Source organism: Roseobacter sp. HKCCD5988 (assembly GCF_037830355.1).
Lineage (GTDB): Bacteria > Pseudomonadota > Alphaproteobacteria > Rhodobacterales > Rhodobacteraceae > M30B80.
The window spans coordinates 560,172-615,424 of the sequence record NZ_JBBLYJ010000001.1 but is presented as its reverse complement, the minus strand read 5'-3'; the positions used below and the strand labels follow the sequence as shown (position 1 = coordinate 615,424).

Sequence of the window (55,253 nt, the reverse complement as noted above, 5' to 3'; positions counted from 1 at the left end):
GAAATCCATCTGTCTGGGGTCATAAGCGGCGGCGGGACTGGGGATCAGTCCTCTTTCTCCATGGTGCATTGCAACGGATGCTGATTGCGGCGCGCGAATTCCATCACCTGCGCCACTTTCGTTTCGGCAATCTCATAAGAGAAGACACCCACAACGGCCACCCCTTTTTTATGCACAGTCAGCATAATCTCGACCGCATGCGCATGAGAGATACCGAAGAAGCGCTCAAGAACGTGAACGACAAACTCCATTGGGGTATAGTCGTCATTCAAAAGCAGCACCTTATACATCGGGGGCCGCTGCGTTTTTGGTTTTGTTTTGGATATAACGGTGGTGTCGTTTTCCTCCACAGGAGGTTTCGCCATCATCGTCAAGCCATCGCGCCGCATATCTACTCCAAAACTGGCCATCTGGTCTAAAACTGGCGTGCTCATGGTGCCATTGTCCATGTGCCTTTATATAAGCCGCAAGGTGATTCAGAAAAGGGGCCACAAGGCAACTGCCTGAGGTCGTGCATAACCCAATGACAAAAAAGCTGCAAATAATCGGTTTGGACGCGGATGATACGCTTTGGCAGAACGAGGAATTTTACCGCGTAACCCAAGCGCGCTTTGCAGAACTTTTGGCGGATTGCTGCGCCGAAGACGATTTGCACAACCGCCTCTTGGCGGCAGAACGGCGCAATATCGGCCATTACGGATTTGGCATTAAAGGGTTCATGCTCTCCATGATTGAAACCGCGATTGAAGTCACCGAAGGAAAAGTCAGCGGTGCAGTAATCGGGGAGATTTTGGTCGCAGGTCAGGACATGCTCCAACATCCCATCACCCTGCTGCCCCATGCCGACAGGGTGGTGCGCGATCTGTCGCAAAGCCACAAATTGGTGCTAATCACCAAGGGTGATCTTCTCGACCAAGAACGCAAGTTGGCGCAATCGGGTTTGGGCGAATATTTTCACGGCGTTGAAATTGTCAGCGACAAGAAACCTGAAATTTACACCCGCGCTTTCGCGCGGCATGGCGCAAGTGCCGATGTGGCATTGATGGCGGGTAATTCCATGAAATCAGACGTCATCCCCGCCCTTGAGGCAGGGGCCTTTGGGGTCTATGTGCCGTCAACCTATATCTGGGCGTTGGAGGAGGCAGACGCGCCTCAATCACATGCACGCTATCACAGCCTACCCGATTTGGGTGGTCTGCCTGCGTTGGTCAAAATCTTGGAACAGGCTTAAGGCGCAACTTCGAGAACGATTTTTCCGATATGGGCAGACGCCTCCATATGGGTATGGGCAGCGAAGGCCTCGGTCAGATCAAAGCTGCTATCCATCACGGGCGCAATTTGGCCAGTTTCGAGCAGGGGCCAAACATGGGTGCGCAACTCAGACGCAATCGCGGCTTTGGCGGCATCTGATTGGGGCCGTAAGGTCGACCCTGTCAACGTCAAGCGCCGCGTCATCATCTGTGTAAAGTTCAGCTCAACCTTCGCGCCCTGCAAAAAGGCGATTTGCACAAGTCGCCCATCATCCGCCAAAGCCCGAATATTGCGCGGCAGATATGGCCCGCCCACCATATCGAGGATGATATTCGCGCCACCTTCGGCGCGCATGATCTCAACGAAATCTTCCGTGCGGTAATTGATCGCCCGCTCCGCCCCCAAGGCTTCGCAGGCTCTGCATTTTTCATCTTGGCCTGCGGTCACAAAAACCCGCACCCCAAAAGCACGCGCCAATTGAATGGCCGTTGTGCCAATTCCAGATGCGCCGCCATGCACCAACAACCGCTCACCCGCGCGCAAGGCGGCGCGTTGAAACAGATTTGACCACACGGTGAAAAACGTCTCACAAAGCGCAGCAGCAGCGCGCAGATCCATACCCGTTGGCACGGGCAAAGCGTGGGATTGATGGGTCAGCGCATAATCTGCATACCCCCCGCCCGGCAGAAGCGCGCAAACCTGATCCCCGATTTTCCACTCGGACACAGCCTCGCCCACCGCCACAACTGTGCCAGAGGCCTCAAGACCGGGGAGGTCAGAGGCCCCTTTGGGCGGATCATAGAGCCCCGCCCGTTGCAGCGCATCAGGTCTGTTTACCCCTGCATAGGCAATTTTGATCAAAATCTGTTCAGCCTCAGGACGGGGGCAAGGGCGACTGCACAGCGTCAATACGTCTGGCCCGCCCGCCTCGCTGATTTCAACCGCGCGCATGGTTTCAGGCAGGGTCATGTAGCTCTCCAGAACAGATTTCACTGTTGGTCTTTTGGACGAATATATCCTGGAAGGTCAATTCGTGCGACCCGCGCAGGGGGGCGAATCTTTCCAAGTAGCCAATTTGGCCCCGCCATAAGGGGCTTAAGCGCAGGGTTCTCATTGACAGATTTCTTTAGCTTTTCGATTTGCATCACATCATCGATGCGGCGATCCAAAAACGCCCATGTCGCAGCGTGATCTGGCGATTGATCCCCCAACCAGTAAAGCACAGTAGCCGAATACACCCCCGCCAATGTCGCACGCTTGGAATACCAATTGAAATCATTGGCGCGGTCCCCAAGCCCCTCCCAAATGCTGTCAGCGGTTTCCCAGATGGCTTTTGCGCCATCTGCGGCATGGATGGGCAGGGCAAACAAGGTGGTGCCGCGGCGCACGGCCTCTTTGTGGGCGGCGACCGCCTCAAGGCGCAGGCGCACCCCATAAGCCACGCGATCACGATAGCGCATTTCAGACAAGTCAGCATTGCGCAAGGCGCGCAGCAAATCTGCATCCCCCTGCCGATGAAAGGCCAAGGCCAAATCAACCGCTCCCCGAGGGAAAAGCGCGCGACCCGTTTCGGTGTCTACATCGCAATCGCTCAACGCAGCGCAAAGGGCCGCATCAGACCACCCATCAAACGGCACATGATCCAATGCTGCGGTGACAATGTGCGCTTTCAGCTCGGTCGTGGCTTGGCTTTCCATCGCATCACTCCATTTTTCTGCGTTGCTTTACAACTTAGCAGATTCTTGCTAGATGGCCACTTCCTGCAACTTTGAAACTCTAACTTAGAAAGGTGGTGACACCACATGCAGGTGAGTGTTCGCGACAACAATGTTGATCAAGCATTGCGCGCTCTGAAGAAGAAACTTCAGCGCGAGGGCGTTTTCCGTGAAATGAAGCTTAAGCAACATTTCGAAAAGCCTTCCGTCAAGAAAGCACGCGAGAAAGCGGAAGCAATCCGCCGCGCGCGCAAACTGGCGCGGAAAAAAGCGCAGCGTGAGGGTCTGCTCTAAGCAGAACCTTCGCAAACGCGAAGTTTTCTTCAAAAAAGATATCCCCCGTCCTTTTGGCACGGGGGTTTTCTTTTGCGCTATGCTCAGAGGGTGAAGGGGTCACCCTTCGTCATCATCATCCCAGATTTCATAGGTTCGGATGCCGTCATAGCGGGCCAAATTTTCCATGGTCTTTTCGGGAAACCACGTAACTGGCAAATCGGAAAATTGCGGCAATTCGCCAAGCAATTCCGAGATTGAGCGCGAACAATTTGCCTTGGGGACAAGGCCAATTTCCTGAATGCGCTGCGCCACGAATCGCGCCTGTTCTGGCGGCAAAAGAACCTCTTGCGCCACGACATGATGAGTCTCGCGCGCATGCCATTGCAAATAAAACCCATAGAGCGTGGGATTCATTCCAAAGAGCACATCATTACGTTCGGGTGCGGCAGGGTGGAACCAACCGCCGGCAGGATCAAACAACAATCGCTGCGTTCCGTCATCGACAACAAGGGCACTATGCGCACCCGTGCCTGTTTCACTGCGCAGCATTGTCAAAAGCGTGATGCGCGTTGGCCCTGGCTCGCGATAGCTTGCTGTCGCAACGTCTTGATCACTGGCCCAAATCGATGGATTCGCGCAGCCCGTAAAGGCCAGCGCGAGACACAAAACTGTAAGAGACGAACGCCACCCCGTCGGTGTTCGACTTCAAACTTAGCGGGCGAAAAGGGCCAAGAAGATCACAACAGCGATCGAAACAGCACCAACGCGCATGCTCCACGTCATGAAACCATCAAAGGTTTTCTCCTGCTCGCTGATATCCATCGAGCCGTGCTTATGTTCGTTCTTTGCCATGGTCGTCTCCATTGATCTGGTCGCTTTAGCGATGCGCATACCGAATTTCATGCGCCCTGTCACGCGACACTGTGACACGATCTTTGTAAAAATCTCACAAGGTGACAAGGGAGATGGGCGGCACCCTCAACTGCGCAACTGCCAAACCCATGCACCGCGCTTGTCCATTTCACGGACAACTTCGCCCAGATGATAGAGATGGTTGAGATGGGCCACGGCCTCGACCATCGCTAGCCCATAAGTCGCCTCATCAATCTGGTGTTTGAACAAGGGGGCAAAGCAGTCAACCGCTGTGCGGGGTTCCGCGCGCAAATGTTCACGCAGCCGGGCAAGCGCACCGTGATGATTGTCCGATAATTGCGCCAATCGTGCAGGCAATCCGTGATAGGGCAGCTTGTGACCTGGCAAAACAAGATGATCTTCGCGCGCCATGGTTTCAAACCTTGCGCAGCTTTCTAGCCATTCGGCCACAGGATCTGCCATCGGTTCTGTAGGATAAACCCCAAGATTGGGCGATATCGATGGCAAAAGCTGATCCCCCGCCAAAACAAGCGGCGCATCTTGGCACCATAAGGTGGCATGATCTGGCGCGTGACCTTGGCCCAAATGCACGACCCAGTCACGCCCGCCAAGACGATGCACCGCCCCTTCCTCCAAACGCGTAAAGCCCAAGGGTAAAGGATAAACTGTGTCACAGAAATTAAAGGGGCGGTTATCAAGGCGCTTGCTCAAAAGCGCCTCATCCATGTCCGCCCCACGCCAAAAAGACACCGCTTCTGGGCTCGGTGTTGGCTCCTCGCCCAAGGTCAGCATCCTTGCCGTCAGCCATGCGGTGCGGGTCATCAATAATTCCGCGCCTTGTGCTATAAACCAACCAGCAAGCCCGACGTGATCGGGGTGGTGATGGGTGACAACCACCCGCAAGATAGGATCACCGCGCAGATCATCTTTTATAATCGCGGCCCATTCACGGCGATTGAGTTTTGTATCAAGCCCTGTGTCGATCACCGTCCAGCCATTTGGTTCGCGCAAGGCATAGACATTCACATGATCCAAGCCCAGGGGCATGGATAACCGAATCCACAGGATGCCATCCGCTATTTCCCGCGCAGTGCCTTTTGCAGGTGGGGTCTCGTGTGGATAGTGGATCATGTTATACCTTTTTGCAGCGCGGCTTGGCTTCACAGCACGCCCAAGCTATATCGGGCCGCGCAAACACCACAGCCGTCCTAGGCGATGAACCCCAATGTCACAAGTGCCACCCACCCAAGACCGCCCCGCATGTTTGTCCACTGATGAGCAGGGGATCGCGCGTGCTTGTGGCTTGCTAGAACAAGGGGAATTGGCCGCGCTGCCCACGGAAACTGTCTACGGGCTTGGCGCAGATGCACGCAATGACCAAGCCTGTGCCAAAATCTTTGAGGCAAAAGGGCGGCCTACATTCAACCCGCTGATCGTGCATGTGGCTGACCTCGCACAGGTCGCGCAAATTGCAGACGTGACCGATACCGCACGGATCTTGGCAGATCGGTTTTGGCCCGGCCCTTTGACCTTGGTCTTGCGCCTGCGCCCTGATCACGGGCTATCCCCCTTGGTCAGTGCAGGTCTGCCGACTGTGGCAATTCGCATTCCAAACCACCCTGTGGCCCAAAATATCTTGCGCCGCTTTGGTGGCCCAATTGCTGCACCCTCTGCCAATAGATCAGGGCGTTTGTCCCCCACATCGGCCGAACATGTGGCGCGATCGTTGGGCAATCGCATCGCGGCGATCGTAGATGGTGGGCCCTGCCCCGTAGGCCTTGAGTCAAGCATCGTGGACGCAAGTCAGAAGCCCGCAAAACTCCTGCGCGAGGGTGGCATTGCGCGCGAAGAGATCAGCGCGCTGACTGGGGCGCTTGTGTCTGACCTCACACCTGGACGCGTAGCTGCACCTGGTCAGATGAGTAGCCATTACGCCCCCAATGCACCGCTGCGCATCAATCAGGATCTCAGCGACCCAACACGATTACGCATTGCCTTTGGCCCGATGGGGGATGCAGATTTCACCCTCTCGGAAAAGGGCGACTTGCGGGAGGCGGCTGCGGCACTGTTTTCAATCCTGCACCACGCCGATGCGGAACTGGCTTTGCGCGGCAAAACTGGGATTGATGTCGCGCCTGTCCCACAAAAGGGATTGGGCCTTGCAATCAATGATCGGCTGATGCGGGCTGCCGCCCCGCGCGATTAAGCGCGCCCTGCCTGCGCAGACAACAAAATCGGATTAATGCCCAATTTTGCAAGGGCAGCTTCCCATTTGCGCGGCATATCCACGTTGAAAACCAGATCAGGCGCGGCCTCGCAAATCAGCCACGCATTCTGCGCAATCTCACTTTCCAACTGGCCCCGACCCCAGCCCGCATAGCCCAAGGCGACAATGGCCTGATCTGGGCCTTCGCCTTGCGCAATATCGTCTAGGATATCAAGGGTGGCGGTCATGGCAAATGTGTCATCCACCTCTAGGCGTCCCGCATGACCTGCGTTACCTTGCGCATAAGAGGTTTCATGCAGAACAAATCCACGCCCCTGTTCAACGGGGCCACCAAAGCAGATTGGTAAATCAGGCAAAGATCCTGAGCCATTGGCAATGCCCAATTGCTCAAACATCTCAGACAAGGTTAATTCGGCCAAAGGTTTGTTAATGATCAACCCCATGGCCTGCTCGTCATCATGCGCGCAGAGGAACACCACCGCATGCGCAAAACGCGGATCCCCCATTCCAGGCATAGCGACCAAGAGTTTGCCTGTTAAAGTCTCGATCGCGCTGTCGATATTTTCAATTTCATTCATATGTCCAAAATGCGCGGAGCCTGTCGCAAGGGCAAGGGGCGACCGCGCGGAATTTGCCGCATCTTCGCCGAAACGTGACTTTTCATTCATGGCGTCTGCCGCTAACCACTTAGGCTATGATGAATGAAACCATCCCATCCAATGCCGCCGCGCGCGCCCTCACTTTGGGCGCTTTTGCGTTTTGCATGGCCTGCGGGATCACGGGCGCCGCGTCAGGCCAAACTGTTGCCTTGAACGGTGATGATGTCGTCACGGCACGGTTTCTGTCTGGATGGCGTATGGAAAATGGCCATCACATGGCCGCCGTAGAAATCAGCCTAGCCCAAGGGTGGAAAACCTATTGGCGCAGCCCTGGGGATGGGGGCCTCGCACCTGAATTGCGGATCGAAAGAAACGCTCAGATTGCAGCGGCTTGGATGCATTTCCCCCGCCCCGAAGTTATCTTCACGGCGGGCACGCCCAATATTGGGTATCATGATCACGTGGTCTTTCCGATTGAGCTTGCAATGCCCCGCGGCCTTGGCCCCATGCCCCTATCGGCTGAGTTGAGCATTGGCGTTTGTGACGAAATTTGCATGCCAATCAGCCTTGAGCTTGAGGGTATTTTACCAGATAGCGGGGCCCGTGATCCGATGATCCTGCAGGCGTTGGCAGATCAACCCACCCCCGCCGCAGAAGCTGGCGTTGGCCCTGCCCGATGTGCAATCAGGCCAATTTCAGATGGGTTGCAAGTGTCGGTAGAGGTCACCGCCCCCGATTTAGGGTCGCCTGAAACGATGATGTTAGAACTGCCCCTCCCAGATGTCTGGATGTCGCCGCCCACCTTTCAGCGCAATGGGGGGCAGATCACCGCAACGGCGGATTTGGTGCCCCCGCAAGGCCTGCCCTTTTCAATGGAGCGCTCAGACCTGCGCATCACACTTGTCGGCTCTCATCGCGCGATCGAGATTGAGGGCTGCGTGGCGCGTTAGGTCTTGCGATTTTGATAGGCGACCCCTGCGGCAAGCCCCAAAACCAAGATCAGCACGCCAAGGCTAAAGACAAGGAACGCAGTCAGGGCACTCGCGGGTAGGAGTGCGGCCCCCCATCCCCAAGCCCCGCCCGTCAAGATTGGGCCGCCCATGACCAAACCCCACCAGAGAACCACCCCCAAAGAGGCGAGCCAAAGCGTGGCGCCTGCTTGACCAATCCGCTCGCGATGGCCCAAGCCGCGGCGCAAGCTGCGCACATGCTTTCCAATATCAGCTTGTATTGCCAAAACCGCTGGCACCAAGAGCAAGACGACAAACATCCCAAAGCCCAAACCATAAACCAACGTAATCACAGTGGGTTTGAGGAACTGCGCCTGTGACGATGTTTCAAACAACAAGGGCGCAAGACCCAGAACCGTGGTCAGGGTGGTCAAAAGAATGGGTCGCAAACGATCACAGGCAGCATCAACCACGGCAGGGATCAGCCCACGATCTTTTGCATATTCATCCACAGTTGAAACCAAAACAATCGAGTCATTGATGATGATACCCGTCATCCCGATCAGACCCACAACCGTAAACATCGACAAAGGCACATCCCAATGCCAATGGCCAAATATCGCCCCCGTCACGCCAAACGGGATCACGCACAGCACGACAAGCGGGCGCAGCCAGCTTGCAAAAATCCAGGCCAAAACGATGTAAATGCCAACCATACAGGCCAAGAACCCCGCAAGGGCATCGTCCAAGAAAGCGCGTTCCTGCTCGGCCAAGCCCGAAAGGGTCGTGGTCACCCCAAATTGCGCCTCAATATTTGGCAAGATTTGATCACGCAATTGCGCCATGATTTCCTCAGCGCGGGCAGGGTCATCTTCGGATAAGTCCCCCGTCACTGACACCACGCGCTGTCCGTTTTCGCGGCGGATTGTGGAAAAGCCCGTTCGCGTCTCAACCGAAACAATATCGGCCAAGGGCACATAGCTGCCGCCATCCGCCCGCAACAACATGCGATCCAGAAAATCGGCGGTTAACTCGCCTTGCGGCAATTCCACCCGCACCGTGGCCGTGCGCAACCCATCGGGAAAGCTTGCCGCTTCAACCCCACCCAAGCGATTGCGCAATATCCGCCCCAAAGCCTCAATTTCAAATCCCAAGGCCTCTCCGCGCGGGGTTAGAGATAGACTTAACTCTTGCCGATCATAGGGCAGATCATCGGCCAAACCTGACACCTCGCCAAAGGGCAAAAGCGCGGTTTTGACGGCCTCTGCTGCAGCCTTGAGAATCTCGGTTTCCGCGCCTGTGATTTGAACATCAATCGCATCGCCACCTGGCCCGCCGCGCCATCCGCGAAAGCTGATCTCTTCCACCATCGGATTTTGCTGCACTTCATTTTGTAAATCCGCGACAAAAGCAAAGGAGGAATAAGGGCGCAGGTCAGGGTCAATCAACTCGATAGAAATTGACCCTAAAAGATCGCTGTCTTTCCCATCGGCAGATGCAAGACTGCCGCCCGTATTCCCGCCAATTTCAGCTAAGACATACGAGGTTGGGTTGCGGCCATGCTCAGCCTCATACCGGCTTGCAACGGCCTCAACCGCGCGTTGCATTTCAGCCAACATGGCAAGGCTATCGTCACGCCCTGCCCCGTCAAGCATGGCAAAATTCCCCGAAACGGAGCTCAGCTCAGGCGCATTGAAAAAGCGCCACGTGACATCACCGCGCAAGAAACTGGCGGCTTGGGTGGCCAAAAGCAGCAACATCACGGCCACAACAGGATAGCGCGCTTTAACGGCAAAATCGATGAAGGGGCGGAAATAGCGCCCGCGCAGCCTCTCGAACCAGCGGTTCACAAAACGTGAGGGGCGATCATACCAAGCATCCTTCGCATTCGCCGCCAAAGCATGCGCCATATGGTTGGGAAGGATTAGGAAACATTCCACCAAACTGGCCGTCAGCACCACGATGACAGTAAAGGGAATATCAGCGATCAAATCCCCAAACCTGCCGCCAATGGCCGCAAGTCCCGCAAATGCCAGAACAGTGGTGAGGGTCGCGGCAAAAACAGGCGCTGCCATGCGCCGCGCGGCAGTTTCGGCGGCAGTGATAGGGTCTTCCCCAAGGGCGCGATGGCGGTAGTCGGCATGTTCGCCCACCACAATCGCATCATCCACAACAATCCCCAAAGTGATGATCAAAGCAAAAAGCGAAATCATATTCAGGGTGATCCCAACGGCATACATCAGCGCAATTGCGGCCAACATCGCCACGGGGATGCCCGCTGCCACCCAAAAAGCGGTGCGGGCATTGAGAAACAAAAACAACAAGCCAAGAACCAACGCCAAACCTGTCGCGCCATTGGACAACAGAATTTCTAAACGGCCCGAAATAAACTCTGCGCGCGTGCGGATCAGATCAATCTGCACATCTTGCGGCAGGGTCGCCTCCATTTGCGTGGCGATGTCTTCGACTGTTGCCTGTATGGAAATCGCATCACCCTTATCCGAGCGATCCACCCGCACCGTCATTGCTGGGTTGCCACCCACGAAGTACGCACTTTCGCGGTCAACCGCCAATTCCATCACCCGCGCCACATCTCCAATCGAGACTGTGCGCCCGTTCGGGTCACGAATAAGGGCAATTGCCGCAATCTCCTCCGCGCTACGCTTGGCTGATCCTGCCCGCACCCGTGCATTGGCCCCATCAACCGCCCCTGCGGGCGCGGTATCGACTTCGGCCGCAATGGCAGCTGCAATATCAGCCATCGTGAGATCATATTGAATCAACCGCACCGTTGGCACTTCGATCAAAATCTGCGGGGCAGCGACCCCGCGAATGGTTGTGCGTGTCACCCCCTGATCAAAGAGGCGCGCCACGAATTCATCTGCGAACCGACCCAGTTGGGCGGGTGCCACGGGCCCCGTAATCACCACATCGGTCACGCGATCACGCCATGTGCCGCGCCGCACCTCTGGCGTATCGGCATCTTGGGGCAGGTCGGTGACACTATCGACTGCCTGCTGCACATCATCTGCTGCGCGGGCCATGTCCCAGCTGGGCTCAAATTCCAAACGAATATTGGCCACCCCTTCACGCGCGGTGGCCTCGGATGCGACAACACCATCAACCGCCAAAAGAACAGGTTCCAAGACGCCCACAATGGCGGCATCTACATCCTCAGCCCCTGCCCCATCCCATCGGGTCGAGATGTCGATATCATCCACCACAACATCGGGAAAAAACTGCGCACGCATATTGGGCAGGGCAAACAAGCCTGCCACGATCAATGCAACCAAAACCAAATTGGCCGCCGTGCGGTGACGCGTGAAATAAGACAATATGCCCGAGGCCTGTGGCGGAAGGCTACGCATGGTTAGCCCCCCATTCGTTCTTCAAGCCGCGCCACCACCCCGCTTGGCACACGGGGTTGGTTTAATTGATCCAAGAGCCGCGATTTCACATCATCAGGGATAAAACTGTTGCCTTCAACATAGGCGATCAGCCGCGCACGGCGTTCAGGGTCAAGCTCTAGCTCCTCGTCTTGCACCACCTCAGGTAGGCTGCCATCGGCTGTAGGGCGCAGAGGGTCAACCTTGATCCCCGCCCCCAAGACGGGGGTTCGGGCGGCCACAATCTCACGGCCTGCCAAGTGATCCGCGCGGAAAATCACATCATCCCCTTGCCGGCGCAGGAGCGTAACTTCGGCGTCCTCAAGGCGATCTTCATCCCCTAAAACAAGCACATGCGCGCCATCGGCCAAGGCCGTGGCAGGCGCAATCATGACGCCCTCAAGCGCGGGCTCGGTCACATGGACACTGACAAAATCCCCCGCTTGCAAGCCCGCAGGGCGCAGCACATCGGCAAAGAGCAACCGCCCCGTTTGCCCCTCACCCACCGCCCCGCTCTCCCGCGTCAGGCGTGCAGGTAGGGTCAAAACTTGCTCACCCAGATCAATGCGCAACTCCACATCAACTTGCGGCAGGCGGCCATCTTCGCCCACCAGGCGCGCATATTGCGCGGTCGATAGACGAAAGGCGACTTCAAGCTGATCAGGATCAAGCAGGCGGCCAAATTGCTCATTCGCGCTCAACAGCCGCCCTTCGGCCAAATCAACCTCGGACAAAACCCCCGAAAATCCAGCGCGAATTTCAGTATCAGCCAAACGCCGCTCTGCATCCGCAAGCGCCTGCCTGCGGGCCAATGTGGCTTGGCTGGCGGAAGCCACGGCCAATTCCGCCGCCTCAACCGCGGCCAAACTGCCGACACCGCGATCCGCAAGATCACGCGCCCGCTCTAGCGCGCGGCGGCGCAAATCTTCCTGCGCTTCAGCATCCTGTAGATCTGCCGCGGCGGTGTCGCGCGCCCATTCTGCCTCGGCAGGATCAATCCGCACCAAAAGCGCGCCTTCCTCAACACGCCCCCCCTCGCGGAAATTGGGCGCAAGCTCAACCACACGTCCCCCGATGGCCGCCCGCAATTCTAGACTGCGCCGCGGCAAAATCTCGCCAAACGCGGTCAGTTCAGGACGCAAGCTTTGCGGGGTCAGCGTCAGAACTTCGGCGGCAAAAACCCGCTCTCGGGCAGGCGGGCGACTGCCCTGATCGCCCATGCGTTCCTGCAAAGATGACCAGATCAGCCCGACCGCCAAGGACAACAGTCCGAAGGTCACAGCGCTTAGGAATAACCCCGTCAATGCACGTTTGAAAAATCTCATAAATGTATCGCCTCAGCAGGGAAGGATTACCCTAAGAATAGACCAAGAAAGCACGATGGAAATAGCGCGGCATAGTGACCCCACATGGGGGATATGTTCGGCATGGCTATTTCCGCCGCCGATGTTCCTCAAGGCGGGGCAAGATTTCAACAAAATTGCAGGGGCGATGGCGATAATCGAGCTGCCATCTTAGAATTTCATCCCACGCATCGGCACAGGCCCCCAAACTGCCCGGTAAGGCAAAAAGGTATGTGCCTTGGCAGACCCCGCCCGTTGCCCGAGATTGAACTGCTGATGTGCCAATTTTGTGCATCGATACCATGGTGAAAACGGTGCCAAAGGCCTCGATTTCTTTTTCGTAAACATCGCGATGCGCCTCCACCGTGACATCGCGCCCTGTAAGACCCGTGCCACCCGTGGTCAGGATCACGTCCACCGCAGGATCCGCGCACCACGCGCGCAGTTTTTCTGCGATCTCAGTGCGCTCATCGCGTAAAATCTCGCGGTGGATCAAATAATGGCCCGCCGCTTTGATCCGCCCTTCCAAAAGGTCGCCAGATTTATCTTGCGTCAAATCCCGCGTGTCAGAAACGGCCAGAACCGCAATGCCGATTGGGATAAAGTCGCGCGTCTCATCAATGCGGCTCATCTCGCGCCCCCAAGGCTCGCTTTCAGTTTCAACAAATCCGCCCAAGCCTCGCGCTTGAGCAAAGGCACGTTCATCAATCGAGCGGGCGAATAAATTGGGAAAGCAGGGCAGCGATGCGCGCCTGCGACAAGCATATGATCCGATTCACGCAGACGCTGGACACCCGTTTGTGACAGGGCTGAAACGCAAGATGCATTTCCAAGCAGCACCACCGCCTTCGGCGCACATAATGCGATATGGCGCAGCAAGAAAGGACGCAGCACCTGATGCTCGGCCTCTGTGATTGGGCGATCTTGCGGCATCCGCCACGGGGAAACGTACGTGAAATAGAGCGCCTCACTCTGACCCTCTGCCGACCGCGAAAGACCGATCGCGCCAAACATCGCATCAAAGAGTTTGCCCGCCTCATCGCTAAAACCCTGCCCCGCCTCATCATCGGCACGGCTTGGGGCTTCGGCAATGACCACCACATCGGCCTGAGGGTTGCCCTGCGAGAAAACCATATTCCGCGCGCCTTTGCGCAGATCAAGCCCATGGAAATCCGCCATTGCAGCCCGCAATGCATCTAAGGAAGGTGCCGCCCGTGCTAGGGCATCGGCGGCTTTGGCCAAATCTGAAACAGTGGCCGCTTTCGGTGCGGGTGTTGGTGCAGGCTTAGACTGCGCGACCTTTGGTGAAACGGGCGCAGGCTTCACCTCGGGCTCAAGGTCAAATCGGTTGATCGGCGCTTCTTCAATCGCATCGCTCACACCCAAATCCACCTGCCAACTGAGCGCGGCAAGCGCATCGGTATAGGTCTTCTGATCAAGGTCATGGCGCATGGTCACAATGCTACTGCCAGTGCGCCGCGAGGTAAATGGGCCATAACAGCCTCTATCGGATGGGTTGTGTCCGCCCCCAAAGACGGCCTATAAGCGGCGCAGTCAAATAGGAAGACAGATCAGGGGGAGCCCGATGTCGTTTCGCCAAAACCACCTCTTAGGTATCGAAACACTTGCCCCCGATGAAATCGTTACAATTCTTGATCTTGCCGATCGCTACGCCGAACTTGAGCGCGGTGATAATAAACACGGTGACGCCTTAAAGGGGCTGACCCAGATCAATATGTTTTTCGAGGCCTCCACCCGCACCCAAGCCAGTTTTGAATTGGCAGGCAAACGTCTTGGCGCGGATGTGATGAACATGGCGATGGCGGCGTCTAGCCTGAAAAAGGGTGAAACGCTCATTGATACGGCGCTGACGCTCAACGCGATGCATCCTGATCTTTTGGTTGTGCGGCACCCCCATTCGGGCGCCGTGAACCTCTTGGCGGAAAAGGTAAATTGCGCGGTTCTGAATGCGGGCGATGGCAAGCATGAACACCCAACCCAAGCCCTGTTGGATGCGCTGACCATTCGCCGCGCAAAAGGGCGCTTGCACCGCCTGAACATTGCGATATGCGGCGACATTGCACATAGCCGCGTGGCGCGCTCAAACATTCTGCTGCTTGGCAAAATGGAGAACCGAATTCGTCTAATTGGCCCCCCCACCTTGATGCCCGCAGGGGTCAGCGAATGGGGCGTGGAAATGTATGACGATATGCAAGCAGGGCTTGCAGGCTGTGATGTGGTGATGATGCTGCGCCTTCAAAAAGAACGCATGGACGGCGCCTTCATCCCATCGGAACGGGAATATTATCACCGCTTCGGGCTGGACGCAGAAAAGCTGAGCGCCGCCAAGGATGATGCGATTGTCATGCACCCCGGCCCAATGAATCGCGGGGTCGAGATTGACGGAACCATTGCCGATGACATCAACCGATCAGTAATCCAAGAGCAGGTTGAAATGGGCGTTGCTGTGCGTATGGCAGCAATGGATTTGCTGGCGCAGAATTTGCGTGCCAGACGAGCCGAAAAGGGGGCGCAGGCATGAATATACTATTCAAAAATGCGCGCCTCATAGACCCAGAGGCAGGCACCGAGGATTTGGGCTGGCTTCTCGTCAAAGATGGGATGATTGCGGCGCGCGGAACGGGTGACACGACCCGAAACGCAGAGCGCGTCATTGACTGCGCCGAATCCTGCCTTGCCCCCGGTCTGGTCGATATTGGCGTCAAAATCGGCGAGCCTGGTGAACGTCATAAGGAAAGTTTCCGCAGCGCAGGCGCGGCTGCCGCCGCAGGTGGCGTGACCACCATCGTCACGCGTGCTGACACCACCCCCTCGATTGATACGCCTGAAACATTGGAATTCGTGCGCCGCCGCGCGCAGGATGCAAGCCCCGTGCGTATCCTCCCAATGGCTGCCCTGACCAAGGGCCGTGAGGGGCGCGAGATGACGGAATTGGGCTTTCTCTTGGATGCAGGGGCTGTGGCCTTCAGCGATGGCGACCTCGTTCTGCGCGACAGCAAGGTTCTCAGCCGCTGCATGGTGTACGCCCGCAGTCTTGGCGCGCTCATTGTGGGCCATCCACAAGACCCTATTTTGTCAGAAGGGGCGGCTGTAACCTCTGGCAAATTCGCCTCTCTTAAAGGCTTGCCCGCAGTGTCGCCTATGGCAGAACGTATGGGGTTGGAGCGCGATCTTGCATTGGTTGAAATGACCGGCGTGGCCTATCACGCAGATCAGATCTCCACCGCGAAATCGTTACCCGCGCTGCGCCGCGCGAAAGAGGCAGGGCTGAATGTTACGGCCGGTATTTCAATCCACCATTTGACGCTGAACGAATTTGACGTAGGCGATTACCGCACCTTCTTTAAGGTCAAGCCACCCTTGCGCGCCGAGGAAGATCGCGTTGCGATGGTTGAGGCGCTGCGGGAAGGGCTTATTGATATTATTTGCTCCATGCACACACCCCAGGATGAAGAAAGCAAACGGCTGCCTTATGAAGCGGCGGCCAGTGGCGCAGTAGGGCTTGAAACCCTGTTGCCCGCCGCGTTGCGGCTGCATCACGGGGCGGGTCTGAGCCTGCCTGATCTCTTCAAAGCGTTGTCTTTGAACCCCGCCCGCCGCTTTAATGTCCCAGGTGGCAGCTTAGCCGAAGGTGCTGCGGCTGATCTCATTCTGTTTGATCCAAATCGACCCTTTGTTCTGGATCGCTTCGCTTTGCACTCAAAATCCAAGAACACGCCCTTTGATGGCGCACGGCTGCAAGGGATGGTTTTGGCAAGTTTCATCAACGGCCAATGCATTTATGAACGGAACGCATCGTGATCGAATTTAACTTGATCCAATTGGGCCTCGTTGGGATCGGGGCCTATCTCTTGGGCTCGGTTCCCTTTGGACTGGTCATGGCGCGCCTGTTCAATTTGGGCGATTTGCGCAGCATTGGGTCGGGCAATATTGGCGCAACCAATGTCCTGCGCACAGGCCATAAACTGGCGGCTTTCCTGACCTTGGCTCTTGATGCAGGAAAAGGTGCGATTGCCGTTTTGGTGGCACGCGCTTTGTTTGGCGATTTAGCTGCACAAGTTGCGGGGGGCGCGGCATTTCTCGGGCATTGCTACCCTGTGTTTATCGGTTTCAAGGGCGGCAAGGGGGTGGCAACCTTTCTCGGCACGCTCCTCGCACTTGCTTGGCCTGCAGGTATTGCGGCTTGCGCCACATGGGCGATTGTGGCCGCGCGGTTTCGCATTTCGTCCCTATCCGCGCTGATCGCGGCAGTATTGTCACCCGTATTCGTGGCAATCTTGGGTTATCCGCAGACCGCAGTCGTCACGGTCATCTTGGCTGCGCTGATTTTCAACAGACACCACGCGAATATCAAAAGACTGCTCTCTGGCACCGAGCCGAAAATTGGCCAGAAATCCTAATCAGTATTTATACTCTTCGTAGATCCGCGTTAAATCACCGCCCCATTCGCCGTGATAGCGTTCCAACAATTCATCGGCGGGGGTTTTGCCGCTGTCTAGGCTTTCTTTCAACGCATTCAGAAAATGTGTCTCATCAGGCACAAGCCCACCCGCGCCCGCGCGCGCGCGGGTTTTCAACCCCGCCTCAGAGAGCGCCACAACTTCACGCGCCAGCTCATGCATCTTTATCCCGTGAGTGTCGGCCTGAAGCCCTTCAACAGATGCCGCAACGCGCAGCGCATCGCGGGTCTCAGCGTCCCATCCCTTCACCAAATCCCATGCGGCGTCCAATGCGGTCTGATCATACATCAAACCCACCCAAAACGCGGGCAAAGCACATAGCCTGCGCCATGGGCCGCCATCGGCACCGCGCATTTCGATGAATTTCTTGACCCGTGCCTCTGGGAAAATTGTGGTCAAATGATCCGCCCAATCAGACAGGGTCGGCACCTCACCTGGAAGGGCGGGCAATTGACCTTTGAGAAAATCGCGGAAGGATTGACCGAGCGCATCAATGTAAACCCCATCGCGATATACAAAATACATCGGCACATCGAGCGCATATTGCACCCATGCCTCAAAGCCAAAACCCTGCTCAAAGACGAAGGGCAGCATCCCCGTTCGCGCGGCATCGAGGTCACGCCAAACACGGGCGCGCCATGATTTATGCCCATTGGGTTTGCCATCAATAAAGGGCGAATTTGCAAACAGCGCAGTCGCGACAGGTTGCAACGCCACAGCCACGCGCAGCTTTTGCACCATATCCGCCTCAGAGGAGAAATCGAGGTTCACCTGAACCGTGCTGGTGCGATACATCATGGTTTTGCCCATGCTGCCCACGCGATCCATATAGCCTGTCATCAGGCGATAGCGCCCTTTTGGCATCATCGGCATATCCTCATGCCGCCAAATCGGGGCCGCACCTAGGCCGATGAATTCAACCCCGATCTTATCGGCGACATCACGCACCTCGCGGAGGTGTTGGTTCACCTCGTCACAGGTCTGGTGGATTGTCTCGAGAGGCGCGCCTGAAAGTTCAAGCTGCCCGCCCGGCTCAAGGCTGACATTCGCGCCATCCTTGGTCAGGCCGATGATGTGCGCGCCCTCCATCACGGGCGCCCATCCGAATTTATCGCGCAACCCCTCAAGCACCGCTTTGATTGAGCGAGGGCCATCATAGGGCAGCGGGTTTAGCGTGTCGCGGCAATAGCCGAATTTTTCATGCTCTGTGCCAATGCGCCATTGATCCCGCGGCTTGCACCCTACGGCCAAATACTCTGCCAACTGGCTTTCGCGTTCAATAGGGCCACCGCCTTGCTGAGGTATCGACATGGGCGCTGCTCCCGCCTGAATTATGATTGCACACCAATGCGGAACTGGCCCGCCTGACCATCCGTGTCAAGGCCACGCGTCCACAGAATTTGCGTACCAAGGCGTTTCCTATCGCGCGCGGCAATCAGCGCTGCCATTGAAATTTTGGGCAGAGCAGAAAACCCATCAAACAAAACCTCTGCGCCGCTTGCCTCAAGGGGGATGGTCAAAACACTGTCGCGGGTTTTCAAAACCCATGCAGGATCATTGTCCTTATCCACCCGTAAGCCAAGGCTTTCTAGATCATCCAAATCCACGGCACCGCCCCAAATTGGGCCCATATAGGCGATGCGCCCTTCAACAAGGCTGACCACCCCCACGCCTTGCCCAGACGATGCAAACCGCGCGCGGCGCCATGCGACAAAGCCCGTTGTTGCTGCCACGGCAACCACCATCCACCCAACCATGCCTAAAATTGGACTCGGGCGCGTGATCAACCACAGGCCAAAGCCAACCGCGCAGAAGGCTGCGATCACCTCTGCGTATCGCACAAAGGCGTGGCGCAATTCAGGTCGGATCATGCCAATCCCCCAAATGAGATTGAAACAGCGTCAGCAGGGCCACGGCGGCGGTATCCGCACGCAAAATGCGTGGGCCAAGGCTGACTGGGGTCACAAAAGGCAGGCGCGACAGGCTTGCGCGCTCTTGCGGGGAAAACCCGCCCTCAGGGCCAATCAAAAGCGCCCATTTCTGACTAGGCTGCGGCCCCGCAAAAGCCGCCGCGACACCAACCCGCGCCTCATCCGCCCAAATAATCTGACGATCCTCAGGCCATTGCGCCAAAAGGCGATCAAGGCGCATCAGATCACTGACCTCAGGCACGAATGTGCCGCCACATTGCTCTGCCGCCTCTATGGCGTGGGCTTGCAAGCGATCCTGCCTGATCCGCTCGGAATTGGTGAACTCGGTCTGAACGGGGATGATCCGCGCGGCCCCCATCTCGGTCGCTTTTTCCACGATAAAATCTGTGCGCGCTTTTTTGATTGGCGCGAAAATCAGCCATAGATCAGGCGGCAGCTGAACCACGCGGGTTTGCTCGCGGCACAAAAGCCGTCCTGCGCGCTTATTTGCTTCGACAACTTCGGCAAGAAACTCACCGTCACGGCCATTAAACACCAAAATCTCGGCCCCAACGGAAAGCCGCATCACAGCAAAAAGATAATTGGCCTGATCACGCTCGAGAGAGAGTGTTTGCGCTTTGGCAAGCGGCTGGTCTAGGTAAAGGCGTATCTTGGCGGCTTGAGACATAAGGGGATCATATGAGCGCAGATAACCAAATGCCAGAGGGTCGCGTGCGCGATGCCTATCAGGGCAATTGGGTCGATCATCTCGCCCCTGCCGCAACACGGCCCTATTTGCGATTATCTCGGGCCGATCGCCCAATTGGCACATGGTTATTGCTTTTGCCGTGCTGGTGGGGCTTGGCGCTTTCTGTTGCGGCTGACCCTGCGGGCGGAACAGTCTATGATCTCTGGATTGCACTTGGCTGCGCTATTGGCGCGTTTCTCATGCGCGGTGCAGGCTGCACATGGAATGACATCACCGACCGCCGTATTGATGCGGGCGTTGCCCGCACCCAATCGCGCCCTTTGCCATCAGGTCAGGTGACAGTGCGCGGCGCACTGATTTGGGCGGTTGTGCAGGCACTCATCTCTTTTGGCATTCTGCTCACCTTTCAAGCAGCCGCAATTTGGTTCGGCATTCTGGCTCTCTTGCCTGTGGCGATTTATCCTTTTGCCAAGCGTTTCACATGGTGGCCGCAGGTGTTTTTGGGCATTGCCTTTAACTGGGGCGCGCTTTTGGCTTGGGCGGCGCATCAAGGCAATCTATCGCTTGCCCCTATCCTTCTTTATCTCGCAGGAATTGCATGGACCCTGTTTTATGACACGATTTATGCCCATCAAGACAAAGAAGATGACGCGCTGATGGGCGTGAAATCGACCGCACGCCTTTTTGGGGAGAATTCGGCGCAGTGGCTTTGGGGCTTCTTGACCCTCAGCGCGGGCCTCGCGGCGGCGGCTGTGATGGTTGTCCTATCAGGGGCGGCGGTAATATTGGGTCTTTGCGGCGTTGTGGGTTTTGCCGCCCATATGATCTGGCAGATGCGGCAGTTGGACATCAACAATGTCGACCGCTGCCTGTCGCTGTTTCGCAGCAATCGCGATGCTGGGCTGATCTTTGGGCTATTTCTTGCCGCTGCAGCATGGCTGTGATTGATCCTCGGGCGATTAATCTCTAAGCCATCCGCAGGGGATAAATTCGGATCACATTTCCAATATGAAAATTTCGCTCTCTCTTGCAGCAGTTTTAACTTTTTTGGTCGCAGGCCTGTTGTCTTACCTCGTGGCAATCGCCGCGGCGATCTCCATCGAAAACCGTTCTGTTGCGGCGGTTGAGGAACGGCTGGAGCAATCTGGCGTGAGTTGGGTCGAGTTGCGCGGGGACGGGCTGCAAGTTCACATTTCAGGCGAGGCCCCCAATGAGGCTGCACGGTTTCGCGCGCGGACACTTGCCGCGGCAGTCGTGGATGATGACCGGCTGATTGATGAAATCACCGTTGCCGACCCCGCGGGCATTTCAACCCCAGATTTCCTGCTCGAGATGTTGCGCAACAGTGACGGCATTTCGATGATTGGACTGATCCCAACCGATGCCGATGGCGAAACCATTGCCGCACGCATCGCCGATATCACCAATGGGGTCGAAGTCGCCAATCTGGTGGAAAGCGTTGACTATCCTATTCCGCAAGGTTGGGATGCCGCACTTGAATACGGGCTGCGCGCCTTGCGCTTGCTTCCACGTTCAAAAATCTCGGTGATGCAGGGCAAGGTGACTGTCACGGCGGTTGCCGATAGCGTGGCGGAGCGTGACAGCGCAATATCCCGCTTAAACAGTTACCCTCAGGCAGGGTTGGATGTGGTTATCGACATCTCCGCCCCCCGTCCCGTTATTACACCCTTTGCCTTTCGTATGATCCGCGAGGGCGATGTGGCCAGTCTTGAGGTTTGCTCCGCAGATACGGAGGCGAATGCGGCGCGGATTATCACCGCGGCAGAGGCCGCAGGCCTTGCCACAGGTGAAAGCTGTGATGTGGGCCTTGGCGTGCCTTCCACAGAATGGGCGCGGGCCATAGAGGTGGCGGTCGCCGCTCTTGCAGAACTCGGGGAGGGGACGCTCACCTTCTCAGACGCCGATGTCAGCCTTGTGGCGAAAGAAGGCACATCGCAGCGTCTTTTTGATCGGGTGGTGGGTGAATTAGACCGCAACCTTCCCAATCTGTTTTCGTTGCAGGCCATCCTACCGCCCCCGCCCCAAGATAGCGGCGCGTTAGAAGCGCCAGAATTCACCGCAAGCCTTTCTGAGACAGGGGCCGTTCAGGTGCGCGGTCGCTTACCCGATGAAAACCTGCAAGCCGCGAACCAAGCTTTCGCGCAGGCGCTTTTCGGCAGCGAAAATGTCTATTTCGCCACGAATTTAGACGAAGCCTTGCCCGAAGGATGGTCAGTCCGCAGTCTTGCAGGCTTAGAGGCGCTGTCCTTTTTGCATGACGGCGATTTGCTCATCACCCCCGCAAAACTGACATTGTCTGGCCGTGTTGCAGATCGAGATCATATCGAACTGGCCTCGCGCCTCCTATCGGATAAACTTGACGGTGCAGATTTCGAGATCAACGTGACCGTGGATGCAAGCCTTGCGCCTGAACCCGAATTGCTGTCACCTGAAACCTGCCTTTCGCGGATCAATGATCTGTTGGCAGAGACGAAAATCACCTTTGATCCTGGGTCGATTGAAATCAACGAAAGCACAGGCGCAATCCTAGATCGCTTGGCTGAGATCCTGCCAGATTGCCGCCATGTCGATATGGAAATCTGCGGTCATACCGACAGTCAAGGGCGCGAGGAAATGAACCTCACATTGAGCCAAGCCCGCGCTGATGCGGTCTTAAACGGCCTTCTGGCGCGGCGGGTTCTGGTGTCGAACCTATCGGCGCGCGGTTATGGAGAGGCCAACCCAATCGCGGATAATGACACCGAAGAGGGCCGCGAGCAAAACCGTCGTATCGAGTTTAAACTGATTGATCGAACCGCAGCCGAAAATGACACGCCCGGGGAGGCGGCAGATGCCGAAGCCCCTGCAGGCGAGGAGGCCCAACAATGAACCGCACTGAATTCATTATCGCCATTACGATCATTTTGATCATCGCCTTTGCCCTTGGGTGGTTTGCAAATTGGCTTGTGCATCGTCTGACGCGCGTATCCGATGCAGATGTGAATGAGTTGGAAAGCCTCGCCGCTTCGCTGCACGAAGCCGAAGAATTGCGCGACCAAGCCATCACTTATATCGAACAGCGCGAAAGTGAATTGACCACGCAGCTTTCCCAAACCGAGGCCGAGTTGCGTGCCGCGATGGAAGGTTTGCGTGAAGCCCGCAGCGAAAACGACCATCTGCGCAGTAAGTTGGAGAAATCTTAAGCTAAGGTTTTACCCATTGGGCAAGCGCGGCCTCATCTTCATCTTTGGCCTCTACCCAATCCGCGCGCCCATCGTGGCGCGCTTCTTTTTTCCAGAATGGCGCACGGGACTTTAGATAATCCATGAGGAAATCGGCGCTTTCAAATGCTGCTTTGCGATGGGGCGAAGCGGTCGCTACCATCATGATCTGGTCTGACGGCACAAGTTTGCCGTAGCGGTGGATGATCAAGACGCGGATCAACGGCCAGCGCGCCTGCGCTTCGGCGGCGATTGCACCAAGCGCTTTTTCAGTCATGCCTGCATAATGCTCTATTTCCATATGAGCGAGGCTTTGATCGGGCAAATCGCGTACCAGACCTGTGAAACTGACGACAGCGCCCGCACCCGTTGCAGCCGCGGCGAAATCCGAAATCTCAGCGCCCAAATCAAACGGCGCAGATTGGACGCGGACATCTACCGCCATGGCCCTAGCCCCCCGTCATTGGTGGGAAAAAGGCAATCTCGCGCGCGCCCTGAACGGGATGATCCAAATCGACCAATTCCTGATCAACCGCCGCGCGCACAGCGGATAGATCCGAAAACACCAAGTCATGCGCGTCAGATTTACCGCGCAGCTCAGCAATCAAATCGGCGATTGTTGCCGCATCGGTGCTGATCATCTCGCGATCCGCGCCAATGCGTTCGCGCAACCATGCGAAATATCTCAGTTCAATCATCCCGTCAGCCTTTCTGGTCACTGAGGAATGGCAAGGCTTTGAGGAAGTAATCAAACCCTGTGACAAAGGTCAAAACGGCTGCAAGCCACAACATCCCCATGCCACCCCACGCCAAAGCATCGCGCAGCACGTGCAAGCCAAAGGTGCCAAATGAATGGTCATTGTGCATATTATGCTCTGCAATCGCCCATAAGAACATCAAGACAATCGCAACCATCTGTACCATGGTTTTCCATTTGGCGAGTTTTGTAACCTTAAGTCGCCCTGCATCCGCGCCCAAGAATTCACGCAGGCCAGAGACGAAGACCTCGCGAAATAGGATAAGAACAACAGGTGTGATCAGGGCCACGGATAGATCAAACAGCCCGACCAAGATTGCCAAGGCGATCACCACCATGGCCTTATCCGCAATCGGATCAAGCATGGCACCGAAACGGGAAACTTGCGCCCATTTGCGGGCCAAATATCCATCCAGATAATCGGTGGTGGCTGCGCCGATAAACAGGATCAATGCCACCCAATCGGCAATCGGACGCGGAAAGATTGCAAACACCACGCCGACCGCAATCGCGGCTAACAGGCGAAGCACCGTCAGAATATTTGGAAGTGTCCATGTCATAGGTTCGATCTTATCCGCTCACGCCCCGTCATGGAAGAAGGCATAGATGGTTTCTGCCATCCGATCTGAGATTCCTTCTACCGCCTTAAGATCTGCCAAATCTGCGCGCGACACGGCCTTAGCACTTCCAAAATGGGCCAAAAGCGCCCGCTTGCGGGTGGCGCCAATGCCGGGAACCTCATCCAACGGGGTCGCGCCAATCGCCTTTGATCGTTTGTCGCGATGCGCCCCAATCGCAAAGCGATGCGCCTCATCGCGCAGGCGTTGGATGAAATAGAGCACAGGGTCATTGCGCTTAAGCGCAAAGGGACGCGCCCCATAGCGGTGGAACTCTTCCTTGCCCGCATCACGATCTACACCTTTGGCGACACCGATAAAGGGGACATCGTCAACACCCAGATCCCCCATGATCTCAGCAACAGCACTGATCTGCCCCGCCCCACCATCGATAAGCAATAAGTCAGGCCAAGCATCGGATTTGCGGTCAGGATCTTCCTTAAGGAGGCGCTGAAAGCGGCGCGTTAGAACCTCTTTCATCATGCCAAAATCATCCCCGGGGGTAAGATCATCCCCGCGGATGTTGAATTTGCGATATTGGCTTTTGAGAAAGCCCTCTGGCCCCGCAACAATCATGGCCCCAACGGCATGCGCGCCTTGGATATGCGAGTTGTCATAAACCTCTATACGCGCGGGCGCGCCATCTAGGCCAAACGCATCGGCCAAACCGCGCAACAATTTTGCTTGGGTGGCGCTTTCGGCCATACGCCGTGCAAGGCTTTCGCGGGCATTGCGCAATGCCCCCTCAACCAATTCCGCCTTTTCGCCACGCTGTGGCACGAGGATCTCAACCTTGCCACCGCGCTTTTGGCCCAAAGCGGCCTCCATCAGCTCGGCCTCCTCCAGCCCATGCGACAGGATCACTTGGCGTGGGGGTTCCTTGTTATCATAGAACTGGCCCAAAAAGGCCTCCATGACCTCATCGGGGGATTCAGAACCACCCAAGCGCGGGTAATAGTCATGGTTGCCCCAGTTTTGGTTGGCGCGGATGAAAAAGACCTGAACACAGGCCTGACCGCCCTCCATATGTAAGGCGATGATATCGGCCTCACGCACAGTTTGTGGGTTGATCCCTTGGGTGCCCTGCACTTGCGTCAGCGCGCGGATGCGGTCGCGCAGGGCTGCAGCGCGCTCATATTCCATCGCTTCGGCAGCCTCCGACATTTGCACGCCAAGCTGCTCTTGAATTTCGGTGGAATTCCCGCGCAAAAACCGCGCGGCATCAGCCACGCTCGCGGCGTATTCTGATGCGCTAATATAGCCAACACATGGCGCAGAACACCGCTTAATCTGGTAGAGCAAACAGGGCCGCGTGCGGCTGTCAAAAGTCGTGTCGCTGCAATTGCGCAGCAAGAACACTTTTTGCAATTGGTTCAACGTGCGATTAACCGCCCCCGCCGAAGCAAAGGGGCCAAAATACTGACCTTTCTCCGTCTTGGCGCCTCGATGTTTGCGGATTTGCGGAAAATCATGCGCTGCCCCGATTACGATATTCGGGAAGCTTTTATCGTCACGAAGCAAAACATTGTATCGCGGCTTGAGCTGCTTAATCAGATTTTGCTCTAACAGCAGCGCTTCGGTTTCGGTGCGCGTTGTCAGAAACATCATCGAAGCAGTTTCCGAAATCATCCGCGCGATACGCGGACTATGCCCCGAGGGTTTCGCATAATTCGACACCCGCCGCTTGAGGGCACGCGCCTTGCCAACATACAAAACGCGGCTCTGCGCGTCGAGCATGCGATAAACACCAGGGCTTTGATCTAGCGTCTTAATGTAGTCGCGAATGACCTCATGCCCCTGCCGCGGCGCATCTCCTGAGGGGCTAATTTCCACGCTGTTTTCTAACATGTCATCCATGACGCAAAGCTTGCCCTGATTCCAATTCGCGCTGCAACGAAGAGCAGCCAAGTTCAAGGGAAAATATGTCCACTAAACCTGTGGATAAACCTGCGGAAAACCCTTGAAGCATCGAAATTTTTCTTTGTTTTTCGGAGGGTTCTGTGAATTGCACAATTTTTAGGCGTCTTTTTAACTATTTGAATTTGTTAATTATTTTCTTTTCCAGCCAGGCTTTGTGATCAAATCGTTACTTAAACTTTACCTAAACGTCACCTAAGGAACCACGGTGGAAAACTCTAATCATGATCAAAAATTAGACCTATTCTGTTCCTATAACATCAGGGGTCGCCCAAGCCAGATGCTGCCCCCCATCTACGGCGATCATTTGGCCTGTCACAGCCTTAGCTTTCACCAGATAGATGAGCGCATCGGTGATATCGTCCAAATCGGCGCCACGATGCAAAATTGTGGCTTGTCTCTGGCGGGCAAAGGCCGCTGCATCCTGCCGTCCCCCGCGCAATGTTGGGCCGGGCCCAATGGCATTTACGCGAATATCGGGCGCCAAATTCTGCGCGGCGGTTTTGGTAAATGTCCACAATGCGGATTTTGCCAATGTGTAGCTGACAAAATCAGGGGTCAGCTTATGCACCCTTTGGTCAATCATGTTGATGATGACTGAGGTTGCGCGCGGCTCACCGCCGCTATCTTGCACGGCTTTGGGGGCCTGCGCGGCAAAAGCTTCGGACAAGACCACGCTTGAGCGCAAGTTGGAATTCATATGCCGATCCCAACTTTCGCGGGTGAGGCCCCCAAATGTATCATGCTCGAATATGGAGGCGTTGTTGACAAGAACCGAAAAATGCGCCCCGATTGACGCGCGGGCCTCGGACAAAAGGGCCTGTGTCGCCGCCTCGTCCAAAAGATCGGCCTGCACCAAAACCGCCTGACGCCCTGCGGCCCGAACGGCTGCTGCGGTCGCCTCAGCCCCTTCGCGGGATGAGGCATAATGGATCGCCACATCATAACCCGCCTGCGCCAATGCAATTGCCATTGCCTGACCCAAGCGCTGACCTGCGCCTGTCACCAAAGCTGCGGGCATCTGTGAACCTCCGACTAGTGCAATAAGAAACTTACATAGCTGATATAGAGCGCCACATAGAGAAGTCCCACCGCGCGCGCCATGCGCCACCGGAAAAACACAAAAGGCAGCAAGATCAGCGAAGTGCCCAACATCACCCACAGATCAAAGCGCAGGAATTCGCCATCCACGGGAATGGCGCCAAACCATGGCGCGACCCCGACAATAAAAACCAAATTAAAGATGTTCGAGCCAATTACATTGCCCAAGGCCACATCTGCATGTTTGCGCAATGCGGCCATCACAGATGTCGCCAATTCGGGCAAACTGGTGCCAAGGGCCACAAGGGTCAAACCAATGACCACCTCCGACACGCCAAAGGCGCGCGCGATTTCTGTGGCGCTATCAATCAAAAGATCCGCCCCCAAAGGCAGACCAATCAAGCCAAGCCCAAGATACATGCCAATCTTCCAATAGGGCATGGACGGATCAGCTTCTTCCAATTCTTCGGGTAATTCTTCGGGCGCATCACCCGCAAAGGCGTGACGAATTTGATCCCCCAATATTAGCGCAAAAACCGCCAGAAGGATCAGACCATGCCACCAGATAAAGGGCCCCAGAAACGCAAGCACGACAAAGACCAAACTGGCGCAAAGCATGAAAACGTAATTCTTGCGCGTGTCCGAGACACTGGGATCAAGGCAGGAAATAATTGCGGGCAGCCCCAAGACTAAAAGAACATTGGCGATGTTCGACCCCACAACATTGCCCAATGCCAAGCCTGGTGCATCACCAAGCACTGCTTGGATCGACACCAACAATTCTGGCGCAGATGTCCCAAAGGCCACCACGGTCAGGCTGACGACTAAGGCCGAAATGCCCAACCGCAACGCAAGGTTGACAGCCCCCCGCACCAACGCATCCCCCGCAAGAACAAGGATCACCAAGCCCAAAACAGCCAAGGCAATATGCGCGGTCATTGAGGTTTGTCCTCGTCTCTCGGATCACGCTTTAGGGGATCTGGGCGAAAGCGCGGCTTGCGCGATTTGAACTTGGGCAGGCGCAGCTTTCCAAACATGGCAAGCACGGCCATAAAAATAAGAAAAAGGCTGATGATCTTCAGCATCACAAATCAATCCGCCCAAAAACAGGGGGCCAAGGGGCTTGTGCAAGATGAGGGCGGAGTGGTCTTTTCATCATAGCCCCTCATGTAACGATGCCCCCCCCTTCAAACAAGGGGCGCCATCTGCGAAATCTTACGGGCTTGGGGCAAAGGATCGCCACTGGGATTATCCACCTTTGCCCGCTATGATGCCCGCACAAACCCGCAAGGCAGACCCAGATGCTGACCATCACCGACCAGATCACCATTGCCGATTGGGAATTGACCGAAAGCTTCACCCGCGCCCAAGGGCCAGGCGGTCAGAATGTGAACAAGGTCTCAACGGCAGTGGAATTGCGGTTCGAGGCTGCCCGCTCCCCCCATCTGACCACATGCGTCAAACGCCGCTTGGAACGCATCGCGGGCCAGAAATGGACAAAAGACGGCGCTGTGGTGATCTTTGTGCAAGACACCAGAAGCCAAGCCCGCAACCGCGAGATCGCACGCGAACGACTGGCCGAGATGATCCGCGCGGCGTTGGTCGCGCCCAAACCCCGCCGCCCCACCCGCCCCACAAAGGGATCGGTGGAACGGCGGATCAAGGGCAAAAAACTGCGCGCCGAGGTTAAGGCAGGACGCGGGAAGGTGGAGGGATGAGAGGTGATCCCCCCATTTTTAAAAATGCATTATTCCTAAGCAACATTATGTTATAAATTAAACATAAAAATGGAGGACATATGCTCGCTGAAATGCTCGGCAAGATTGCAAGAGACTACGCCCATGAGCGCATGAAGCCCTTTTGCAATAGCGACTTTGGGAATTTCGTTCGCCGTGACGTCGCAGCAGAAGCGAAGAAGCAACTATTTGGAAAGCCTTATGAACTTAAATTGAAGGCTAGTGTCGGTGCAGGTAATTGGGCCGCTGTTCCATGGTTAGCCTTTTTTGATCCTCTGGAAACAGAATCCGCGACTAAGGGTTTTATGTTGTCTACTTAATCAACCCACAAACTCGTACTGTTACTCTGTCAATGAACCAAGGCACTACCGCAGTGTACAAAGAATTTGGCAGGCTTAACGGACGACAAGTGCTGCAGCGCCGGGCTCTGGATATGGCGCAGAGAGTGCCCGAGTATGCACGACTATTTGATACCGGAACGATCGATTTGGGTTCTGACGAAGACTTGCCATCGGGCTAAATTGCCGGACATTCCTTTGGTCGAACATATAGCCTTTCGGATTTGAATTAAAAGGTGGTGTGCGACGATCTCGAAAAGATGCTGGCCGCCTACCAAACACTTATCGAGAGAGGCGGATCGACACCAAATGACATGATGTATGCTGAAGCAAACTCGAGCAACATTGATGAAACTAGGCGCTACGTATTGTCTCGCAAAATTGAGCGTTCGGGTAAGGTGCGCCGCGAAGTCCTCTCAGTTCGAAAAGCGGTCTGTGAATGTTGTGGCTTGGATCCGCGCATCGACTGGAATTATCGGGGGCCAGCTATCAACATACCATTGGATGTTCACCACTGCGCCCCTTTGCAAACCCTATCTGAAGGACAGACAAAAAGGTATATGGTTCCAGATGATTTCCTTGTGCTTTGTCCGACCTGCCATCGTATGATCCACAAGCAAATGGACACAAGCGAGATTGACCATCTTAAGGAACAAATGAGATTTAAGTATCTCAGACTGATACTCCCCTAAACCACCACCTCCACCCGTTCCTGTTCTCCCACACCGAACACGCGCTTATAGCGTGCGATTTCATCCTTTGGCCCCATCGCCTTCTCGGGGTTGTCGGACAGTTTGACTGTGGGGCGGCCATCGGCGCGGATGGCTTTGCAGACCAGTGAGAAGGGGGCAAGCGCATCCCCCTCGACCAATCCGCGGAAATCATTCGTTAACAGCGTGCCCCAACCAAAGGACACGCGCACGCGGCCTGAAAATTTGGCGTGCAGCTCGGCTATGCGGTCGACATCCAACCCGTCCGAGAAGATCACCAATTTCTGCGTGGGGTCTTCACCGCGCGATTTCCACCAGTCAATCGCTGCCTCGGCCCCTGCCTCGGGTTGGCCTGAATCGATACGAATACCCGTCCAACCCGCCAACCAATCGGGCGCGTTCCTGAGGAACCCCGCCGTGCCATAGGTGTCGGGCAGGATGATGCGCAGATTGCCATCATGTTCCTCATGCCAATCCGCAAGAACATCATAGGGCGCCCGAGCCAGTTCCGTATCATCGCGGGCCGAGGCGGCATAGACCATCGGCAATTCATGCGCATTCGTCCCAATGGCCTCAATGTCGCGCTTCATCGCGATATGGCAATTTGAGGTGCCCGCGAATTTAACCCCCAAACCTTCGATCATCGCCTGCACACACCAATCCTGCCATAGATAGGAATGGCGGCGGCGAGTACCGAAATCGGCAATGCGCAGGCCCTCAATCGGGCGCATTCTTTCGGTTTTTTCCCAAAGCTTTGTCATCGCTCGGGCATAGAGCACCTGCAACTCGAACTTACCCATGTCTTTCAAGACAGCGCGCCCGCGCAATTCCATCAAAACTGCAAGCGCGGGGATTTCCCAAAGCATTACTTCGGGCCATGCGCCTTCAAAGGTCAGCTCATATTGATCTCCTACCCGTTCCAGATGGTAGGGGGGCAGTTGCAGCGCCTCGAACCATTCCATGAAATCGGGGCGGAACATCTGGCGCTTGCCATAAAATGTATTCCCGCGCAGCCACGTGCTTTCGCCCCGCGTCAGGCGCAGGGTGCGGATATGATCCAATTGTTCACGCAATTCACCCTCATCAATCAGATGCGCAAGCGGGATGCGCGTTGTGCGATTGATCAGTGAAAATGCGACTTGGGTTTTGGGCCGATTGCGAAAGACTGACTGACACATCAGCAATTTATAGAAATCCGTGTCGATCAGCGAGCGCACGATCGGGTCAATCCTCCAGCGATGGTTATGGACACGGGTGGCGATATCGACCATGGCTAGGCTCCAAGCAGGCGTGTTTCGCGCCGTTTAGAGCAAATCATAGGCCATAAAGGCAAGAGCGATGGAAATTTTCCTGCAAGGCACCCCAGGATTGGAGGATATCCTCGCCGAGGAGGCGCGCAGCTTATCCTTCTCGGGCGTGCAATCTGTGGCAGGGGGTGTGATCTGTCAGGGTGATCTCGCTGAGGCAATGCGTGCCAATCTCTGGCTGCGCTGCGCGGGACGCGTATTGATCCGTATCGCGGAATTCCGCGCGATGCATCTGGCACAATTGGACAAGCGCGCGCGCAAATTAGATTGGGCCAGCATTTTGCGTCCTGATCGAGCTTGGCGCGTTGAGGCCACCTGCCGCAAATCAAAGATTTACCACCAACGCGCAGCTGCGGAACGAATTGAGGGGGCAATCAGCGCGGCGCTTGGCAGCACGCCGAACCCTGAGGCGCTGATTGTTGTCAAACTGCGCATCGAAGATGATCTTTGCACACTCAGCCTCGATACATCCGGTGAGAGCTTGCACAAACGGAGCGCCAAAGAATTCATCGGCAAAGCGCCCATGAAAGAAACCCTTACAGCCGCGTTTTTGCGGGCCTGCGGCTATCATGGCGGGATGCCTGTGGTTGATCCGATGTGTGGCTCTGGCACGTTTTTGCTTGAGGCCGCCGAGATTGCCGCGCGGTTGCCCGCAGGGCGTGCGCGCCGCTTTGCGTTTGAAGATCTTGCCGGATTTGAGATTGCTGATTGGTCTGCAATGCGCCGCAATTTTTCCTCACGCGAGGCTGAGGCCGTGCAATTTTACGGGTTCGACCGCGACCAAGGGGCCATTACAGGCGCGCGCGCCAATGCCGAGCGTGCAGGTGTTGCGGAATGGACCAGCTTTGCCTGTCAGCCCCTCAGCGCGCTTGAACCACCGACAAAGCAAAAAGGGTTGGTCATTCTGAACCCGCCCTATGGCGCGCGGATTGGCAATCGCAAATTGTTGTTTGGGCTTTACGGCGCCATTGGTGCGGTCATGCGCGAACGGTTCACAGGATGGCAATTTGGCATGGTCACATCGGACGAAGGGTTAGCCAAGGCCACAGGTTTGACATGGTCAGAGGTGAGCCGCCCCGTGGCCTTCGGTGGGTTAACGGTCAAACTCTATCAATCAGCCCTTTGACATCATCACACCCAAAGCGGCCATGTCATCCAAAGCTGTCGCCAATGATCCGCCCAGATCAATCGCGCGACACAAATCGCGGCGCAGGTCGACTGCAAACCCTAGTTTTGCGGCATCTTGCGCGGAATAATTGACACAGAAATCTGTCGCCAATCCGACCATGGTCAGATGCGTGATCCCACGATTGCGCAAATATCCCTTAAGCCCCGTGGGGGTCTGGTGATCATTTTCGAAAAACGCAGAATAGCTGTCGATAGCAGGGCGAAACCCTTTGCGAATAATCAGATCCGCACGGTTTGTGCGAAGTTCTGGATGAAATTCCGCCCCTGCGCTGCCTTGCACGCAATGATCAGGCCATAAAACCTGTGGGCCATAGGGCATCTCAATCATCTCTAGGGGCGCGCGCCCCTCATGCTGACTTGCAAAACTGGAATGATCCGCGGGATGCCAATCTTGGGTCAGGATCACGGCGGCATAGTCATCCATCAAGGCGTTGATCCCCGCCACAATCGCGCTGCCCTCAGGCACAGCCAAGGCACCGCCTTCGCAAAAGTCATTTTGCACATCAATCACCAAAAGCGCGTGAGTATCGGGTTTCATACCATGGTCTCCGTATAGGGCAGCGTGCCGCATCACCTAAGGGTTGAGTTGCACAATGCAAGGGCGTAAATGCGCAGCTATGTATATTGTCGCCGCTCTCTATCACTTTACCCGATTTGACGCGCCCGAAGAGTTGCGCGCGCCCCTGCTTGGGCTTTGCGAGGCGCAGGAGATCAAGGGATCGCTTCTTTTGGCGCACGAAGGGATCAACGGCACCATCGCAGGCAGCCGCACGGGGATTGACGCGGTGCTATCCCATATCCGCAACCTGCCTGGTTGTGCGGCGTTTGAATGGAAAGAAAGCACAGCCACCGAAATGCCCTTTGGCCGCCTCAAGGTGCGCCTGAAGCGCGAGATCGTCACGATGGGTGTGCCAGAAATTGATCCGCGCAAAATCGTGGGCACTTATGTTGCGCCTGAAGAATGGAACGAATTGATCTCGGCCCCTGATGTCGCTGTGATCGACACGCGCAATGATTACGAAGTGGCCATTGGCACTTTCAAAGGCGCGGTTGATCCACATACCGAAAGTTTCCGCCAATTCCCACAATGGTGGGAGGAAAACAAACATCACTTTCACAACAAGCGGATTGCAATGTTCTGCACCGGTGGCATCCGTTGCGAGAAATCCACCGCGTTCCTCAAGGATCAAGGCGTGGAGGAGGTGTATCACCTCAAAGGCGGCATCCTAAAATATCTTGAGGAAATGCCACAAGAAAGCAGCCTTTGGGAGGGCGAATGTTTCGTCTTTGACGAACGCGTCTCTGTCGGTCACGGCCTTAAACAGGGGCCTTATGGTCTGTGCCGTGCCTGTCGCCGCCCGATTTCTGACGAAGATCGCAGACATCCTCATTTCGAAGAAGGCGTCTCCTGTCATCAATGTATGGGCGAGCACAGCGATGAAGATCGCGTGCGTTTCCGCGAACGTCAGCACCAGATTGCCTTGGCCAAAGCCCGCGGTGAAAGCCATTTGGCAGGCTAGTTTACGCTCTCCGTGAATTTTTCATGACAGCGCCATTGGAGGCTTTGCTCGATTCATTATTTCGATTATTCACGAAATATGGAAAATATACTCGTCACACAGCTGTCAACTTTGGGCCATGGCCCACGCCTTGATATTTTTCGCCTGCTAATGCGCCGTTATCCTGATGCGGTCGCGGCGGGGGAAATTGGTGCTGCTTTGGGGGTTAAACCCTCGACCTTGTCGGCCTATCTTGGGGCACTCCATCAGGCGGGGTTGATCGTGCAAGAACGCGAAGGCACTTCGCTGCGCTATCGCGTAGCGATGGACACCACCCATGATATGATGGCTGCTCTATTTTCAGAGTGCTGCCGTGGACGGGTAAACCTTCAGTTTGACTGTGCGCCTGACCCGCAGAATTACGGCAGGCCATTTAATGTGCTGTTCCTCTGTGTGGGAAACTCGGCACGCTCCATCATGGCTGAAACTTTGCTACGCGATATAGGTGGGGATCGGTTTCGCGTATACTCCGCCGGTGTCCAACCGCAAAGCACGCTCAACCCGCTCGCGCTCGAGGTGCTGCGCCAAAAAGGGCATGATACCTCTGCTCTCAGTTCTAAGCATCTTAGCGTTTTCCAAGCGCCCGAAGCCCCGCAGATGGATTTTGTTTTTACAGTCTGCGATGTGGCCGCCAATGAGGATTGCCCCGCTTGGGCGGGACAGCCTGTCAGCGGGCACTGGGGCCTGCCTGACCCTGTAAAGGCCCAAGGTAGCGTCGCTGAGCGGGGGCTGGCTTTTCAGGCAACCTATGGCGCGTTGCTTAATCGTATTGCCGCCTTCACCGCCCTGCCCCTTGAAAGCCTAGAACGCGCGGCGCTGCAAAAGGCGGTGGATCACATCGCAGAGACTTCTAAAGAGGATTGAAATATGACTGTCTACGCGCTGAACGGATTGGGCCGCATCGGCAAGCTTGCGCTGCGGCCCTTGCTTGAGGCGGGCGCAGAGATCGCTTGGATCAATGATGCGGTCGGTGATGCCGCCATGCATGCCCATCTGTTGGAGTTTGACACAGTGCATGGTCGCTGGCCCGCGTCTTTCTCAGCAACAGAGAATGCTGTCATCATCAATGACCAAAGCATTCCTTTTATTGGCACCAAAGACATCCATGACCTGCCCCTTAAGGGGGTGGATGTGGTCATTGACTGCACGGGGAAATTTAAAACAGCTGCGGCCCTTGCGCCCTATTTCGCCGCAGGCGTGAAAAAGGTCATTGTCTCCGCCCCCGTCAAAGATGGCCCCACCGCGAATATCGTCTATGGCGTGAACCACGAGATTTATGACCCTTCCGCGCATGACATCGTGACAGCGGCAAGCTGCACCACAAATTGTCTTGCCCCTGTGGTCAAAGTGATGATGGAAGAATTTGGCATCAAGCACGGCTCAATCACCACAATCCATGATGTCACAAACACCCAAACCATCGTGGATCGGCCAGCCAAAGATTTACGCCGCGCGCGGTCTGCGCTGAACTCACTGATTCCGACCACAACGGGCAGTGCCACGGCGATCACGCTGATCTATCCCGAATTGAAGGGCAAGCTGAATGGGCACGCTGTGCGCGTGCCTCTGTTGAACGCGTCCCTGACCGATTGTGTCTTTGAGCTAGACCGCGAGGCCACGGCGGCGGAAATCAACGCAGCCTTCGCGCGTGCGGCAGAGGGGGCGCTGAACGGCATCCTCGGCTTTGAAGCGCGCCCTTTGGTGAGTGCGGATTACACTAATGACACGCGATCCTCGATTGTGGATGGGCCATCCACGATGGTCATTAATGGCACGCAGGCCAAGATTTATGCGTGGTATGACAATGAAATGGGCTATGCCCATCGCCTGATTGATGTCGCGCGCATGGTTGGCGCAAGTCTATGACCGCGCCAAAGCCATCCGCCCTGCCCGCCTATATCGCCGTAACAGCGGCTTATTGGGCGTTTATGCTGTCGGATGGCGCGCTTCGGATGTTGGTTCTCTTGGCCTTTCACGAGCGCGGCTTTAGTCCCGTTCAATTGGCCTATCTGTTTTTGCTCTATGAGATTGCAGGCGTCATAACCAATCTTTCTGCGGGCTGGCTGGCCGCGCGGTTTGGCCTGACCCGCACCTTATATGCGGGGCTGATCCTACAGGTTGGTGCGCTTTTGGCCCTTACCGCACTGGATCCTGCGTGGTCGATCGGCGCATCTGTGGCCTATGTGATGGCCGTGCAAGGGGCCTCAGGCGTGGCCAAGGATCTGGCGAAAATGTCCTCAAAATCGGCTGTCAAACTTTTGGCACCCGAAGGGGCTGGATTGCTGAAATGGGTATCTTGGCTGACAGGATCAAAAAACGCGGTAAAGGGATTGGGGTTCCTTTTGGGCGCAGGCCTTTTGGCACTTTATGGCTACAACACCGCCTTGTTGGGCATGGCAGCTATTTTGGCACTGATCCTTGTGGCGCTGCTTTTCTTCATGCCAGACGGCCTGCCCAAAGGCAACAAAGCGACCAAGTTTTCCACCGTCATCTCGCGAGACAAAAATATCAATCGTCTGTCTGCTGCCCGCGTCTTTTTATTCGGCGCGCGGGATGTGTGGTTTGTGGTGGGCATCCCGGTTTATTTCTACGCCGTTCTTTCCGATGGCAGCGATGAAAGCAGACGCGCAGCCTTTTTCATGATTGGCACCTTCATGGCGGTCTGGATCATCTTTTATGGCGCTGTTCAGGCCATGGCCCCGCGCATCCTGCGCAAAGGGGCCAATGATTTGGGGCGGCTGTCCGCAAGCGCGCGCCAATGGGCCTTGGCGCTTGTGCCAATCCCTGCGCTTTTGGCGATTACTGTCTCCACCGCAGGCGCGCCCGCCCCTTGGCTGACTGTGACGCTGGTCTTGGGTCTGTTGGTCTTTGGCGCGATATTTGCCGTGAATTCGGCACTGCACTCTTACCTCATTCTCGCATTTTCAAAATCCGAGCGGGTCAGCCAAGATGTTGGTTTCTATTACATGGCGAATGCGGCAGGCCGATTGTTGGGCACGGGCCTATCGGGCCTTGCCTATCAATGGGGCGGGGTTGAGGCCTGCTTGATGGTGGCAAGCGGATTTTTGGCCTTATCGGCTGTCGCCGCAAATCGCCTAAACTGTGGGAGGGCGTGAGCGCGCTGCAAGGCGTTCACGATGCATAGTATAAAGACCAGTTGCAACGATCAAAGTGGTGCCAATTAGGGTCCATCCATCTGGTAATTGCGCAAAAACCAAATACCCATACATCACTGACCATAATATCATTGAGTAATGCACGGGGGCCAAAACTACAGCTTCCGCGATCTCAAGCGCACGGATCACCAAAAGCTCGCCCAAGCCCGCAAACGCTGCCATGAAGAACATTATGATTAAGGAATTCTTATCGCTTGGCCATGCCCAGAAAAATGGAAGAGGTATGCTGATAACCGCCACCCCAACAAGAGCAGTGTAAGCAACAGTTGTGTATGTATTGTCATAGGGTGCAATCATACGGGACAGGACTTGGCGAACCGCAAACATACTCGCAGCCAATACTATCAAAAATACTGCCGGATGGACGATCCCTAAGCCTGGCCTAATTACAATCAGTGTACCTAAAAATCCAACAAAAATAGCTGACCATCGGTGTAGGCCCACCTTTTCACGTAGAATCAATGCGCCAAGTACGGTGACAATCAGCGGAGCTATAAAGGTCACTGAGATTGCATCGGCCAAAGGGACAAAGCTAACTCCTGTTATAAAGCAGGTTGCCGAACCTACAGCCAGTGCACCCCGCAAAAATTGTAATTTGGGCTTCGCAGTTTTTAAGATTTTAGTTCCGCGCCAGAGCAATATTACAATTACACCAAAAACAAGACCTAGCTGGCGGGTCCAAACAATCTGGATTGGATGGAATCCGTCTGTCAAAAACTTTGCCATTGTGTCAACAGCAGCGAATACAAAAAAGCCTAAGCCCATCAACACCAGGCCCCTAATATTATCGGGAGCTCTAGGCAAATTTTTAGCGACTACAATGTTCTGCGGGAGGTCTGGAACAGTTGGCATCGTCAATCCAATTTTGCTTTATCAGTTACTGTTAGGCTGTAAATTTAATACTGTCGACCATACAAATTACTGACACGGCCGAAACTAAGACTATTGTAACTCAACATGAAACAATGGCCCGTACACCTTGTCTGGTTCAAACGTGATTTACGTGTCACAGACCAAGCATGCCTTGCCTCAGCTGCAGCCCGAGGGCCCGTCTTGCCTGTGTATATTATTGAACCTGATTTTTGGACTGAACCCGATGCAAGCGCACGACATTGGATGTTTCTTCGTCAATCGTTAGCTGAACTACATGATACACTAGCAAGTTTGGGTCAGCCTCTTTTAATCCGACGTGGGGATGCTGTTTCCATCTTAGACGAACTAGCAGCCCAACAACCGATCGCCGCGCTTTGGTCGCATCAAGAAACCGGGAATGGATGGACATATGCGCGCGACAAAAGGGTGGCAGCTTGGTGCAAATCAAAATCCATCCCGTGGCATGAACCCCGTCAATTCGGTGTGATCCGAACCTTAAAATCGCGCAATGGATGGGCGGGGGAATGGAACAGGCAGATGTTGGATCCCTGCCATTCAGTGCCACATCTTGAGCCAATTTACGAAACGCCCAGTTTGGATTTACCTAAGCCTGCGGATTTGGGCCTTGCGCCTGATGGCGGGGATGATCTGCAAGACGGCGGATCAACAGCAGCACGCGCGCTGCTGCACAGTTTTCTCATCAAACGTGGCGCGCCCTATCGATCGGCAATGTCTAGCCCACTTGTTGGCGCTGATGCGTGCTCGCGCCTTTCGCCGCATCTCACATTCGGCACGATCTCGCTCCGCGAGGTCGCACAAGCCGCCACACACCGCGCAGGCACCCTCCTCAAAGGGCCGAGCCACAAAGAATGGCGCGGATCCGTGCGCGCCTTTCAATCTCGCCTCTATTGGCACTGCCATTTCATCCAAAAACTAGAAGACGAGCCACGGATTGAATGGGAAAATATGCACCACTCCTATGATGGCCTGCGCGATGACCCGCAGGGACACCCATGGTTTGAAGCGTGGAAACACGGACAAACGGGGCTGCCCTTTCTGGACGCCTGTATGCGATCCCTGCGTCATAGGGGATGGCTGAATTTTCGGATGCGCGCGATGGTGATGGCAGTTGCAAGCTATCACATGTGGTTCCATTGGCGCGAAACTGGCCTGCATCTGGCACGGATGTTCACCGATTATGAGCCCGGAATTCATTGGTCACAGGTGCAGATGCAATCTGGCACAACGGGCATCAACACGATCCGCGTCTACAACCCAATCAAGCAAGGGTTGGATCAAGACCCCTCGGGGGTGTTCATCCGCCGTTGGGTGCCTGAACTTGCACAGCTCTCAGGGGATGCCCTGCACCGCCCGTGGTTGCATCCTGACGCGCATGGCATTTTGGGACGAACCTACCCCAACCCCATCTTTGATCCTGCGGCGCGCGCCAAATGGGCCAAAGATCAGATTTGGGCCAAGCGCCGTGCGCCCGATCACAAGGCGGGCGCGGTTGCAGTTCTCACCCGCCATGGCAGCCGCAAATCCCCCCGCAAGACAAAACGTGCCGCCAAACACCCTACGGCACAATTGTCCCTGTTTGATTAGCCTATTCTGCCGCCATCTGCGTTGCGGCGCTTTGCATCCATGCATCAAGGGCCGCTATTTGTGATGGGTCTAGCCGCAGCCCCAACTTGCTGCGCCGCCAAACCACATCTTCGGCTGTTTGCGCGAATTCGTGTTTCATAAGCCAACGCACCTCTGCCTCGGTCAAAGTTGCGCCGAAATCGCGACCGAGATCCTCTGATGTTTGAGCCCCCGCCATTATCGTCCAAGCATCCCGCCCATAGGCGCGAATGAGGCGCGTGGCCCATTTGGGCGTAAGAAACGGATAAGCCGCTGCAAGGCTTGCAATCAACCGATCCACATCCCCCACAGCAAAATCGCCACCTGGCAAGGCTACCCCCGCCGTCCACGGCCTGCGCGCGGATTTCGTGAACTCCGCGATTTTCTCAAGCGCAGATTCTGCCAAGCGGCGATAGGTCGTGATCTTGCCGCCAAAAATATTCAGCAAGGGCGCATCCCCATCCCCTTCCAGGATCAGCGTGTAATCCCGCGTGGCGGCAGATGCCGATTGCGCCCCGTCATCATAGAGCGGCCGCAAACCAGAATAAGACCACACGATATCCTCGGCAGTGACAGCCGTGCGAAAATAGTTATTCACAAAGGCCAGCATATAATCCCGCTCCTCGATGCTGCATTCGGGGCGGGTATCGGGGTCGCGGTGATCTTTGTCGGTCGTCCCGATTAAGGTGAAATCCTGCTCATAAGGAATGGCGAAACATATGCGCCCGTCGTCACCCTGAAAGAAGTAGCATTTCTGATGGTCATAAAGACGCTTGGTCACAATATGGCTTCCCCGCACGAGACGCACGCCACCTTTGCTGTTTTGGCCGATCTTCTGGCCAATCACATCACTTACCCATGGCCCTGCGGCATTGATCAAAATCCGCGCCTGATGGTGATAGGTTTGACCATCGCGGGTCTGGGTGCTGATCTTCCAAATGCCATTCTCCGGATTGGCGGTCACCACCTTGTGACGCGGCAAGATCACTGCGCCACGCTCGGCCGCATCGCGGGCATTCAGCGCCACAAGACGGCTGTCTTCCACCCAGCAATCTGAATATTCATAGGCCTTGGAAAATTTACGGTGCAGCGCCGCCCCCTCAGGGCCTTTGCGCAAATCCACCACCGAGGTTCCAGGCAATATGTCTCGCCCGCCCAAGTGGTCATAAAGAAACAGGCCAAATCGGATCAACCATTGCGGACGCCGCCCCGTCATCCACGGCATAAGCCGCGCCAATAGTCGCGATGTCGGGGTTTGGCTCTCAAAGCGCATATCTTTATGGTAGGGCAGCACAAACCGCATCGGCCAAGAAATATGAGGCATGGCTTTGAGCAAAGTTTCACGCTCAATCAGCGCCTCGCGCACCAAGCGAAACTCAAAATATTCTAGGTAGCGCAACCCGCCATGAAACAGCTTAGTCGATGCCGAAGACGTGGCCGAGGCCAGATCGTTCATTTCCGCCAAACGCACCGTCAAGCCGCGTCCCGCCGCATCGCGGGCAATGCCGCAGCCATTGATGCCACCGCCGATGATGAAAAGATCGTCAATCTCGCTCGTCATATCCATTGCGCCTTTCTTGCGGGCCTCATTCTACCGAAACCTGCTGCCGCTATGGCACAAACGAACACAAACGAAAATAATAATCTTCAAAATTATTCATTTTTGACGTCATTCGAAGAATTGACCCCAGATTTTAAGCCATCTAAGGTCTGTTAACCGCGCAAATGCGCGAAAAGGAAAAGGAACGCGCATGTCGCAAAGCTTTCGCTGGCCAGAGATTCTCGACATCGCGAGGCGCGAGGGGAAAGTGAGTGTCGAAGGGCTGGCCGCGCTTTTTGGCGTGACCACCCAAACGATCCGCCGCGACCTCAGCGATCTTGCCGATGCTGGAAAATTAGAGCGCGTCCATGGAGGCGCGATCCTGCCATCGAGCGTATCAAATATCGGCTATGAAATGCGGCGCGGGTTATACGCTGAAGAAAAGGCACGCATTGCGGCAGCTTGTGCGGCCCAAATACCCGATGACATTTCGCTCTTCCTCAATATCGGCACCACGACAGAGGCCGTTGCGCAAAATTTGCTGCATCACAAGAATCTATTGGTGGTCACAAATAACATCAATGTCGCGACTATCCTTGCCGCCAATCCCAATTGCGAGATCATCCTTGCGGGCGGGCAATTGCGCCGCGCAGATGGGGGGCTGATCGGTAAGCTGACCTCGGATGCGGTGGCGCAGTTCAAATTTGACCTTGCGGTCATAGGATGCTCAGCCATTGATGCGGAAGGGGATATGTTGGATTTCGACATCCAAGAGGTGGGGGTCAGCCAGACAATCATCTCACAATCGCGGCACGTGTTTTTGGTGGCCGACCGCTCAAAATTTACGCGCAGCGCGCCTGCAAAAATCGCTGCACTTTCGCAAATTGATGCGCTGTTTACAGATCATCCGCTTGACGCCCCATTGGCCGCACGTTGCCGTGATTGGGGGCTTGCAACACATATAATTCCATACAGTTCGACAGGGGCCTAAACCATGACTCATATTCTTGCAATTGACCAAGGCACCACCTCGACCCGCGCGATTGTTTACGATGCTGGGTTTGATGCCCTTGCACAGGCGCAAGAGGAGTTTACCCAACACTACCCGCGCTCGGGCTGGGTCGAGCATGACCCGATGGATTTGTGGCAGACCACGCAAAATTGCATCACATCCGCCTTGCGCGATGCCGAGACATCCGCAACGGCGATTGCGGCCATCGGCATCACCAATCAACGTGAAACCGTGCTTCTGTGGGATCGCAAAACGAGCGCGCCCTTGCACAATGCCATCGTTTGGCAAGACCGCCGCACAGCGGATCGCTGCGCAACTTTGCGTGCCGCAGGGCATGAAGAGATGATCACCGCCAAAACAGGACTTGTGCTTGATCCATATTTCTCAGCCAGCAAATTGGCATGGATGTTAGATGAAATCCCAGATGCCCGCAGACGCGCCGAGGCGGGCGAATTGGCCTTTGGCACAGTGGACACTTGGCTGATTTGGCATCTGACGGGGGGCGCGGCCCATGTGACCGATGTGACCAATGCCGCGCGCACGATGCTGTTCGACATCCACAGCCTTGAGTGGTGCGAAGATATCCTTTCGCTTTTTAATATCCCCCGCGCAGTCCTGCCGAATGTTCTCGATTGTGACGCGCATTTCGGGACGACCGCAAAGGATGTCATCGGCGCAGAAATTCCGATCCGCGCCGTTGCGGGTGACCAACAGGCCGCAACAATTGGCCAAGCTTGTTTTGACAAAGGCATGGCCAAAGTCACTTATGGCACTGGGTGCTTTGCGCTGATGAACACAGGCACAACTGCTGTCCCCTCGAAGAATAAACTTTTGACCACCATCGCTTATCGCATGGATGGGCAAACGGCCTATGCGCTAGAGGGCTCCATCTATATTGCGGGCGCGGTGGTGCAGTGGTTGCGCGATGGGTTGGGCATCATCGCCTCGGCGGCAGAGACACAAGACATGGCCAAAGCCGCAGATAATGGACAAGCCATCACGCTTGTGCCCGCTTTTACGGGTTTGGCCGCACCCTATTGGAATTCCGAATGCCGTGGGGCCGTGTTCGGTCTGTCGCGCAACACAGGGCCGAATGAATTGGCGCGCGCCGCACTTCAATCCGTGGGCTTGCAAACCCGTGATCTGATGGAGGCTATGGCCGCCGATATGGCGGCTTTGCAAACGGGCCAAACGGTTCTGCGGGTGGATGGCGGCATGAGCGCGTCAGACTACACCCTGCAATATGTGGCCGATATTCTGAATGCGCCAGTCGATCGACCCACGCACCTCGAGACGACCGCCCGCGGCGTTGCGTGGTTGGCAGGCTACAAGGCAGGCCTTTACCCAGACCAAGCAGGCTTCAGAAAAACTTGGGCCATAGATCGTCAATTCGCGCCCAAGATGAATGCGGATACGCGCAATTCAGATTATGCGCGCTGGCAAAGGGCGGTTGCTGCGGCCATCGCAGCGGGGGCTTAGTAGTTTGCGTAAGCTTAGGCCTTAATACGAACAATCAGCAGTGGCACAGCCACGCTCAAAATCAGCAGGCGTACCACGTGATGCGCTGCAACCAAAGCAGGCTCAAGGCCTGTGCTGACTGCCAAAGCCGCCATGATTTCCACACCCCCCGGTGCGAATGCTAGAAGCAGCACCGAAGGGGGCAACCCGATCAGTCTGGCCGCAATGATAGCGCCAAGTGCCGCCACCGCGCAGGACACGAGCGTCCCCACCGCCCCCGCCGCCAAGGCCCCCAACAAGCCTTTGCGATCCAGCCCCCGAAATCGCGTGCCAATCAAGCAACCCATCACCACAAAGGCCAGTGAGGTCAGCCAGATCGGCAAATTGCCTGGCGTCAGGTTCGCCCCATGGCCAATGGCTGATGCGGCCATCGCGCCCAATAAAAGCGGCGCAGGTATCGAAAACCGTTTAAAGATAAGACCCAGAGCTAAGGCCGCCGCGACAACAACCGCAGCCGCCAAAAGGCTGATGGCCCCGTGATCCACGACATAGGCCGTGCCTGTCATCCCCCAAAGCGAGATCAGCAAGGGCACACAGAGGGTCAGCAACAAAACCCGCGTGGCCTGTACCAAAGCCACTCGCGCCACATCCACGCCCATTGAGGTCGACAACCCAAGAACATAGCTGAGATGCCCGGGCGTGGCGGCGAGAGTCGCAGTCACTACATCATAGCCAAAACCGCGCATCAAGATGGCCCGCAGCGCAAAAATCAGCACAACCAAAGTGACCGCCAAAATGGCCAAGGATATTGGCCATGTCAGCGCAGTCTCAATCACCTCAGGTGTGACAGTGCTGCCAATCGAGACGCCAATCACCACGAACACCACATCGCGCAGGGGCAAGGGGATTAAACTTTTCAACCCCAACATCGTGGCAACCGAAACAGCCGCAGCAGGCCCAGTCAGCATATAGGCAGGAAACCCAATCAACCAAAAAAGCCCAGCCCCTGCCGCGCCAAGCGCAAGCGTGGGCAGAGTTTCTTTGACAATGCGTTGAGCGGTCGGACGCACCCGATGGGCCTTTGCAATTTTCAACAAAAGGGGGCGCGGATTATCCCTGCGCCCGATTACTTATGTTTAGCGCCGATCAATCGCCATCTGCAACACCAGCCTGACGCAAGCGCGCGCGGCGGGCGCGATAGGCAGGCACAAAAACCAGACCCACCGCAAGGATCAACAACCCCAGGGTCATTGGACGTTCGAGGATAAAGCCAAATCCACGATAAAGCTGCATAGCGCGGGCAAAATTATCCTCCATCATCGTGCCAAGGATGAACCCAATCAGAAGCGGGGCAAGGGGATAATCCGAAAAGCGCAAGATCGTAGCAACCACCCCAAAACCCACCAAGATCAGCAATTCAGTCGCATTGTTTTGGCCGATATAGCTGCCCATCAACGTGAAGAACAAAATGAACGGGATCAGATAGGCCCGCGGGATCGTCAACAGTTTGGCGATATAGGGGATAAGCGGCAGGTTCAGAACCAAAAGAACCAGATTGCCAATATACATCGAGATAATAACCGCCCAGAACACATCAGGCTCATCGGTCATCAATCTTGGGCCAGGGGTGACATTAAGGGCGATCAACGCACCAAGCAAAATCGCAGTTGTCCCAGAGCCAGGAATACCCAAAGTCAGCAGTGGCACGAAAGAGCCCGTGCAAGCCGCGTTATTCGCTGTCTCGGGTGCGGCCAAACCTTTGATTGAGCCTTTACCGAATTCTGCCTGCTCTTCGCCTTTGGCGATGTTGCGCTCAACCGCATATCCCAAAAAGGATGCAATCGTGGCCCCAGCCCCCGGTAGAACACCGATGAAAAACCCTTGCACCGATTGCCGCCCGATGACGGGCGCGATTTTACGCGCCTCGTCTTTGGTGATGCGCAGATCTTTGATCTCGCCGCCCGAACCACTTTGCGCACCGCGCGCAGGATTCAAGACCAAAAACAGCGCCTCAGGCAGGGCGAACATGGCCATCGCGAGGGTGATGAAGGAAAACCCCGATTGCAATTCCATGATCCCAAAGGTGAAGCGCGGCATATTGGACAAGGCCCCTTCACCGACAGTGCCCATGATAAGGCCAAGAATGGTCATCATCAGCGCCTTGGCGACTTGCCCTGTGCCCGCAAAGGCGGCAATGGCCGAAAGCCCAACAACCATAAGCGCGAAATATTCCGCCGAATGGAACAAAAGCGCGACCGAGGACAGCGCAGGTGCAAAGATCATCAACAAGATCGCGCCGATTGTGCCCCCTGCAAAGGACGCAATGGCTGCAATCGTCAGCGCCTTACCCGCTTGACCCTTTTGCGCCATCGGGTATCCATCAAAGGCGGTGGCAACTGTTCCCGCGACCCCCGGCGCATTGAGCAAAATTGACGAGGTCGACCCGCCAAAAATCGCGCCATAATAGACGCCAGACAACAAGATCAAAGCGCCCGTTGGATCGCCCAATCCAATCGCGACAGGGATCATAATCGCAATAATCGACATTGGCCCGAGACCGGGCAACATACCGATAATGGTGCCAATCACGCAGCCAAACACGACCATCGCAAGGTGAAAGGGCGTTATTGCGGCCGCAAGGCCAAGAAGCAAACCTTCAAGCATGATGCGTCCCCCTCACATCAAAAACGCAGGCCAAGGGCGCAGGAAAATACCCAGCACCTCCTGCACAAGATACCAGATCGTGCCTGCGGCAATCGCGGCCACAGGTATAAGAATGTGAAATTTCCGCTCGCCTAAGATGAACCCACCTAGCGCAAGGAAAAGAATGGTCGCCCCCACAAACCCCGCTGGGCGCAGAAGGAGGGCATAAGCTACCATCAGCGCCAAAAGCGACAGGGCTTGGCCGATATTGTAATCCCCAAGACGGCGGTGATCGATATCTTCGGCACTTTGTTCTTTTGTTATATCTGCTTCGGCTGTCTTTTCGGGCTTGCCAAAAAACAGCACAACCAAGCCCACAATCACCCCAAGCACGCTCAGGATTTTTGGAAATGTTGATGGCCAAATCGGATTACGCTGCAAAATTGCAGGCAAGAGATGATCCATCGTGAAAAACGCAGCATAGCCATAGATGCAGCATAGCGCCACAAAGGCCAATGCAATCCAACGTTCTAAGGCCATAAACGCCCCCTTTTTCTCAGCCAAATTTGTGGGTCTGTTGCACGGAAGGGCCGCCGCGAAATGAGGCAGCCCTTCCATAGATCAATCGCGCAAAACGCGCTTATCCTCTTAGAGGAAGCCCAACTCGCGCATCAGATCACCGATCTGCTGCTCTTGTGCTTCGAGGAAGCTTTGGAACTCAGTGCCGGGACGATAAATATTCACCAGACCCATACGGCCGCGCACTTCTTCCCACTCAGGGGTTTCCATCATCGCCGCCAACATCGCTTGGTAAGCTTCAACTTTTTCTTGCGCCATGCCAGGTGCGGCGAAGAACCCGCGCCAGTTCACGAATTGCGCATCAATACCCTGCTCAGCGAAGGTTGGCGCGTCTGCATAGGCAGGAACGCGGTCAGGGGCGGTCACGCCCAATATGCGGACCTCACCCTGCTCGGCCAAAGCAACCGCTTCGGAAAAGCCTGTGGACAGCGCATCAATCTCGCCCGACAGCAAGCCCGCCATCGCCTCACCACCGGCGTCATAACCGATATAGTTAAACGCAGTGGGATCTTCGTCCGCAGCCTGCATTACAATCGCTGCGACCAAATGATCCATACCGCCAGGAACCGAACCCCCACCAATGGCAAAATCCATCGGCGCTTCGCGGTATGAAGCCAATGCATCTTCCATCGATTTCAGCGGGCTATCTGCAGTTACAACCAATGCCGCGTAGTCACCCACTGTGCCTGCGATCAAGGTCAGGTCACGGAAGCTTTGAGAAATCTCGCCCGTCAAAGCGCGGATGACGATGGGGGTTGAGTTTACCATCAATGTGCCATCGCTTGAGGCTGCATTTTCGATCAAATGCGCAATGGCGACGCCGCCGCCACCGCCTGACATGTTTTCAAATGTGGCATTGCCCACAAGACCAGAATTGACCAACGCCTCGCCTGTGCCGCGCGCTGTGCCATCCCAACCACCGCCAGCACCGCCGGGGATGAGGAAGTGAACCTGATCCATCATTTGATGCCCGCCCGCATTGGACATGCCCGAGAATGCAAGCGTAGCAGTTGCAGCCGCGATCATAGCGCGGCGTGTCCACCCAAAGGTGTTCATAGTGTATTCCTCCCATTTGACAGGCGATCCTCCACCGCCATAAACTCACCCGACCACAGAAAGCTGACACGAGCCTGACACGCAGGACTAAAATATCAGCCCACCTGTTGTGGGAATAGTCAGGGAAAGGCCACGCGCCTAATGCGCTATCTGCTTGTAGAGGATAACGAGGAATTGGCCGAAGCGGTGGTCAAACGTCTGGTCTTGGACGGCCATGCGGTCGATCACGCCCCAGATTTGGCCCATGCGCGCGCTTGCCTCGCAGATGCCAGCTACGATCTGATCTTGCTTGATGTGATGCTTCCCGATGGCGATGGTCGCGCATTTTTGGCGCAAAGCCGCATCCACATCGAAACGCCCGTGATCATGTTAACCGCCCGCAGCCAAGTGTCGGATCGGGTCGGCGCCCTTGACCAAGGGGCCGATGACTACATCACGAAACCCTTCGATTTTTCCGAATTAGAAGCGCGGTGCCGCGCCGTTTTGCGCCGCCGCGGCGGGGCCGCGCGCAATGATATCGCGCTTGGCCAAACCATCTTTGACCCGCTTGCAGGCACGCTACGCCATGACGCCCATGCCATAGAATTGCGCAGCCGCGAATTGCGTCTTTTGGAAGTGTTCGTGCGCCATCAAGGACAGATTTTATCAAAGGCGCAATTGATGGACAGGCTGTTTTCCTATGATGCAGAGATCACAGAAAACGCGATTGAGGTCTATGTGGGCCGCTTGCGCCGCCGTCTTGCGGGAACGGATATTCACATCGAGACTGTGCGCGGCATTGGGTATCGGATGGAGGTGAAAACCCCGTGAGCGAGGCGCAACAGGGCACAGGTTCCATTGGTCGGCGATTAACGCTCTATCTCGCGATTGTAGCGGCGCTGTTGTCATTGCTGTCTTGGGGGATGGTTGCGGGGTTCGCCCGCCAAGCCGCCGAAGAAACCCAAGATAACGTCTTGGCCGCTGCTGTGACTGCAATCGCCGAAACCCTGCGCAGCGAGCAGGGCGAATTGCGGCTTGAACTGCCCTATTCTGCGTTTTCCATGCTCGGCGCGATTAGCGAGGATCGAGTTTTTTATCGGGTCAACGCGAATGGCGCATTGCTGACAGGCTATGCAGATCTTCCCGTTGCCACTGACCCTAACACCCGCGCAGGCGAGGTCAGTTTTGCAACGCAATCTTATCGCGGCGAAGATTTGCGACTGGCCACTCTCTCGCGCCGTATATTGGCGGGAAATCAACCGACATTGGTGATCGTCACAGTCGGACAAACCCGCGAAGGCATTGCCGCCATCGCGCTTGACCTCTCGCGTCAAGCAGGCCTGTTGTCGATTGCCTTTTTCTTGGTCGCGGTGCTGCTGTCCTTTTTTGCCGCCCGCACATCATTGCGGCCCTTGAACGAGATTGCAGGGGCTGTCTCGCGGCGCGGGCCATCCGATTTGCGCCCCCTGGGCCGCCCCGCCCCTGAGGAATTGGCGCCGCTCATTGCCGCGCTCAATCGCTTCATGGATCGATTGGGGCAATCCATTCGCCGCTCGGAAGAGTTTATTCTAGAGGCCGCGCATCGCGTCCGCACGCCTTTGGCAACTGTTCGGGTGCAAGCGGATCTTGCCTTGCGCAACGCCTCAGGCGAGGCTGAACGCAACCGCCTGCGCCAGATGATCCGCGCGATTGACGAAAGCTCCCGTTCGGCGGGACAGCTTTTGGATCACGCGACTGTGGCCTTCCGCGCGGATGATCTTCTGCGCGATCATGTCTCGCTCAAAAGTTTGGCTGCCCAAACGGCGACTGCAATGACCCCCACGGCAAGCATGAAGGATATCGACATTGACCTGAAAGCCGAGGACATCATCGTTGCAGGTGATGCGGTGCTGCTCGACAGCGCGTTGCGCAATATTCTCGACAACGCCATCAAATATTCGCCTGAAGACACCACCATATCAATTTGCGTGGAGACCAAAGGGGGCTATGGCTACATCACTGTGCGCGATGAGGGCACAGGGCTAGGCGATGAACCTGCCGAAGTTCTCACACAGCGTTTCAAACGAGGACGCAACACCGAAAACATTGTGGGATCAGGATTGGGCCTTACCATTGCCGCTGATGTTTTGGCCGCCCATGGCGGGCGCTTAGAATTGTCAAATAATAAGGAAGGAAAGGGCACATGCGCCTCGCTTGTCTTACCCTTGCTTTAAGTCTGTGGATCAGCCCTGCAACCGCCTTTGAACCAGAGGATTTCCTACGCATCGAAGGCACTGGCGACAGGGTTTTGCGGATACTCTCCACCGCTGATTTGGACGTCTTCACACCCTATCTCGAAGCGTTTCATCGCGCCAATCCAACCTTAGATTTGGAATATACGGTTGCCTCCTCTGCGGATTTGCATCGTGAGATCAGTTCAGGCGCGGTCTATGACGTGGCCATTTCATCGGCGATGGATTTGCAATTCCAACTGGCCAATGATGGGCTGACACAACGCTATCGCTCGCCCATGACACAAAGCTTGCCAGACTGGGCCACATGGCGTGATGTCATTTTCGCATTCACGACCGAGCCCGCGGTGGTCTTGGTTTCGACTGAATATTTTGAGGGGCTATCCATTCCGCAGTCGCGGCAGGATTTGATCGAAGTTTTACGCGACAACCCAGCACGTTTCGCAGGGTCTATCGGCACCTATGATGTGCGGGACAGTGGGCTTGGCTATCTGTTTGCCACGCAGGAAGCCCGTGCCACAGATGCCTATTGGAGACTCTCCGAAGTGATGGGCCGTCTCAACCCCACGCTCTATTGCTGTTCAAGCCAAATGATTGAGGATGTGATGAGTGGCAAACTGGCCCTCGCCTATAATGTCTTGGGCAGTTACGTGGCCGAACGATTGGCCGATCAATCCGAAGGTCGTGTGCAAATTCTACGGATGACCGATTTTTCCAACGTGATATTGCGCACCGCCTTGATCCCAATCACGGCGCAGAATCCAAAAGATGCCGGGGCGTTTATTGATGCGCTGCTCAGTATCGCCCTGCGCGATGGGGCCGAGGGTTGGCCCCTTCCGCCGCTCAATGACACATCGCCTGCTGCGTCTAGCGCAGGATTTGGGCCTATTCGGATCGGGCCCGCCCTGATGGTCTATCTTGACCCGCTCAATCGGCGCAATTTCTTGGCCGAATGGGAAAACGCGATTGTGCAACAATAACGCTAGCCTGCAAAACTCCACCTTTGCAAAACGGAAATCGCATAGGCCTGCGAGAGGTTTGTGAGCGCCGCGCTTGATCCCTCGGCCTCTAGACCCAAAGCCTCGAAATGACCGCAAGATTGACAGGTGATCTTTGTCGCATCCATCGCGACATCGCTTGCCCCACATTCAGGACAAATGGCGGCAACATCATCATTGAACATGAACTCTCCTCCTCCCCTAGCCTGCGGCCAAAATGGGGGCCTGCGGGCGGCGACTGCGCGTCAAAAGCCACACAATTATCGCCACATTAAACCCGTTCCACAAAATACCGTTGATGAATGCTATCTGATAGCTGCCTGTTACATCGAAAATCCACCCCGACATCCAACCGCCAAGCGCCATGCCCACAATCGTCATCATGATCACAAATCCAACCCGCTGACCTGCTTCACGGGCGGGCATGTATTCGCGCACAATCAAGGCGTAGGACGGAACAATACCGCCCTGTGCCAAACCAAAAATCAAGCTGACAACATAAAGCGACACAAGCCCATCATAGGGCAGGTAAAAAAACAGCGCCGTCATTTGTAAAACCGACCCAATCAAGAGGGTGCGCACACCACCCAAACGATCAGCGACTAAGCCTGAAATGATGCGGCTGACCACACCACCCAGAAGCATCAGCGACAGCATCTCGGCCCCCACGGCAGGGCCATATCCAAGGCCCACGCAGTAAGATACGATATGCACCTGCGGCATCGACATGGCCACACAGCAGGCCACGCCCGCAAAGCCCAGCAGATATTGCAACTGGCGCGAGGACAGGCCAACCGAATTTGCCTTGGCGCGCGACATTGCCTCGGACTGGGCATGGGCGGTTTCTGGCAGTTTGCGCCGCAACGCGAATGAAAGCGGGATGATCCCCACAAGCGCAATCACTGCAAGGGTGAGGTAGACAGCCCGCCATCCATCCTCGGCCAAGATCCCAGAAAGAACCATCGGCCAAATCGCGCCAGACAGGTAATTGCCACTGGCCACCAAGGCCACGGCAATCCCGCGGCGGCGCAAGAACCAATGCGATATATCCGCCAATAAAGGGCCAAAGCCCGCAGCCGTTCCAAGGCCCAAAATCAGGTGGATCAGGGATAGCGTGTAAATGCTGCTTGCAAGAGTGGAGAGAGCGAACCCTGCCGCGATCATGACGGCTGCCAAAGAGAGGGCAATCGTGACACCAAAACGATCCACTAAGCGGCCCACCAAAAGATTGCCTGCGCCAAAACCGACCATTGTCATCGTGTAGGGCAAGGACGAGGCCGCGCGCAGCGATCCAAATTCCGCCTCAACCGCAGGCATGATCACGATAATGGCCCACATGCCCACATTAGCAATCATCGCAATCGCCAAGGTGATGGCGAGCCTACCCCAAGAATAGGCGCTATCATGAATATTGCTTTGCATGGATCAGACCTGTTCACATCGCGCAGATCTAACGCTATCGCCATTCCAAAATGAGCGCCAACAAAAGTTGCATCTGCCCGCCATTCGTGGCGATATGGCCAAATCACGCGCGAAGAGAAAGACGAGGCGATATGTCCTTAAGCCCGACCCAAAACCAAGCCCCGCTCAAATTGGGGCTGATCGGTGACAATATCAAACAATCCAGCGCCCCGCGTTTGCACCGAATTGCAGGCCACCTGAACGCCCGCGCGGTCAGCTATGATCTCTTGATCCCGCCTGAACGCGAGGAAACCTTTCATGAGGTCTTTGAGACCGCGCAAATTGAAGGCTATTCAGGGCTCAACATCACCTATCCCTATAAAGAAAAAGTGGTGCCACTTGTGCAACTGGCCGATCCCATGTTGGACGCGGTTGGGGCCGTGAACACCGTTCTTTTCACGGCCCAAGGGCCCATTGGCTATAACACAGATTACACCGGCTTTAAGGCCGCCTATCAGGCCACGCGGGGCGATGACGCGCCAAGCGAGGTGCTGATCATCGGGTCAGGTGGGGCGGGACGCGCGATTGCCTTTGGCCTTGCAGATTTAGGGGCAAGCGCGTTGCATCTGGTTGATACAGATTTGGCTAAAGCCGATGGCCTAAAGCGTGATCTGGCGCGTGGGTTTCCGACATTGCAGGTCACAACGATGCGCGAGGTGTCCAAGCTGCCGCCTGAGATCACGGGCCTTGTGAACGCAACGCCAATTGGCATGGTTGGCTATGGCGGCACCCCGCTGCCGGCTGCGCATATGCGAGAGGCAAAATGGGTGTTTGACGCGGTCTATACCCCACTTGAGACCCCGTTCCTCAAAGATGCAGCGGCGCTTGGTCTAGAAATCATTTCTGGGTGGGAATTATTCTTTTATCAAGGCGTGCACGCATGGGCACATTTTTCGGGCGGCAGCGTGGATGAGGCCGCGTTGCGCGCGGCGCTGTTGCAAGCCTAATTCAAGATGGGCTCAAATCCGATCAGGGCGCTAATCGGTGCATAGTCATCTGTCAGAACGCGCGGCTGCTTATCAGCCACAATCTGCGCCACGAAGGCATCATCGAGGGGTTGAAAGATCATTGGATCAGGCGACCCCGCCGTGAGGCGAGAGACAGGACTTGGTGTTTCGCCACACAGAAGAACAAAAATCCGCCGCTCACCCATGCTTGGCCCACGTGCCTCTGTCCAGACTTCGACACTTCGGAAAACCGCCTGCAAGGTCACAATCATCGCCGCTAGAGCATCCATGCGGTCAACATTGTCGATCAAGTTCATTGCAAAGACCCCGCCATCCGTCAGGCGGCTTGCAACCAATTCAAAAAATTCCTGCGTGATCAAATGTTCGGGCACGGCAATATCGGTGAAAGCATCCCCAATGATCACATCATAGCGCGTGGGGGTATTGCGCAGCGCCATACGCGCGTCTTCATGCAGCACGGTGACTTGATCTGCAGGGAGCCAGAAATCATCAATCGCCACCTGCGTGACGGCGGGGTCTATCTCGGCCACCGTGATTTGCCCTAAACCATGCGCGGCCCATCCCCGCGGGACGGAAAAGGATCCGCCGCCGATATGGAAGGATGAGAAATCCTTCTCCCCCATCCGCATGCGCGGCAGCGCGTCCAACATTGCAGCATGATCGGTTTGCATCTGGCGCGGCTCCGCCTCGCCGCTGATGCCATGAGCAAGGTGATCCAAAACCATCAGATGAACGCGCGCGCCCTCGGCATCAGAAAGTGTCACTGTGCGGATACAGAAATATTCGCTTTCCTCGTCACAAATCGCTGGCAGGCTGAGGGTCTGATAGCCGAGCCCCACAAGCGCCAGACATGCCGCGAACCCAAGACCAAGATCGCGCCCTCTAACCCGTGCCAACGCAAAGCAGACGACCGCCGCAAGCGCATAAATCACAGCAATGACCATCAAGGTGGTCATCGAGCCTAAGCGCGGAACAAAGAAAAACCCTGCAAGCAAAGTGCCGAAAATCGCCCCAATCGCCCCAGTTGCGAACATAACCCCCAAGACGCGTTCAGACTGGCTGTGCCCACGCATTGCAACAACCGTCAAAACAGGCGCAGGGATGCCCGCAAATAGTGAAGGCAAGAAAAACGCGACCATGCTTAGGGCGGTGATGGCGGCGAGGGGATGGCTGAAGGCCTCAATCAGCGGTCCTTCAAACCCGCGCAACATCAGACTTGCCGCAGCGGTGGTCAAAGCGGCTGAAACCATCGTCCATGCGGTTTGGCGCAATGCATTTTGACTGTCATGCGCAGCGATGCGACCGCCCCACCAATGACCCACGGAAAAGCCCGCCAGAACAACCGCAATAGTGGCTGTCCATGTGTAGAGGCTCATCCCGACATAGGGCGCGATCATACGGCCTGCGACAATTTCCACCACAAGGCTTGATGCAGAAATCGCCGCCTGCAGCACAACCATGATCCAAAGGTATTTTCCTGTGCCTGCCACCCGATCGCACCTCGCTTGAGACTGACTGTCGCGCCATCGAGGAAAATTTACACCA

The 55,253-nt window shown here is 55.8% G+C and carries 56 protein-coding genes and 2 pseudogenes (1 of these 58 only partly in view); 25 read left to right on the top strand and 33 right to left on the bottom strand.

The window, feature by feature from the left end; genetic code table 11:
• Both AAC636_RS03115 and clpS read right to left on the bottom strand, forming a co-directional pair.
• Positions 1 to 23 carry the 5' end (the start) of a class I SAM-dependent methyltransferase gene (locus AAC636_RS03115; protein ID WP_340300378.1) on the bottom strand. 1,000 nt of this gene lie to the left of the window's left edge, so 23 of the gene's 1,023 nt are visible here — the first part of the coding sequence; its start codon is at positions 21 to 23; its stop codon lies beyond the left edge, outside the window.
• A gap of 21 nt (positions 24 to 44) precedes the next feature.
• Positions 45 to 365: an ATP-dependent Clp protease adapter ClpS gene (gene clpS, locus AAC636_RS03110; RefSeq protein ID WP_340301077.1), complete on the bottom strand. Its 321-nt coding sequence runs from the start codon at positions 363 to 365 to the stop codon at positions 45 to 47.
• A 158-nt stretch (positions 366 to 523) separates the two neighbouring features.
• On the opposite strand from clpS, the gene AAC636_RS03105 reads away from it, so the two are divergent.
• Positions 524 to 1,231, top strand: coding sequence for an HAD family hydrolase (locus AAC636_RS03105; protein ID WP_340300377.1), 708 nt, complete (start codon positions 524 to 526; stop codon positions 1,229 to 1,231).
• Here the strand turns inward: AAC636_RS03105 and AAC636_RS03100 are convergent.
• Both AAC636_RS03100 and AAC636_RS03095 read right to left on the bottom strand, forming a co-directional pair.
• Positions 1,228 to 2,214 (bottom strand): NAD(P)H-quinone oxidoreductase, encoded by a 987-nt coding sequence (locus tag AAC636_RS03100; protein WP_340301076.1) that lies wholly within the window; start codon positions 2,212 to 2,214, stop codon positions 1,228 to 1,230. The two genes, AAC636_RS03105 and AAC636_RS03100, sit on opposite strands and share 4 nt — an antisense overlap.
• A gap of 26 nt (positions 2,215 to 2,240) precedes the next feature.
• Positions 2,241 to 2,948: a COQ9 family protein gene (locus AAC636_RS03095; protein ID WP_340297807.1), complete on the bottom strand. Its 708-nt coding sequence runs from the start codon at positions 2,946 to 2,948 to the stop codon at positions 2,241 to 2,243.
• A 105-nt stretch (positions 2,949 to 3,053) separates the two neighbouring features.
• On the opposite strand from AAC636_RS03095, the gene rpsU reads away from it, so the two are divergent.
• Positions 3,054 to 3,260 carry a 30S ribosomal protein S21 gene (gene rpsU / locus AAC636_RS03090; RefSeq protein ID WP_009806335.1) on the top strand — a complete coding sequence of 69 codons (207 nt, stop codon included), beginning with the start codon at positions 3,054 to 3,056 and terminating at the stop codon, positions 3,258 to 3,260.
• Positions 3,261 to 3,359: 99 nt separating this feature from the next.
• On the opposite strand, the gene AAC636_RS03085 is transcribed toward rpsU, so the two are convergent.
• The 3 genes from AAC636_RS03085 to AAC636_RS03075 all read right to left on the bottom strand — a co-directional run bounded on the left by AAC636_RS03085 (position 3,360) and on the right by AAC636_RS03075 (position 5,246).
• Positions 3,360 to 3,791 (bottom strand): hypothetical protein, encoded by a 432-nt coding sequence (locus AAC636_RS03085; RefSeq protein ID WP_340300376.1) that lies wholly within the window; start codon positions 3,789 to 3,791, stop codon positions 3,360 to 3,362.
• A 162-nt stretch (positions 3,792 to 3,953) separates the two neighbouring features.
• Positions 3,954 to 4,094, bottom strand: coding sequence for an aa3-type cytochrome c oxidase subunit IV (locus AAC636_RS03080; RefSeq protein ID WP_340244868.1), 141 nt, complete (start codon positions 4,092 to 4,094; stop codon positions 3,954 to 3,956).
• Between the two features lie 126 nt (positions 4,095 to 4,220).
• Positions 4,221 to 5,246, bottom strand: a complete 1,026-nt coding sequence (locus AAC636_RS03075) for an MBL fold metallo-hydrolase (protein ID WP_340300375.1) — start codon at positions 5,244 to 5,246, stop codon at positions 4,221 to 4,223.
• A gap of 94 nt (positions 5,247 to 5,340) precedes the next feature.
• Between AAC636_RS03075 and AAC636_RS03070 the strand changes: the two genes are divergently transcribed.
• Entirely contained in the window at positions 5,341 to 6,321 is a 981-nt protein-coding gene (locus AAC636_RS03070; RefSeq protein WP_340300374.1) for an L-threonylcarbamoyladenylate synthase, read from the top strand.
• Here AAC636_RS03070 and AAC636_RS03065 read toward each other — a convergent pair.
• Positions 6,318 to 6,920, bottom strand: a complete 603-nt coding sequence (locus AAC636_RS03065; protein WP_340301075.1) for a YqgE/AlgH family protein — start codon at positions 6,918 to 6,920, stop codon at positions 6,318 to 6,320. The two genes, AAC636_RS03070 and AAC636_RS03065, sit on opposite strands and share 4 nt — an antisense overlap.
• 119 nt (positions 6,921 to 7,039) lie before the next feature.
• On the opposite strand from AAC636_RS03065, the gene AAC636_RS03060 reads away from it, so the two are divergent.
• Positions 7,040 to 7,891: a protein-disulfide reductase DsbD domain-containing protein gene (locus AAC636_RS03060; RefSeq protein WP_340300373.1), complete on the top strand. Its 852-nt coding sequence runs from the start codon at positions 7,040 to 7,042 to the stop codon at positions 7,889 to 7,891.
• On the opposite strand, the gene AAC636_RS03055 is transcribed toward AAC636_RS03060, so the two are convergent.
• The 4 genes from AAC636_RS03055 to AAC636_RS03040 form a co-directional block, all read right to left on the bottom strand.
• Positions 7,888 to 11,259: an efflux RND transporter permease subunit gene (locus tag AAC636_RS03055; RefSeq protein WP_340300372.1), complete on the bottom strand. Its 3,372-nt coding sequence runs from the start codon at positions 11,257 to 11,259 to the stop codon at positions 7,888 to 7,890. The two genes, AAC636_RS03060 and AAC636_RS03055, sit on opposite strands and share 4 nt — an antisense overlap.
• Before the next feature lie 2 nt (positions 11,260 to 11,261).
• Complete coding sequence (locus AAC636_RS03050) at positions 11,262 to 12,602, bottom strand: efflux RND transporter periplasmic adaptor subunit (protein ID WP_340300371.1); 1,341 nt, start codon at positions 12,600 to 12,602, stop codon at positions 11,262 to 11,264.
• A gap of 106 nt (positions 12,603 to 12,708) precedes the next feature.
• Positions 12,709 to 13,251 carry a molybdenum cofactor synthesis domain-containing protein gene (locus AAC636_RS03045; RefSeq protein WP_340300370.1) on the bottom strand — a complete coding sequence of 181 codons (543 nt, stop codon included), beginning with the start codon at positions 13,249 to 13,251 and terminating at the stop codon, positions 12,709 to 12,711.
• Positions 13,248 to 14,072 carry a uracil-DNA glycosylase gene (locus AAC636_RS03040; RefSeq protein WP_340300369.1) on the bottom strand — a complete coding sequence of 275 codons (825 nt, stop codon included), beginning with the start codon at positions 14,070 to 14,072 and terminating at the stop codon, positions 13,248 to 13,250. Before AAC636_RS03040 ends, AAC636_RS03045 begins: the two co-directional genes overlap by 4 nt.
• 133 nt (positions 14,073 to 14,205) lie before the next feature.
• Here AAC636_RS03040 and AAC636_RS03035 point away from each other — a divergent pair, with 133 nt between their 5' ends.
• From AAC636_RS03035 to plsY, 3 genes are read left to right on the top strand one after another with little or no spacing between them, the layout of a single operon-like run.
• Positions 14,206 to 15,162 (top strand): aspartate carbamoyltransferase catalytic subunit, encoded by a 957-nt coding sequence (locus AAC636_RS03035; RefSeq protein WP_340252745.1) that lies wholly within the window; start codon positions 14,206 to 14,208, stop codon positions 15,160 to 15,162.
• A complete protein-coding gene (gene pyrC / locus AAC636_RS03030) occupies positions 15,159 to 16,442 on the top strand; it encodes a dihydroorotase (RefSeq protein WP_340300368.1) in 1,284 nt (427 codons plus the stop codon). The genes AAC636_RS03035 and pyrC overlap by 4 nt, the downstream gene beginning before the upstream one ends.
• Positions 16,439 to 17,041 carry a glycerol-3-phosphate 1-O-acyltransferase PlsY gene (gene plsY, locus AAC636_RS03025; RefSeq protein ID WP_340300367.1) on the top strand — a complete coding sequence of 201 codons (603 nt, stop codon included), beginning with the start codon at positions 16,439 to 16,441 and terminating at the stop codon, positions 17,039 to 17,041. The genes pyrC and plsY overlap by 4 nt, the downstream gene beginning before the upstream one ends.
• On the opposite strand, the gene AAC636_RS03020 is transcribed toward plsY, so the two are convergent.
• Genes AAC636_RS03020 through AAC636_RS03010 form a run of 3 tightly spaced genes read right to left on the bottom strand, consistent with a single transcriptional unit; the run spans position 17,042 to position 19,699 of the window.
• Positions 17,042 to 18,412 carry a glutamate--cysteine ligase gene (locus AAC636_RS03020; RefSeq protein ID WP_340300366.1) on the bottom strand — a complete coding sequence of 457 codons (1,371 nt, stop codon included), beginning with the start codon at positions 18,410 to 18,412 and terminating at the stop codon, positions 17,042 to 17,044.
• 20 nt (positions 18,413 to 18,432) lie between these two features.
• Positions 18,433 to 18,972, bottom strand: a complete 540-nt coding sequence (locus AAC636_RS03015; protein WP_340261938.1) for a hypothetical protein — start codon at positions 18,970 to 18,972, stop codon at positions 18,433 to 18,435.
• Positions 18,959 to 19,699, bottom strand: coding sequence for a 16S rRNA (uracil(1498)-N(3))-methyltransferase (locus tag AAC636_RS03010; protein ID WP_340252753.1), 741 nt, complete (start codon positions 19,697 to 19,699; stop codon positions 18,959 to 18,961). Before AAC636_RS03010 ends, AAC636_RS03015 begins: the two co-directional genes overlap by 14 nt.
• 11 nt (positions 19,700 to 19,710) lie before the next feature.
• Between AAC636_RS03010 and ubiA the strand changes: the two genes are divergently transcribed.
• The 3 genes from ubiA to AAC636_RS02995 all read left to right on the top strand — a co-directional run bounded on the left by ubiA (position 19,711) and on the right by AAC636_RS02995 (position 22,923).
• The gene (ubiA, locus tag AAC636_RS03005; protein WP_340300365.1) at positions 19,711 to 20,664 is read left to right on the top strand and encodes a 4-hydroxybenzoate octaprenyltransferase; all 954 of its coding nucleotides are present in this window, start codon (positions 19,711 to 19,713) and stop codon (positions 20,662 to 20,664) included.
• 64 nt (positions 20,665 to 20,728) lie between these two features.
• Positions 20,729 to 22,609, top strand: a complete 1,881-nt coding sequence (locus tag AAC636_RS03000; RefSeq protein ID WP_340300364.1) for an OmpA family protein — start codon at positions 20,729 to 20,731, stop codon at positions 22,607 to 22,609.
• The gene (locus tag AAC636_RS02995) at positions 22,606 to 22,923 is read left to right on the top strand and encodes a hypothetical protein (RefSeq protein ID WP_317656582.1); all 318 of its coding nucleotides are present in this window, start codon (positions 22,606 to 22,608) and stop codon (positions 22,921 to 22,923) included. The genes AAC636_RS03000 and AAC636_RS02995 overlap by 4 nt, the downstream gene beginning before the upstream one ends.
• A gap of 1 nt (position 22,924) precedes the next feature.
• Here AAC636_RS02995 and AAC636_RS02990 read toward each other — a convergent pair whose 3' ends face one another.
• From AAC636_RS02990 to AAC636_RS02960, 7 genes are all read right to left on the bottom strand, one after another.
• Entirely contained in the window at positions 22,925 to 23,386 is a 462-nt protein-coding gene (locus tag AAC636_RS02990; protein WP_340261945.1) for a molybdenum cofactor biosynthesis protein MoaE, read from the bottom strand.
• 4 nt (positions 23,387 to 23,390) lie between these two features.
• On the bottom strand, positions 23,391 to 23,639 hold the full coding sequence (moaD, locus tag AAC636_RS02985; protein WP_340300363.1) for a molybdopterin converting factor subunit 1: 249 nt from the start codon (positions 23,637 to 23,639) through the stop codon (positions 23,391 to 23,393).
• A gap of 4 nt (positions 23,640 to 23,643) precedes the next feature.
• A complete protein-coding gene (gene pgsA, locus AAC636_RS02980; RefSeq protein WP_317656587.1) occupies positions 23,644 to 24,258 on the bottom strand; it encodes a CDP-diacylglycerol--glycerol-3-phosphate 3-phosphatidyltransferase in 615 nt (204 codons plus the stop codon).
• 18 nt (positions 24,259 to 24,276) lie between these two features.
• Complete coding sequence (gene uvrC / locus AAC636_RS02975; RefSeq protein WP_445322553.1) at positions 24,277 to 26,163, bottom strand: excinuclease ABC subunit UvrC; 1,887 nt, start codon at positions 26,161 to 26,163, stop codon at positions 24,277 to 24,279.
• Between the two features lie 310 nt (positions 26,164 to 26,473).
• Complete coding sequence (locus AAC636_RS02970) at positions 26,474 to 27,253, bottom strand: SDR family oxidoreductase (protein ID WP_340300361.1); 780 nt, start codon at positions 27,251 to 27,253, stop codon at positions 26,474 to 26,476.
• A 14-nt stretch (positions 27,254 to 27,267) separates the two neighbouring features.
• Positions 27,268 to 28,212 carry a calcium/sodium antiporter gene (locus tag AAC636_RS02965; RefSeq protein WP_340300360.1) on the bottom strand — a complete coding sequence of 315 codons (945 nt, stop codon included), beginning with the start codon at positions 28,210 to 28,212 and terminating at the stop codon, positions 27,268 to 27,270.
• Entirely contained in the window at positions 28,209 to 28,358 is a 150-nt protein-coding gene (locus AAC636_RS02960; RefSeq protein ID WP_340300359.1) for a hypothetical protein, read from the bottom strand. Before AAC636_RS02960 ends, AAC636_RS02965 begins: the two co-directional genes overlap by 4 nt.
• 216 nt (positions 28,359 to 28,574) lie before the next feature.
• On the opposite strand from AAC636_RS02960, the gene arfB reads away from it, so the two are divergent.
• Both arfB and AAC636_RS12490 read left to right on the top strand, forming a co-directional pair.
• A complete protein-coding gene (gene arfB, locus AAC636_RS02955; protein WP_340300358.1) occupies positions 28,575 to 28,991 on the top strand; it encodes an alternative ribosome rescue aminoacyl-tRNA hydrolase ArfB in 417 nt (138 codons plus the stop codon).
• Between the two features lie 80 nt (positions 28,992 to 29,071).
• A pseudogene (locus AAC636_RS12490) lies at positions 29,072 to 29,529 on the top strand (MrcB family domain-containing protein).
• Between the two features lie 506 nt (positions 29,530 to 30,035).
• Here AAC636_RS12490 and pncB read toward each other — a convergent pair.
• Entirely contained in the window at positions 30,036 to 31,328 is a 1,293-nt protein-coding gene (pncB, locus tag AAC636_RS02945; RefSeq protein WP_340300356.1) for a nicotinate phosphoribosyltransferase, read from the bottom strand.
• A gap of 67 nt (positions 31,329 to 31,395) precedes the next feature.
• On the opposite strand from pncB, the gene AAC636_RS02940 reads away from it, so the two are divergent.
• The gene (locus AAC636_RS02940; RefSeq protein ID WP_340300355.1) at positions 31,396 to 32,490 is read left to right on the top strand and encodes a THUMP domain-containing class I SAM-dependent RNA methyltransferase; all 1,095 of its coding nucleotides are present in this window, start codon (positions 31,396 to 31,398) and stop codon (positions 32,488 to 32,490) included.
• Here AAC636_RS02940 and pncA read toward each other — a convergent pair.
• On the bottom strand, positions 32,479 to 33,090 hold the full coding sequence (gene pncA, locus AAC636_RS02935) for a bifunctional nicotinamidase/pyrazinamidase (protein WP_340300354.1): 612 nt from the start codon (positions 33,088 to 33,090) through the stop codon (positions 32,479 to 32,481). The genes AAC636_RS02940 and pncA overlap by 12 nt on opposite strands.
• A 79-nt stretch (positions 33,091 to 33,169) precedes the next feature.
• Between pncA and trhO the strand changes: the two genes are divergently transcribed.
• The 4 genes from trhO to arsJ all read left to right on the top strand — a co-directional run bounded on the left by trhO (position 33,170) and on the right by arsJ (position 37,227).
• Positions 33,170 to 34,072, top strand: a complete 903-nt coding sequence (gene trhO, locus AAC636_RS02930; RefSeq protein WP_340300353.1) for an oxygen-dependent tRNA uridine(34) hydroxylase TrhO — start codon at positions 33,170 to 33,172, stop codon at positions 34,070 to 34,072.
• A 78-nt stretch (positions 34,073 to 34,150) separates the two neighbouring features.
• Positions 34,151 to 34,975 (top strand): arsenate reductase/protein-tyrosine-phosphatase family protein, encoded by an 825-nt coding sequence (locus AAC636_RS02925; protein WP_340300352.1) that lies wholly within the window; start codon positions 34,151 to 34,153, stop codon positions 34,973 to 34,975.
• A 3-nt stretch (positions 34,976 to 34,978) separates the two neighbouring features.
• On the top strand, positions 34,979 to 35,977 hold the full coding sequence (locus AAC636_RS02920) for an ArsJ-associated glyceraldehyde-3-phosphate dehydrogenase (RefSeq protein ID WP_340299874.1): 999 nt from the start codon (positions 34,979 to 34,981) through the stop codon (positions 35,975 to 35,977).
• Positions 35,974 to 37,227 (top strand): organoarsenical effux MFS transporter ArsJ, encoded by a 1,254-nt coding sequence (arsJ, locus tag AAC636_RS02915; protein WP_340297838.1) that lies wholly within the window; start codon positions 35,974 to 35,976, stop codon positions 37,225 to 37,227. Before AAC636_RS02920 ends, arsJ begins: the two co-directional genes overlap by 4 nt.
• Here the strand turns inward: arsJ and AAC636_RS02910 are convergent.
• Positions 37,207 to 38,139 (bottom strand): DMT family transporter, encoded by a 933-nt coding sequence (locus AAC636_RS02910; RefSeq protein ID WP_340297839.1) that lies wholly within the window; start codon positions 38,137 to 38,139, stop codon positions 37,207 to 37,209. The two genes, arsJ and AAC636_RS02910, sit on opposite strands and share 21 nt — an antisense overlap.
• A gap of 105 nt (positions 38,140 to 38,244) precedes the next feature.
• On the opposite strand from AAC636_RS02910, the pseudogene AAC636_RS02905 reads away from it, so the two are divergent.
• Positions 38,245 to 38,616 (top strand): annotated as a pseudogene (locus AAC636_RS02905) (deoxyribodipyrimidine photo-lyase); the annotation flags it as partial.
• Positions 38,617 to 38,697: 81 nt separating this feature from the next.
• The gene (locus tag AAC636_RS02900; protein WP_340301074.1) at positions 38,698 to 39,765 is read left to right on the top strand and encodes an FAD-binding domain-containing protein; all 1,068 of its coding nucleotides are present in this window, start codon (positions 38,698 to 38,700) and stop codon (positions 39,763 to 39,765) included.
• Position 39,766: 1 nt separating this feature from the next.
• Here AAC636_RS02900 and glpD read toward each other — a convergent pair whose 3' ends face one another.
• Positions 39,767 to 41,344 (bottom strand): glycerol-3-phosphate dehydrogenase, encoded by a 1,578-nt coding sequence (gene glpD, locus AAC636_RS02895; RefSeq protein WP_445322533.1) that lies wholly within the window; start codon positions 41,342 to 41,344, stop codon positions 39,767 to 39,769.
• Positions 41,345 to 41,534: 190 nt separating this feature from the next.
• Between glpD and AAC636_RS02890 the strand changes: the two genes are divergently transcribed.
• Positions 41,535 to 42,314, top strand: coding sequence for a DeoR/GlpR family DNA-binding transcription regulator (locus AAC636_RS02890; RefSeq protein ID WP_340300350.1), 780 nt, complete (start codon positions 41,535 to 41,537; stop codon positions 42,312 to 42,314).
• A gap of 3 nt (positions 42,315 to 42,317) precedes the next feature.
• Entirely contained in the window at positions 42,318 to 43,814 is a 1,497-nt protein-coding gene (gene glpK / locus AAC636_RS02885) for a glycerol kinase GlpK (protein ID WP_340300349.1), read from the top strand.
• Between the two features lie 14 nt (positions 43,815 to 43,828).
• On the opposite strand, the gene AAC636_RS02880 is transcribed toward glpK, so the two are convergent.
• The 4 genes from AAC636_RS02880 to AAC636_RS02865 form a co-directional block, all read right to left on the bottom strand.
• Complete coding sequence (locus AAC636_RS02880) at positions 43,829 to 44,863, bottom strand: AbrB family transcriptional regulator (protein WP_340300348.1); 1,035 nt, start codon at positions 44,861 to 44,863, stop codon at positions 43,829 to 43,831.
• A gap of 76 nt (positions 44,864 to 44,939) precedes the next feature.
• Positions 44,940 to 46,457, bottom strand: coding sequence for a tripartite tricarboxylate transporter permease (locus AAC636_RS02875; RefSeq protein WP_340300347.1), 1,518 nt, complete (start codon positions 46,455 to 46,457; stop codon positions 44,940 to 44,942).
• Between the two features lie 12 nt (positions 46,458 to 46,469).
• A complete protein-coding gene (locus tag AAC636_RS02870; protein WP_340300346.1) occupies positions 46,470 to 46,976 on the bottom strand; it encodes a tripartite tricarboxylate transporter TctB family protein in 507 nt (168 codons plus the stop codon).
• Between the two features lie 108 nt (positions 46,977 to 47,084).
• Entirely contained in the window at positions 47,085 to 48,071 is a 987-nt protein-coding gene (locus AAC636_RS02865; protein ID WP_340300345.1) for a tripartite tricarboxylate transporter substrate binding protein, read from the bottom strand.
• A 141-nt stretch (positions 48,072 to 48,212) separates the two neighbouring features.
• Here AAC636_RS02865 and AAC636_RS02860 point away from each other — a divergent pair, with 141 nt between their 5' ends.
• Genes AAC636_RS02860 through AAC636_RS02850 form a run of 3 tightly spaced genes read left to right on the top strand, consistent with a single transcriptional unit; the run spans position 48,213 to position 51,261 of the window.
• The gene (locus AAC636_RS02860) at positions 48,213 to 48,881 is read left to right on the top strand and encodes a response regulator transcription factor (protein WP_340300344.1); all 669 of its coding nucleotides are present in this window, start codon (positions 48,213 to 48,215) and stop codon (positions 48,879 to 48,881) included.
• Entirely contained in the window at positions 48,878 to 50,263 is a 1,386-nt protein-coding gene (locus AAC636_RS02855; protein WP_340300343.1) for a sensor histidine kinase, read from the top strand. Before AAC636_RS02860 ends, AAC636_RS02855 begins: the two co-directional genes overlap by 4 nt.
• Entirely contained in the window at positions 50,233 to 51,261 is a 1,029-nt protein-coding gene (locus AAC636_RS02850) for an ABC transporter substrate-binding protein (RefSeq protein ID WP_340300342.1), read from the top strand. The genes AAC636_RS02855 and AAC636_RS02850 overlap by 31 nt, the downstream gene beginning before the upstream one ends.
• Positions 51,262 to 51,263: 2 nt before the next feature.
• On the opposite strand, the gene AAC636_RS02845 is transcribed toward AAC636_RS02850, so the two are convergent.
• Both AAC636_RS02845 and AAC636_RS02840 read right to left on the bottom strand, forming a co-directional pair.
• A complete protein-coding gene (locus tag AAC636_RS02845; RefSeq protein WP_340300341.1) occupies positions 51,264 to 51,464 on the bottom strand; it encodes a hypothetical protein in 201 nt (66 codons plus the stop codon).
• Between the two features lie 16 nt (positions 51,465 to 51,480).
• Positions 51,481 to 52,701: an MFS transporter gene (locus AAC636_RS02840; protein WP_340300340.1), complete on the bottom strand. Its 1,221-nt coding sequence runs from the start codon at positions 52,699 to 52,701 to the stop codon at positions 51,481 to 51,483.
• 131 nt (positions 52,702 to 52,832) lie between these two features.
• Here AAC636_RS02840 and AAC636_RS02835 point away from each other — a divergent pair, with 131 nt between their 5' ends.
• Positions 52,833 to 53,687, top strand: coding sequence for a shikimate dehydrogenase family protein (locus tag AAC636_RS02835; protein ID WP_340300339.1), 855 nt, complete (start codon positions 52,833 to 52,835; stop codon positions 53,685 to 53,687).
• Here the strand turns inward: AAC636_RS02835 and AAC636_RS02830 are convergent.
• Positions 53,684 to 55,198, bottom strand: a complete 1,515-nt coding sequence (locus AAC636_RS02830) for a fused MFS/spermidine synthase (protein ID WP_340300338.1) — start codon at positions 55,196 to 55,198, stop codon at positions 53,684 to 53,686. The genes AAC636_RS02835 and AAC636_RS02830 overlap by 4 nt on opposite strands.
• Positions 55,199 to 55,253 lie beyond the last annotated feature (55 nt).

What these genes read in the sequence shown, in the direction of transcription:
- clpS (WP_340301077.1), bottom strand. Translation starts at nt 365, where the DNA reads ATGGCGAAACCTCCTGTGGAGGAAAACGACACCACCGTTATATCCAAA.
- AAC636_RS03105 (WP_340300377.1), top strand. Translation starts at nt 524, where the DNA reads ATGACAAAAAAGCTGCAAATAATCGGTTTGGACGCGGATGATACGCTT.
- AAC636_RS03095 (WP_340297807.1), bottom strand. Translation starts at nt 2,948, where the DNA reads ATGGAAAGCCAAGCCACGACCGAGCTGAAAGCGCACATTGTCACCGCA.
- rpsU (WP_009806335.1), top strand. Translation starts at nt 3,054, where the DNA reads ATGCAGGTGAGTGTTCGCGACAACAATGTTGATCAAGCATTGCGCGCT.
- AAC636_RS03085 (WP_340300376.1), bottom strand. Translation starts at nt 3,791, where the DNA reads ATGCTGCGCAGTGAAACAGGCACGGGTGCGCATAGTGCCCTTGTTGTC.
- AAC636_RS03080 (WP_340244868.1), bottom strand. Translation starts at nt 4,094, where the DNA reads ATGGCAAAGAACGAACATAAGCACGGCTCGATGGATATCAGCGAGCAG.
- AAC636_RS03075 (WP_340300375.1), bottom strand. Translation starts at nt 5,246, where the DNA reads ATGATCCACTATCCACACGAGACCCCACCTGCAAAAGGCACTGCGCGG.
- AAC636_RS03070 (WP_340300374.1), top strand. Translation starts at nt 5,341, where the DNA reads ATGTCACAAGTGCCACCCACCCAAGACCGCCCCGCATGTTTGTCCACT.
- AAC636_RS03065 (WP_340301075.1), bottom strand. Translation starts at nt 6,920, where the DNA reads ATGAATGAAATTGAAAATATCGACAGCGCGATCGAGACTTTAACAGGC.
- AAC636_RS03060 (WP_340300373.1), top strand. Translation starts at nt 7,040, where the DNA reads ATGAATGAAACCATCCCATCCAATGCCGCCGCGCGCGCCCTCACTTTG.
- AAC636_RS03055 (WP_340300372.1), bottom strand. Translation starts at nt 11,259, where the DNA reads ATGCGTAGCCTTCCGCCACAGGCCTCGGGCATATTGTCTTATTTCACG.
- AAC636_RS03050 (WP_340300371.1), bottom strand. Translation starts at nt 12,602, where the DNA reads ATGAGATTTTTCAAACGTGCATTGACGGGGTTATTCCTAAGCGCTGTG.
- AAC636_RS03045 (WP_340300370.1), bottom strand. Translation starts at nt 13,251, where the DNA reads ATGAGCCGCATTGATGAGACGCGCGACTTTATCCCAATCGGCATTGCG.
- AAC636_RS03040 (WP_340300369.1), bottom strand. Translation starts at nt 14,072, where the DNA reads ATGCGCCATGACCTTGATCAGAAGACCTATACCGATGCGCTTGCCGCG.
- AAC636_RS03035 (WP_340252745.1), top strand. Translation starts at nt 14,206, where the DNA reads ATGTCGTTTCGCCAAAACCACCTCTTAGGTATCGAAACACTTGCCCCC.
- pyrC (WP_340300368.1), top strand. Translation starts at nt 15,159, where the DNA reads ATGAATATACTATTCAAAAATGCGCGCCTCATAGACCCAGAGGCAGGC.
- AAC636_RS03020 (WP_340300366.1), bottom strand. Translation starts at nt 18,412, where the DNA reads ATGTCGATACCTCAGCAAGGCGGTGGCCCTATTGAACGCGAAAGCCAG.
- AAC636_RS03015 (WP_340261938.1), bottom strand. Translation starts at nt 18,972, where the DNA reads ATGATCCGACCTGAATTGCGCCACGCCTTTGTGCGATACGCAGAGGTG.
- AAC636_RS03010 (WP_340252753.1), bottom strand. Translation starts at nt 19,699, where the DNA reads ATGTCTCAAGCCGCCAAGATACGCCTTTACCTAGACCAGCCGCTTGCC.
- ubiA (WP_340300365.1), top strand. Translation starts at nt 19,711, where the DNA reads ATGAGCGCAGATAACCAAATGCCAGAGGGTCGCGTGCGCGATGCCTAT.
- AAC636_RS03000 (WP_340300364.1), top strand. Translation starts at nt 20,729, where the DNA reads ATGAAAATTTCGCTCTCTCTTGCAGCAGTTTTAACTTTTTTGGTCGCA.
- AAC636_RS02995 (WP_317656582.1), top strand. Translation starts at nt 22,606, where the DNA reads ATGAACCGCACTGAATTCATTATCGCCATTACGATCATTTTGATCATC.
- AAC636_RS02990 (WP_340261945.1), bottom strand. Translation starts at nt 23,386, where the DNA reads ATGGCGGTAGATGTCCGCGTCCAATCTGCGCCGTTTGATTTGGGCGCT.
- moaD (WP_340300363.1), bottom strand. Translation starts at nt 23,639, where the DNA reads ATGATTGAACTGAGATATTTCGCATGGTTGCGCGAACGCATTGGCGCG.
- pgsA (WP_317656587.1), bottom strand. Translation starts at nt 24,258, where the DNA reads ATGACATGGACACTTCCAAATATTCTGACGGTGCTTCGCCTGTTAGCC.
- uvrC (WP_445322553.1), bottom strand. Translation starts at nt 26,163, where the DNA reads ATGTTAGAAAACAGCGTGGAAATTAGCCCCTCAGGAGATGCGCCGCGG.
- AAC636_RS02970 (WP_340300361.1), bottom strand. Translation starts at nt 27,253, where the DNA reads ATGCCCGCAGCTTTGGTGACAGGCGCAGGTCAGCGCTTGGGTCAGGCA.
- AAC636_RS02965 (WP_340300360.1), bottom strand. Translation starts at nt 28,212, where the DNA reads ATGACCGCGCATATTGCCTTGGCTGTTTTGGGCTTGGTGATCCTTGTT.
- AAC636_RS02960 (WP_340300359.1), bottom strand. Translation starts at nt 28,358, where the DNA reads ATGCTGAAGATCATCAGCCTTTTTCTTATTTTTATGGCCGTGCTTGCC.
- arfB (WP_340300358.1), top strand. Translation starts at nt 28,575, where the DNA reads ATGCTGACCATCACCGACCAGATCACCATTGCCGATTGGGAATTGACC.
- pncB (WP_340300356.1), bottom strand. Translation starts at nt 31,328, where the DNA reads ATGGTCGATATCGCCACCCGTGTCCATAACCATCGCTGGAGGATTGAC.
- AAC636_RS02940 (WP_340300355.1), top strand. Translation starts at nt 31,396, where the DNA reads ATGGAAATTTTCCTGCAAGGCACCCCAGGATTGGAGGATATCCTCGCC.
- pncA (WP_340300354.1), bottom strand. Translation starts at nt 33,090, where the DNA reads ATGAAACCCGATACTCACGCGCTTTTGGTGATTGATGTGCAAAATGAC.
- trhO (WP_340300353.1), top strand. Translation starts at nt 33,170, where the DNA reads ATGTATATTGTCGCCGCTCTCTATCACTTTACCCGATTTGACGCGCCC.
- AAC636_RS02925 (WP_340300352.1), top strand. Translation starts at nt 34,151, where the DNA reads ATGGAAAATATACTCGTCACACAGCTGTCAACTTTGGGCCATGGCCCA.
- AAC636_RS02920 (WP_340299874.1), top strand. Translation starts at nt 34,979, where the DNA reads ATGACTGTCTACGCGCTGAACGGATTGGGCCGCATCGGCAAGCTTGCG.
- arsJ (WP_340297838.1), top strand. Translation starts at nt 35,974, where the DNA reads ATGACCGCGCCAAAGCCATCCGCCCTGCCCGCCTATATCGCCGTAACA.
- AAC636_RS02910 (WP_340297839.1), bottom strand. Translation starts at nt 38,139, where the DNA reads ATGCCAACTGTTCCAGACCTCCCGCAGAACATTGTAGTCGCTAAAAAT.
- AAC636_RS02900 (WP_340301074.1), top strand. Translation starts at nt 38,698, where the DNA reads ATGTTGGATCCCTGCCATTCAGTGCCACATCTTGAGCCAATTTACGAA.
- glpD (WP_445322533.1), bottom strand. Translation starts at nt 41,344, where the DNA reads ATGACGAGCGAGATTGACGATCTTTTCATCATCGGCGGTGGCATCAAT.
- AAC636_RS02890 (WP_340300350.1), top strand. Translation starts at nt 41,535, where the DNA reads ATGTCGCAAAGCTTTCGCTGGCCAGAGATTCTCGACATCGCGAGGCGC.
- glpK (WP_340300349.1), top strand. Translation starts at nt 42,318, where the DNA reads ATGACTCATATTCTTGCAATTGACCAAGGCACCACCTCGACCCGCGCG.
- AAC636_RS02875 (WP_340300347.1), bottom strand. Translation starts at nt 46,457, where the DNA reads ATGCTTGAAGGTTTGCTTCTTGGCCTTGCGGCCGCAATAACGCCCTTT.
- AAC636_RS02870 (WP_340300346.1), bottom strand. Translation starts at nt 46,976, where the DNA reads ATGGCCTTAGAACGTTGGATTGCATTGGCCTTTGTGGCGCTATGCTGC.
- AAC636_RS02865 (WP_340300345.1), bottom strand. Translation starts at nt 48,071, where the DNA reads ATGAACACCTTTGGGTGGACACGCCGCGCTATGATCGCGGCTGCAACT.
- AAC636_RS02860 (WP_340300344.1), top strand. Translation starts at nt 48,213, where the DNA reads ATGCGCTATCTGCTTGTAGAGGATAACGAGGAATTGGCCGAAGCGGTG.
- AAC636_RS02850 (WP_340300342.1), top strand. Translation starts at nt 50,233, where the DNA reads ATGCGCCTCGCTTGTCTTACCCTTGCTTTAAGTCTGTGGATCAGCCCT.
- AAC636_RS02845 (WP_340300341.1), bottom strand. Translation starts at nt 51,464, where the DNA reads ATGTTCAATGATGATGTTGCCGCCATTTGTCCTGAATGTGGGGCAAGC.
- AAC636_RS02840 (WP_340300340.1), bottom strand. Translation starts at nt 52,701, where the DNA reads ATGCAAAGCAATATTCATGATAGCGCCTATTCTTGGGGTAGGCTCGCC.
- AAC636_RS02835 (WP_340300339.1), top strand. Translation starts at nt 52,833, where the DNA reads ATGTCCTTAAGCCCGACCCAAAACCAAGCCCCGCTCAAATTGGGGCTG.